55 protein-coding genes and 1 other RNA gene (2 of these 56 only partly in view) are annotated in these 55,327 nt (G+C 71.7%); 31 read left to right on the top strand and 25 right to left on the bottom strand.

Going from position 1 to position 55,327, the window contains the following annotated elements; all coding sequences use genetic code 11:
* The 3 genes from OHO83_RS31120 to OHO83_RS31110 all read left to right on the top strand — a co-directional run.
* Positions 1-1,232 carry the 3' portion of a sugar ABC transporter substrate-binding protein gene (locus tag OHO83_RS31120; RefSeq protein ID WP_330280054.1) on the top strand. Its footprint begins 406 nt before the window's first position, so the window shows 1,232 of its 1,638 coding nt (coding positions 407-1,638); the start codon falls outside the window, past its left edge; its stop codon occupies positions 1,230-1,232.
* Between the two features lie 72 nt (positions 1,233-1,304).
* Positions 1,305-2,351: a LacI family DNA-binding transcriptional regulator gene (locus tag OHO83_RS31115; RefSeq protein ID WP_266669912.1), complete on the top strand. Its 1,047-nt coding sequence runs from the start codon at positions 1,305-1,307 to the stop codon at positions 2,349-2,351.
* A gap of 413 nt (positions 2,352-2,764) precedes the next feature.
* Positions 2,765-4,522 carry an NAD+ synthase gene (locus OHO83_RS31110; protein ID WP_329435487.1) on the top strand — a complete coding sequence of 586 codons (1,758 nt, stop codon included), beginning with the start codon at positions 2,765-2,767 and terminating at the stop codon, positions 4,520-4,522.
* Positions 4,523-4,664: 142 nt separating this feature from the next.
* On the opposite strand, the gene OHO83_RS31105 is transcribed toward OHO83_RS31110, so the two are convergent.
* From OHO83_RS31105 to OHO83_RS31090, 4 genes are all read right to left on the bottom strand, one after another.
* On the bottom strand, positions 4,665-5,921 hold the full coding sequence (locus OHO83_RS31105; protein ID WP_329435486.1) for an MFS transporter: 1,257 nt from the start codon (positions 5,919-5,921) through the stop codon (positions 4,665-4,667).
* A gap of 150 nt (positions 5,922-6,071) precedes the next feature.
* The gene (locus tag OHO83_RS31100) at positions 6,072-7,100 is read right to left on the bottom strand and encodes an endonuclease/exonuclease/phosphatase family protein (RefSeq protein WP_266669918.1); all 1,029 of its coding nucleotides are present in this window, start codon (positions 7,098-7,100) and stop codon (positions 6,072-6,074) included.
* Between the two features lie 176 nt (positions 7,101-7,276).
* Entirely contained in the window at positions 7,277-7,879 is a 603-nt protein-coding gene (locus OHO83_RS31095) for a TetR/AcrR family transcriptional regulator (protein WP_323186865.1), read from the bottom strand.
* Between the two features lie 84 nt (positions 7,880-7,963).
* The gene (locus OHO83_RS31090; protein ID WP_329435484.1) at positions 7,964-9,556 is read right to left on the bottom strand and encodes an MFS transporter; all 1,593 of its coding nucleotides are present in this window, start codon (positions 9,554-9,556) and stop codon (positions 7,964-7,966) included.
* Between the two features lie 206 nt (positions 9,557-9,762).
* Here OHO83_RS31090 and panB point away from each other — a divergent pair, with 206 nt between their 5' ends.
* From panB to OHO83_RS31075, 3 genes are all read left to right on the top strand, one after another.
* Positions 9,763-10,629 carry a 3-methyl-2-oxobutanoate hydroxymethyltransferase gene (gene panB, locus OHO83_RS31085; RefSeq protein WP_266564919.1) on the top strand — a complete coding sequence of 289 codons (867 nt, stop codon included), beginning with the start codon at positions 9,763-9,765 and terminating at the stop codon, positions 10,627-10,629.
* A 165-nt stretch (positions 10,630-10,794) separates the two neighbouring features.
* Entirely contained in the window at positions 10,795-11,835 is a 1,041-nt protein-coding gene (locus tag OHO83_RS31080) for an ATP-binding cassette domain-containing protein (protein ID WP_266669924.1), read from the top strand.
* Positions 11,832-12,656 (top strand): ABC transporter permease, encoded by an 825-nt coding sequence (locus OHO83_RS31075; RefSeq protein WP_266669926.1) that lies wholly within the window; start codon positions 11,832-11,834, stop codon positions 12,654-12,656. The genes OHO83_RS31080 and OHO83_RS31075 overlap by 4 nt, the downstream gene beginning before the upstream one ends.
* Positions 12,657-12,676: 20 nt before the next feature.
* Here OHO83_RS31075 and OHO83_RS31070 read toward each other — a convergent pair whose 3' ends face one another.
* A complete protein-coding gene (locus tag OHO83_RS31070) occupies positions 12,677-16,033 on the bottom strand; it encodes a BTAD domain-containing putative transcriptional regulator (protein ID WP_330280053.1) in 3,357 nt (1,118 codons plus the stop codon).
* 249 nt (positions 16,034-16,282) lie between these two features.
* Between OHO83_RS31070 and OHO83_RS31065 the strand changes: the two genes are divergently transcribed.
* Complete coding sequence (locus OHO83_RS31065; RefSeq protein WP_330280052.1) at positions 16,283-17,083, top strand: site-2 protease family protein; 801 nt, start codon at positions 16,283-16,285, stop codon at positions 17,081-17,083.
* Here the strand turns inward: OHO83_RS31065 and OHO83_RS31060 are convergent.
* The 3 genes from OHO83_RS31060 to OHO83_RS31050 all read right to left on the bottom strand — a co-directional run bounded on the left by OHO83_RS31060 (position 17,073) and on the right by OHO83_RS31050 (position 19,177).
* Entirely contained in the window at positions 17,073-17,270 is a 198-nt protein-coding gene (locus OHO83_RS31060) for a hypothetical protein (protein ID WP_266669932.1), read from the bottom strand. The two genes, OHO83_RS31065 and OHO83_RS31060, sit on opposite strands and share 11 nt — an antisense overlap.
* A 110-nt stretch (positions 17,271-17,380) precedes the next feature.
* Positions 17,381-18,085, bottom strand: coding sequence for an NADPH-dependent F420 reductase (npdG, locus tag OHO83_RS31055; RefSeq protein WP_266669934.1), 705 nt, complete (start codon positions 18,083-18,085; stop codon positions 17,381-17,383).
* 9 nt (positions 18,086-18,094) lie between these two features.
* Positions 18,095-19,177, bottom strand: coding sequence for a sialidase family protein (locus tag OHO83_RS31050; protein ID WP_266676299.1), 1,083 nt, complete (start codon positions 19,175-19,177; stop codon positions 18,095-18,097).
* Between the two features lie 82 nt (positions 19,178-19,259).
* On the opposite strand from OHO83_RS31050, the gene OHO83_RS31045 reads away from it, so the two are divergent.
* Positions 19,260-19,862, top strand: coding sequence for a hypothetical protein (locus tag OHO83_RS31045; RefSeq protein WP_266669936.1), 603 nt, complete (start codon positions 19,260-19,262; stop codon positions 19,860-19,862).
* Positions 19,863-20,307: 445 nt separating this feature from the next.
* On the opposite strand, the gene OHO83_RS31040 is transcribed toward OHO83_RS31045, so the two are convergent.
* On the bottom strand, positions 20,308-20,541 hold the full coding sequence (locus tag OHO83_RS31040) for a hypothetical protein (RefSeq protein ID WP_266669938.1): 234 nt from the start codon (positions 20,539-20,541) through the stop codon (positions 20,308-20,310).
* Positions 20,542-20,599: 58 nt separating this feature from the next.
* On the opposite strand from OHO83_RS31040, the gene map reads away from it, so the two are divergent.
* Both map and OHO83_RS31030 read left to right on the top strand, forming a co-directional pair.
* Positions 20,600-21,457 carry a type I methionyl aminopeptidase gene (gene map / locus OHO83_RS31035; protein WP_266669940.1) on the top strand — a complete coding sequence of 286 codons (858 nt, stop codon included), beginning with the start codon at positions 20,600-20,602 and terminating at the stop codon, positions 21,455-21,457.
* A gap of 145 nt (positions 21,458-21,602) precedes the next feature.
* Positions 21,603-22,253: a biliverdin-producing heme oxygenase gene (locus OHO83_RS31030; protein ID WP_330280051.1), complete on the top strand. Its 651-nt coding sequence runs from the start codon at positions 21,603-21,605 to the stop codon at positions 22,251-22,253.
* Here OHO83_RS31030 and OHO83_RS31025 read toward each other — a convergent pair whose 3' ends face one another.
* The gene (locus OHO83_RS31025) at positions 22,254-22,895 is read right to left on the bottom strand and encodes a PhzF family phenazine biosynthesis protein (RefSeq protein WP_266669944.1); all 642 of its coding nucleotides are present in this window, start codon (positions 22,893-22,895) and stop codon (positions 22,254-22,256) included. It abuts the gene before it with no gap.
* Between the two features lie 206 nt (positions 22,896-23,101).
* Here OHO83_RS31025 and efeO point away from each other — a divergent pair, with 206 nt between their 5' ends.
* From efeO to OHO83_RS31005, 4 genes are all read left to right on the top strand, one after another.
* A complete protein-coding gene (gene efeO, locus OHO83_RS31020; RefSeq protein WP_266669946.1) occupies positions 23,102-24,259 on the top strand; it encodes an iron uptake system protein EfeO in 1,158 nt (385 codons plus the stop codon).
* A gap of 30 nt (positions 24,260-24,289) precedes the next feature.
* Positions 24,290-25,573 (top strand): iron uptake transporter deferrochelatase/peroxidase subunit, encoded by a 1,284-nt coding sequence (gene efeB, locus OHO83_RS31015; protein ID WP_330280050.1) that lies wholly within the window; start codon positions 24,290-24,292, stop codon positions 25,571-25,573.
* A gap of 7 nt (positions 25,574-25,580) precedes the next feature.
* Positions 25,581-26,438 carry an iron uptake transporter permease EfeU gene (gene efeU / locus OHO83_RS31010; protein WP_266669950.1) on the top strand — a complete coding sequence of 286 codons (858 nt, stop codon included), beginning with the start codon at positions 25,581-25,583 and terminating at the stop codon, positions 26,436-26,438.
* 69 nt (positions 26,439-26,507) lie between these two features.
* Complete coding sequence (locus tag OHO83_RS31005) at positions 26,508-27,494, top strand: hypothetical protein (protein ID WP_330280049.1); 987 nt, start codon at positions 26,508-26,510, stop codon at positions 27,492-27,494.
* 38 nt (positions 27,495-27,532) lie between these two features.
* Here the strand turns inward: OHO83_RS31005 and OHO83_RS31000 are convergent, their stop codons facing one another.
* Positions 27,533-28,258, bottom strand: coding sequence for a bifunctional DNA primase/polymerase (locus OHO83_RS31000; RefSeq protein ID WP_266676301.1), 726 nt, complete (start codon positions 28,256-28,258; stop codon positions 27,533-27,535).
* Positions 28,259-28,438: 180 nt separating this feature from the next.
* Here OHO83_RS31000 and OHO83_RS30995 point away from each other — a divergent pair, with 180 nt between their 5' ends.
* Entirely contained in the window at positions 28,439-29,284 is an 846-nt protein-coding gene (locus tag OHO83_RS30995) for a glycerophosphodiester phosphodiesterase (RefSeq protein ID WP_266669953.1), read from the top strand.
* On the opposite strand, the gene OHO83_RS30990 is transcribed toward OHO83_RS30995, so the two are convergent.
* Entirely contained in the window at positions 29,271-29,897 is a 627-nt protein-coding gene (locus tag OHO83_RS30990) for a TetR/AcrR family transcriptional regulator (RefSeq protein ID WP_266669955.1), read from the bottom strand. The two genes, OHO83_RS30995 and OHO83_RS30990, sit on opposite strands and share 14 nt — an antisense overlap.
* Before the next feature lie 167 nt (positions 29,898-30,064).
* Here OHO83_RS30990 and OHO83_RS30985 point away from each other — a divergent pair, with 167 nt between their 5' ends.
* Together OHO83_RS30985 and ddaH are read left to right on the top strand one after the other, a co-directional pair.
* Positions 30,065-30,247 carry a DUF6243 family protein gene (locus tag OHO83_RS30985; protein WP_116502378.1) on the top strand — a complete coding sequence of 61 codons (183 nt, stop codon included), beginning with the start codon at positions 30,065-30,067 and terminating at the stop codon, positions 30,245-30,247.
* 244 nt (positions 30,248-30,491) lie between these two features.
* Positions 30,492-31,340: a dimethylargininase gene (ddaH, locus tag OHO83_RS30980; protein ID WP_389572287.1), complete on the top strand. Its 849-nt coding sequence runs from the start codon at positions 30,492-30,494 to the stop codon at positions 31,338-31,340.
* 108 nt (positions 31,341-31,448) lie between these two features.
* Here ddaH and OHO83_RS30975 read toward each other — a convergent pair whose 3' ends face one another.
* Genes OHO83_RS30975 through OHO83_RS30965 form a run of 3 tightly spaced genes read right to left on the bottom strand, consistent with a single transcriptional unit; the run spans position 31,449 to position 34,933 of the window.
* Entirely contained in the window at positions 31,449-32,465 is a 1,017-nt protein-coding gene (locus tag OHO83_RS30975; protein WP_266669957.1) for a small ribosomal subunit Rsm22 family protein, read from the bottom strand.
* A 30-nt stretch (positions 32,466-32,495) separates the two neighbouring features.
* Positions 32,496-33,686, bottom strand: a complete 1,191-nt coding sequence (locus OHO83_RS30970; RefSeq protein WP_266669959.1) for a serine hydrolase domain-containing protein — start codon at positions 33,684-33,686, stop codon at positions 32,496-32,498.
* On the bottom strand, positions 33,620-34,933 hold the full coding sequence (locus OHO83_RS30965; RefSeq protein ID WP_330280048.1) for a multidrug effflux MFS transporter: 1,314 nt from the start codon (positions 34,931-34,933) through the stop codon (positions 33,620-33,622). Before OHO83_RS30965 ends, OHO83_RS30970 begins: the two co-directional genes overlap by 67 nt.
* A 124-nt stretch (positions 34,934-35,057) precedes the next feature.
* Here OHO83_RS30965 and OHO83_RS30960 point away from each other — a divergent pair, with 124 nt between their 5' ends.
* Positions 35,058-36,056: a Gfo/Idh/MocA family protein gene (locus OHO83_RS30960; RefSeq protein ID WP_266669963.1), complete on the top strand. Its 999-nt coding sequence runs from the start codon at positions 35,058-35,060 to the stop codon at positions 36,054-36,056.
* A gap of 205 nt (positions 36,057-36,261) precedes the next feature.
* Here OHO83_RS30960 and OHO83_RS30955 read toward each other — a convergent pair whose 3' ends face one another.
* Entirely contained in the window at positions 36,262-37,911 is a 1,650-nt protein-coding gene (locus OHO83_RS30955) for an alkaline phosphatase D family protein (protein WP_266669965.1), read from the bottom strand.
* 134 nt (positions 37,912-38,045) lie between these two features.
* On the opposite strand from OHO83_RS30955, the gene OHO83_RS30950 reads away from it, so the two are divergent.
* The 3 genes from OHO83_RS30950 (at position 38,046) to OHO83_RS30940 (ending at position 40,373) form a co-directional block, all read left to right on the top strand.
* Positions 38,046-38,825: an SDR family oxidoreductase gene (locus tag OHO83_RS30950; RefSeq protein WP_266669967.1), complete on the top strand. Its 780-nt coding sequence runs from the start codon at positions 38,046-38,048 to the stop codon at positions 38,823-38,825.
* 105 nt (positions 38,826-38,930) lie between these two features.
* Positions 38,931-39,392 (top strand): lamin tail domain-containing protein, encoded by a 462-nt coding sequence (locus OHO83_RS30945; RefSeq protein ID WP_330280047.1) that lies wholly within the window; start codon positions 38,931-38,933, stop codon positions 39,390-39,392.
* 120 nt (positions 39,393-39,512) lie between these two features.
* Positions 39,513-40,373, top strand: a complete 861-nt coding sequence (locus OHO83_RS30940) for a PhzF family phenazine biosynthesis protein (RefSeq protein WP_330280046.1) — start codon at positions 39,513-39,515, stop codon at positions 40,371-40,373.
* Positions 40,374-40,394: 21 nt separating this feature from the next.
* Here OHO83_RS30940 and OHO83_RS30935 read toward each other — a convergent pair whose 3' ends face one another.
* Complete coding sequence (locus tag OHO83_RS30935) at positions 40,395-40,718, bottom strand: nuclear transport factor 2 family protein (RefSeq protein ID WP_330280045.1); 324 nt, start codon at positions 40,716-40,718, stop codon at positions 40,395-40,397.
* 188 nt (positions 40,719-40,906) lie between these two features.
* On the opposite strand from OHO83_RS30935, the gene OHO83_RS30930 reads away from it, so the two are divergent.
* The 6 genes from OHO83_RS30930 (at position 40,907) to OHO83_RS30905 (ending at position 44,594) form a co-directional block, all read left to right on the top strand.
* Positions 40,907-41,479: a DoxX family protein gene (locus tag OHO83_RS30930; RefSeq protein ID WP_266669975.1), complete on the top strand. Its 573-nt coding sequence runs from the start codon at positions 40,907-40,909 to the stop codon at positions 41,477-41,479.
* Between the two features lie 23 nt (positions 41,480-41,502).
* Entirely contained in the window at positions 41,503-41,868 is a 366-nt protein-coding gene (locus OHO83_RS30925) for a MazG-like family protein (RefSeq protein ID WP_266669977.1), read from the top strand.
* Positions 41,869-42,097: 229 nt separating this feature from the next.
* Positions 42,098-42,655 (top strand): MOSC domain-containing protein, encoded by a 558-nt coding sequence (locus OHO83_RS30920; RefSeq protein WP_330280044.1) that lies wholly within the window; start codon positions 42,098-42,100, stop codon positions 42,653-42,655.
* On the top strand, positions 42,655-43,245 hold the full coding sequence (locus OHO83_RS30915) for a GrpB family protein (protein WP_266669981.1): 591 nt from the start codon (positions 42,655-42,657) through the stop codon (positions 43,243-43,245). Before OHO83_RS30920 ends, OHO83_RS30915 begins: the two co-directional genes overlap by 1 nt.
* Positions 43,246-43,376: 131 nt before the next feature.
* Positions 43,377-44,231 (top strand): glycosyltransferase family 2 protein, encoded by an 855-nt coding sequence (locus tag OHO83_RS30910; RefSeq protein ID WP_382476051.1) that lies wholly within the window; start codon positions 43,377-43,379, stop codon positions 44,229-44,231.
* A gap of 87 nt (positions 44,232-44,318) precedes the next feature.
* The gene (locus OHO83_RS30905) at positions 44,319-44,594 is read left to right on the top strand and encodes a DUF1876 domain-containing protein (RefSeq protein ID WP_266669985.1); all 276 of its coding nucleotides are present in this window, start codon (positions 44,319-44,321) and stop codon (positions 44,592-44,594) included.
* Between the two features lie 31 nt (positions 44,595-44,625).
* Here the strand turns inward: OHO83_RS30905 and rnpB are convergent.
* Both rnpB and OHO83_RS30895 read right to left on the bottom strand, forming a co-directional pair.
* Positions 44,626-45,046: RNase P RNA component class A (gene rnpB / locus OHO83_RS30900), an RNA gene on the bottom strand.
* Positions 45,047-45,075: 29 nt separating this feature from the next.
* Positions 45,076-46,524, bottom strand: coding sequence for an RNB domain-containing ribonuclease (locus OHO83_RS30895; RefSeq protein ID WP_329435465.1), 1,449 nt, complete (start codon positions 46,522-46,524; stop codon positions 45,076-45,078).
* 171 nt (positions 46,525-46,695) lie between these two features.
* On the opposite strand from OHO83_RS30895, the gene yaaA reads away from it, so the two are divergent.
* Entirely contained in the window at positions 46,696-47,502 is an 807-nt protein-coding gene (yaaA, locus tag OHO83_RS30890; protein WP_266669989.1) for a peroxide stress protein YaaA, read from the top strand.
* 75 nt (positions 47,503-47,577) lie between these two features.
* Positions 47,578-48,198 carry a bifunctional 4-hydroxy-2-oxoglutarate aldolase/2-dehydro-3-deoxy-phosphogluconate aldolase gene (eda, locus tag OHO83_RS30885; RefSeq protein ID WP_330280043.1) on the top strand — a complete coding sequence of 207 codons (621 nt, stop codon included), beginning with the start codon at positions 47,578-47,580 and terminating at the stop codon, positions 48,196-48,198.
* Positions 48,199-48,206: 8 nt separating this feature from the next.
* Here the strand turns inward: eda and OHO83_RS30880 are convergent, their stop codons facing one another.
* From OHO83_RS30880 to OHO83_RS30865, 4 genes are all read right to left on the bottom strand, one after another.
* A complete protein-coding gene (locus tag OHO83_RS30880) occupies positions 48,207-49,448 on the bottom strand; it encodes a bifunctional RNase H/acid phosphatase (protein ID WP_266669993.1) in 1,242 nt (413 codons plus the stop codon).
* A gap of 8 nt (positions 49,449-49,456) precedes the next feature.
* Positions 49,457-50,200: a zinc ribbon domain-containing protein gene (locus OHO83_RS30875; protein ID WP_266676305.1), complete on the bottom strand. Its 744-nt coding sequence runs from the start codon at positions 50,198-50,200 to the stop codon at positions 49,457-49,459.
* The gene (locus OHO83_RS30870; protein ID WP_266669995.1) at positions 50,197-51,054 is read right to left on the bottom strand and encodes a Nif3-like dinuclear metal center hexameric protein; all 858 of its coding nucleotides are present in this window, start codon (positions 51,052-51,054) and stop codon (positions 50,197-50,199) included. Before OHO83_RS30870 ends, OHO83_RS30875 begins: the two co-directional genes overlap by 4 nt.
* 105 nt (positions 51,055-51,159) lie before the next feature.
* A complete protein-coding gene (locus tag OHO83_RS30865) occupies positions 51,160-52,215 on the bottom strand; it encodes an ABC transporter substrate-binding protein (protein WP_330280042.1) in 1,056 nt (351 codons plus the stop codon).
* 722 nt (positions 52,216-52,937) lie between these two features.
* Here OHO83_RS30865 and OHO83_RS30860 point away from each other — a divergent pair.
* Positions 52,938-54,077 (top strand): hypothetical protein, encoded by a 1,140-nt coding sequence (locus OHO83_RS30860; protein ID WP_330280041.1) that lies wholly within the window; start codon positions 52,938-52,940, stop codon positions 54,075-54,077.
* A 45-nt stretch (positions 54,078-54,122) separates the two neighbouring features.
* The gene (locus tag OHO83_RS30855; protein ID WP_266670001.1) at positions 54,123-54,281 is read left to right on the top strand and encodes a hypothetical protein; all 159 of its coding nucleotides are present in this window, start codon (positions 54,123-54,125) and stop codon (positions 54,279-54,281) included.
* A 55-nt stretch (positions 54,282-54,336) separates the two neighbouring features.
* Here the strand turns inward: OHO83_RS30855 and OHO83_RS30850 are convergent, their stop codons facing one another.
* Positions 54,337-55,305 carry a 3-oxoacyl-ACP reductase gene (locus OHO83_RS30850; RefSeq protein ID WP_266670003.1) on the bottom strand — a complete coding sequence of 323 codons (969 nt, stop codon included), beginning with the start codon at positions 55,303-55,305 and terminating at the stop codon, positions 54,337-54,339.
* Between the two features lie 19 nt (positions 55,306-55,324).
* Positions 55,325-55,327: the 3' end of a Zn-dependent alcohol dehydrogenase gene (locus OHO83_RS30845; protein WP_266670005.1), read on the bottom strand. The gene runs 1,074 nt beyond the window's last position; the window shows 3 of its 1,077 coding nt (coding positions 1,075-1,077); its start codon lies beyond the right edge, outside the window; the stop codon is at positions 55,325-55,327.

Below are 55,327 nucleotides of genomic sequence, written 5' to 3'. Positions count from 1 at the left end.
AGATGGCGACGCTGTTCGCGGGCGACGACCTGCCGGACATCATCAACATCGGCGGCGGCTACGTGCTGCCGCGCGAGGCGCAGTTCGTGAAGACCCGCTGCGAGGACCTCACCGAGTACCTGTCGGGCGACGCGGTGAAGGACTACCCGAACCTGGCGGGCATCCCGACGTACGCCTGGCAGGGCATGGGCCGGATCTCGGGCAGGATCTTCGGAGTCCCGGTCGAGCGCCCCAAGCCGCAGGACACCCTCTACTTCAACAACCAGGCCTTCACCAAGGCGGGCTACAAGCCGGGCATGTCGGCAGGGGACTTCGCGGCCATGGCGAAGGAGACGACGACGTCCAAGAAGTGGGCTCTGGGCGCCTCGTCGACCGCGTTCTTCGGCTTCAAGACACACGCCACGTGGCACGGTGCGCCGAACCAGTGGCGCATCAAGGACAACAAGGCGACGTTCTTCGCGAGCACGGACGAGTTCAAGACCGCGCTCGAGTTCATGTCGAACCTGCGCAAGGCCGGTGTGTACTACCCGGAGGCGACGTCGGTCTCCCAGGTGGACCTCAAGACGCAGTTCTGGAACGGCACGGTCCTCTCGATGACCGACGGCTTCCTCTCGTACCCGGGCTCGGCACAGGGCATCAAGAATGCCTTCGACCTGAACGCGCTGGTCCCCTACGTCCCGGAGGGGACCACACCCGGCTACCAGCAGTCGCAGGGCATCTTCGGCTACACGGTGATCAAGAAGGCCTCCAAGGACCGCGTCAAGCTGATGCTGCGCATCCTCGACTACCTGGCCTCGCCGTTCGGCACCGAGGAGTACGAGCTGGTGCACTTCGGCCTGGAGGGAACACACTTCAAGCGGGACAAGGACAACAACCCGATAGCGACACCGCTGGGCCTCATCGAGTCGAAGGTGAACCTGCCGTTCGTGTACCTGAGCGACGCACCCCAGGTCCTGTACGCGCCGGGCTACGGAGACATCGTCGAACGCCTCCACGCGTGGCAGCAGAAGGTGATCCCGATGATGGTGCCGAACGACCGCTGGGGCCTGCAGTCGGACACGTACAACAAGCAGGGCGCGACGCTCGACCAGATCATCAGCGACGGCGTGACGGCCACGGTCACGGGCCGCCGGAAGATCTCCGACTGGGACGCCGTGTACAAGAAGTGGCTGAACCAGGGCGGGCAGCAGGCACTGGAGGAATTCGCCAAGGAGTACGAGGCGGCGCACTGACCGTACGGCATCGTCCATGATGGTCCGGGGCGGCATCGCCGCCCCGGACGGGCAAGTTGAGGAGACACAACAGTGGGTGAGCGGGTCACCATCCGTGATGTGGCCGCACGCGCGGGCGTCTCGGTCGCGACTGTTTCACGGGTCCTGGCGGGCAACTACCCGACATCGGCGGCCTCGCGCGCCAAGGTCCAAAGAGCGGTCAAGGACCTGGACTACGTGGTCAACGCGCATGCCCGAGCCCTCGCCGGCACCGGACGCAAGACGATCGCGGTCCTGATGTTCGACGTGGTCAGCTCGTTCTACGCGGCCGTGGCGCAGGGCGTGGAGATGGAAGCGGCCCAGCACAACAGACTCACCCTGGTCTGCTCGACGGGCGGCGACCCGGCCCGCGAACTGGCCCTGGTCCAGATGATGCGCGAGCAGGCCGCGGAGGCCGTGGTCCTGGTCGGCGGGGTCATCGAGGACGACGAGTACCGCGAGCGGATGGCGCACTACGCGCAGGCACTCGCGGCGGCGGGCTCGCGCCTGGTCCTGTGCGGCAGACCGGCACCGGCACCCGACGTCCCCGCACTCGTCGTGGAGTACGACAACGGAGCGGGCGCACACGCGATAACCAGCCACCTGCTGGGCGCCGGCCACCGGAAGATCGCGATGATCGGCTACCAGCCGGGCAACACCACGGGCGAGGACCGCGTAACGGGCTACCTCAGAGCCCTGGACGACCACGGGGTCCCCCGCGCGGACGCGATCCTGCACGGCATCGGCTTCGGCCAGCACCACGGCTACGAGGCGATGCGGGACCTGCTCGACAAGTGCAACGGCAAGCCGGACTTCACGGCGGTCTTCGCGGGCGACGACCGCGTGGCGGCAGCGGCGATCCGCGCACTGGCGGAGGCGGGTCTGCGGGTCCCCGAGGACATCTCGGTGGTCGGCTACAACGACGACCCCGTAGCGGCGGACATCACCCCCGGCCTCACCACGGTCCACATCCCGGCAGCGGAAATGGGCCGCACGGCCGTAAGACTGGCCCTGACAGGCACGTCTCGCCCGGGCCAGCAACGCCACCTCCTGGGCACACACATAGTGATCAGAAACAGCGTCCGCCCCCACCACCACTGAGCACACCGGCCGCACACGGGACAAGCCCACCGCCGGAGACAGGGCAGCCCCACCCAACGACCGGCCGCACACGAGACAAGACCCACCGCCGGAGACGGAGCAGCTCCACCGACCGGACGGCCGCAGACGAGACGCGCCTCCGAAGGAGCGAGTCCCACCGGCGGTGAGACACCGACGAGACGGACGAGGACGCGGGGGCATGTGCGCGCGGAGCCACCAGCACCACACCCAGGCAATCAGCTCGCCGACGTACACCCGTAGAACAGCGAGCACGTACATGCCCCCGCGGCCCCGCACCCGAAAGACAACCCGGCACGACGACGGCGCACCCGAAAACGCACCCCCACCCCACCCCTCCACTCCACTCCACAGATCAAGACGACATCGCGTCAGTCAGACGATAAACTGACCCCGTGCCTCAACTACGTCTCGCCCTGAACCAGATCGACTCGACCGTCGGAGATCTCGCCGGGAACGCCGAGGCGATCATCCGCTGGACCAAGCACTCCGCCGAACAGGGAGCGCACCTGGTCGCGTTCCCCGAGATGGTCCTGACCGGCTACCCGGTGGAGGACCTCGCCCTGCGCGAGTCCTTCGTCGAGGCATCCCGCCGGGAACTGACCGCGCTGGCCGAGCGCCTGGCCGACGAGGGCCACGGCGACCTCCCCGTGGTCGTCGGCTACCTGGACCGCTCGGAGAAGGCGCAGCCGAAGTACGGCCAGCCCGCCGGCGCCCCCCAGAACGCCGCCGCCGTCCTCCACAACGGCCGCGTGGCGCTGACGTTCGCCAAGCACCACCTCCCGAACTACGGCGTCTTCGACGAGTTCCGCTACTTCGTGCCGGGCGACACGATGCCCGTGATCCGCGTACGCGGAATCGACGTGGCACTGGCCATCTGCGAGGACCTCTGGCAGGACGGCGGCCGCGTCCCGGCCACGCGCTCCGCCGGCGCCGGCCTCCTGATCTCGATCAACGCGTCGCCGTACGAGCAGAAGAAGGACGACACTCGCCTGGACCTGGTGCGCAAGCGCGCCCAGGAGGCGGGCTGCACGCTGGCGTACGTCGCCACGATCGGCGGCCAGGACGAGCTCGTCTTCGACGGCGACTCGATCGTGGTGGACGCGGCGGGCGAAGTGGTCGCCAGGGCGCCCCAGTTCGCGGAGGGCTGCGTGGTCCTGGACCTGGACCTCCCGGCGGCCGAGCCGAAGGCCCCGACGGGGACGGTCGACGACGGCCTGCGCATCGACCACCTGACGATCTCCGAGGACCACGTCCCGGCGTACGAGCCGGAGCTGACCGGCGGCTACGCGGACCGCCTGGACGACGACGAGGAGGTCTACTCGGCTCTGGTCGTGGGCCTGCGCGCCTACGCCGCGAAGAACGGTTTCCGCTCGGTGCTGATCGGCCTGTCGGGCGGCATCGACTCGGCGCTGACGGCGGCGATCGCGTGCGACGCGCTGGGCGCGCAGAACGTGTACGGCATCGCGATGCCGTCGAAGTACTCGTCGGAGCACTCCAAGGGCGACGCGGCGGAGCTGGCCGACCGTACGGGCCTCAACTTCCGTACGGTCCCGATCGAGCCGATGTTCGACGCGTACATGGGATCGCTGGGCCTGACGGGGCTCGCGGAGGAGAACCTCCAGTCGAGGCTGCGCGGCACGATGCTGATGGCGGTCTCCAACCAGGAGGGCCACATCGTGCTCGCGCCGGGCAACAAGTCCGAGCTGGCGGTGGGCTATTCGACCCTGTACGGCGACTCGGTGGGCGCGTACGGCCCGATCAAGGACGTGTACAAGACGTCGGTCTTCCGGCTGGCCGAGTGGCGCAACCGGGCGGCGGCGGAGCGCGGCCGGACGCCCCCGATCCCGGAGAACTCGATCACGAAGCCGCCGAGCGCGGAACTGCGCCCGGACCAGGTGGACACGGACTCGCTGCCGGACTACCCGGTGCTGGACGCGATCCTGGAGATGTACGTGGACCGGGACAAGGGCGCGGACGCGATCGTGGCAGCCGGGTTCGACGCGAACCTGGTGACGAAGACGCTGCGGATGGTGGACACGGCGGAGTACAAGCGGCGCCAGTACCCGCCGGGCACGAAGATCTCGGCGAAGGGCTTCGGCAAGGACCGCCGCCTGCCGATCACGAACAGGTGGCGGGAGACGGCGCGGTAGTCACCGCCCCAGATCCCAACCCCCGAAGCCCGGCCCGAACCCCAAAGGCCCAGCCCCGACCCCACCCCCCGGAGCCCACCCGCCCCACAACGCAACGCAACGCAACGTGATGCGACGTCACGTCACGTCACGTCACGTCACGTCACCGGCGACGGGTGGGCTCCCCCGCGCCCGGAGCCAAGACGACCTCGGGCACATGCGAGGCAACGAGGAGCCCGTGCCCCGTCGTGGCGGACGCGGCAACGGCCCGGGAGCGCCGCAGGTCGACCCCGTAGGCAACCCCCGCGACCCCGATCCCGAGGACGGCGAGCGCGGCCCCGGCGACCGCGGGGGACGTGAGCCCGAACCCGGCGGCGAGGGCGAGCCCGCCGATCCAGGCGCCACCGGCGTTGGCGAGGTTGAAGGCGGCCTGGTTGGCGGAGGAGGCGAGGGAGGGCGCGGCGGAGGCCTTCTCCATGACCATGAGCTGGAGCGGCGACCCGGTGATGAAGGCGGCCGTACCGAGCAGCACGACGGCGACCGCGGCGCTCCACTCGGCACGCATCAGCACAGGGAACAGCGCCAGCACCACACCGAGCGAGACGAGCCCGCCGAACAGGGTCCCGCGCAGGGACCGGTCGGCGAGCCGCCCGCCGAGCAGGTTCCCGGCGGTGGCGCCGACGCCGAACAGGGCGAGCAGCAGCGTGACACTGGCCTCCGCGAACCCGGCGGCGCCGGTGAGCATCGGCGTCACATAGCTGTACGCCGCGAAGAGCGCGCCGAACCCGGCGACGGTTGTGCCGAGGGAGAGCCACACGGGCAGCGAGCCGAGCGCCTTGAGCTCACCGCGCAGCCCGCCGGTCTCGCCGTGGCCGTGGTCGGCGGGAACGAGCAGCAGGAGTGCGGTGATCGCGCCGAGCCCGATGGCGCTGACGGCGAGGAACGTGGCGCGCCAGCCGAGCTGCTGGCCCATGAGCGTGGCGATGGGGACGCCGATGACGTTGGCGACGGTGAGCCCGAGGAACATCAGGGACACCGACCGGGCCTTGCGCTCGGGTGCGACGAGCGAGGTGGCGACGACGGCGCCGACGCCGAAGAAGGCGCCGTGCGGCAGCCCGCTGACGAACCGCGCGGCCATCAGGAGGTGGTAGTCGGGCGCGGCCGCGGACACGGCGTTGCCGGCGACGAAGAGCACCATGAGCGCGACGAGGACGCGTCGGCGGGGCATGCGCGCGGTGAGGGCGGCGAGGAGCGGGGCGCCGATGACGACGCCGAGGGCGTACGCGGAGACGAGGTGGCCGGCGGAGGGGATGGAGATGTGCAGATCGTCGGCGACGTTGGGCAGGAGGCCCATCATCACGAACTCGGTGGTGCCGATGCCGAAGGCGCCCACGGCGAGGGCGAGCAGGGCCAGGGGCATGAAGAAGAGACCTTCCACGGGAAGACGGGCGGGAGACGCGGGAATCCGTAAGTTTACGCGCGGAACAAACTCTCCCGTGCCAAGTATTCCGTGAGGTGAGGCCCCGGTTTCCACCGAGTCAACAACGGGTGAGGTGAGCGAACCCGGACGTCAGGACCGGTTGAGATCGACCTTCGCCGCGATCGGCAGATGATCGCTGCCGGTCTCGGGCAGGGTCCACGACGTGACCGGCTCCACACCCTTGACCATGATCTGGTCGATACGGGCCATGGGGAACGACGCGGGCCAGCTGAACCCGAAGCCGCTGCCGGCGGCACCCTGCGTGGAGCGCATCTGCGACGTCACGCCGTTCAGCGCGCGGTCGTTCATCGTGCCGTTGAGGTCGCCGAGCAGGATGACCTTGTCGAGCGTCTCGTCGGCGATGGCCTCACCGAGCGCGTCGGCGGAGGTGTCGCGCTGGCTGGCGGTGAACCCGGCGTGCAGCTTGACCCGGACCGACGGCAGGTGCGCGACGAACACGGCGACGTCACCCTGGGGCGTGGCGACCGTGGTGCGCATGGCGCGCGTCCAGCCGAGCTGGATGTCGACGGGCCGCGTCGCGCTCAGCGGGTACTTGCTCCACAGCCCGACGGTGCCGGCGACGGAGTGGTACGGATACGTCTTCGCGAGCGCCTTCTCGTAGACGGGGACGGCGTCGGACGTCAGCTCCTCCAGGGCGACGACCTGCGCCCCGGAGGCGGCGATCGTGGCGGCGGTGCCGGTCGGGTCGGGGTTCTCCGCGTTGACGTTGTGCGTGGCGACGGTGAGGTCGCCGCCGCCCGCGGTCTTGTCGGTGAGGAGCCCGCCGAAGAGGTTGAGCCAGACGATGCCCGGGATCAGTACCGCGATCAGGGCCGTCGCGGACTTTCGCACGACGGCCAGGACGAGCAGGACGGGCACGAACACGCCGAGCCAGGGAAGGAAGGTCTCGGTGAGGGAGCCCAGGTTTCCGAGGGTGTTGGGGATCTGGGCGTGGAAGAGCATCACGAGCGCGACCAGAACGGCCAGCACCGCGAGGACCGCCCCGCGGCGCCAGATCCCCCGGTCACGCCACCCGCCGGTCAGGCGGCGCAGCGGGTCTCTGGAAGGCTGGTGCCCCGAGCCGCCGCCACCCGTTTCCGTCCTGAACCCCTGCGCCATACCGTCGTCGCCTCACTGCCCTGCCGTGCACACCGACCTCGCCCTGAAACCCTAGGGGATGATCGGCGCCCTCCTCGCCGTCCACGACGGCCGTACGGGCACGAGGACGAACGCATGGGCGGCCGAGGTTCCGGATCTGCGGTGCGCCTGGGGCCTCTGTGACGAAACGCGCACATTCAGTCCGGTGGCCGCAACCCGGCGAGCGCGCAGTCGACGATCCGCTCCGAGAGGTCGTCGGCGAGCGGCGCGTCGGGCCGGATCATCGTGCGCAGCAGCATCGGCCCGACGATGAAGTCGTTGGCGAGCTCTATGTCGACGTCGGCGCGCAGCTCACCGTTCTCGACGCCGCGCCGCAGCACGTCGAACATGACGCGGCGGCGCGGCTCGATCACGGTGGCGTGGTACGCGTCCCAGAGCTTCGGCAGGCTCTTCATCTGCGCGAAGACGTTGTGCAGCAGGGCCGAGGAACGCAGGGACACACCGCGTCGGCGCAGATGCTCCAGGAGGCTGATCAGGTCGTCGCGCATGGAGATGCCCGGCAGTTCGGGCTCGGGGTCCTCCATGATGCGCAGGACCTCGACGAAGAGCTCCTCCTTGCCGGACCAGCGCCGGTAGATGGTCGCCTTGCCGACTCCGGCGGTGCGGGCGATCCGCTCGATGGACAGCTCCGTGAGCGGGACACCGTCCTCGATCAGCTTGAGGACGCCCTCGACGATGGCCCGTTCGACGGCCTCGCTGCGCGGGCGCCCCCGCACCGCGCGCCCCGCATCCACGTCCACGACCACTCCGCCTCTCCGCCTTTCCGCCGCCCGGTGTAGCGGCGATTGTCTCAGCAGGTCACCGACCTGCCCGGACAGGTGCCGTCAGCGACTCACCCCGACGGCCTCCTCGGTGCTCTCCTCGGCCGCCGTCCCCGGCGGGCGCCCCGGCAGGAACAGGACGGTGACGACGGCGCTGACCAGCGCGATCCCGGCCCCGCACAGGGCGGTCACGTGCATGGCGTGCAGGAAGGAGTCGTTGGCCGCGCCGACCAGCGCGTCGCCGCGCGGGCCGAGCTTCGCCGCGATGCCGAGGGTGGCCTCGATGGACTCGCCGGCCGTGTGCCGCAGTCCGGCGGGCAGCAGGGCGAGCTTGTCCTCGATGCCGCTGCGGTACGCGGTGGACAGCACGGAACCGAGTACGGCGATGCCCAGGGCACCGCCGACCTGGCGGAACGTATTGCTGAGCGCGGACGCGGAGCCCGCCTTCTCGCGCGGCAGGGCCTGCATGATGACGACGCTCGTGGGGGTCATGACGTGCGCCATGCCCATGCCCATGAGGAAGAAGATGACTTCCAGGATCCAGATGGGCGTGTCCGCGTCGAGGATCGTGAACGCGGCGAGCATCGCGCCGAGGATCACCAGGCCGCCGGTCGTGACGGCGCGCACGCCGAAGCGGTCGACGACGAGCCGGGCGCGCGGCGCGAAGATCAGCTGGGCGGCGGCGAGCGGCAGCATCAGGAGGCCGGTCTGCAGCGGCGAGTAGCCGCGCACGCTCTGGGTGTAGAAGACCGAGAAGAAGGTGACGCCCATCAGCGCGAAGAAGACGAGCGCGATGGCGGCGATCGCCGCGGAGAACACCTTGTTCTTGAAGTACGAGATGTCGATCGACGGGTGGTCGCTGCGCTTCTCGTACAGGACGAAGCCGACGAGGACGACGAGTCCGGCCGCGACGGTCAGGAGGACCGCGGGGTCCGTGAAGTCGGCGAGCTGGCCGCCCTTGATGATGCCGTAGACGAGCAGGACGAGCCCGACGACGGAGAGAGCGACGCCCACCAGGTCGATACGGCCCGGATTGGGGTCCTTGGAGTCCGGCACGAGGGCCAGCATCAGGACGACCGCGATGATCACGATCGGCACGTTGACCAGGAAGACCGAGCCCCACCAGAAGTGGTCGAGGAGCAGGCCTCCGGTGATGGGGCCGATGGCGATGGCGAGGCCGACGCCGCCCGCCCAGATGCCGATGGCCTTGGGCTGCTCGTCCCGCTCGAAGACGTTCATGAGCACGGCGAGCGTCGCGGGCATCACGAAGGCCGCGCCGATGCCCATGACCGCCCGGAAGATGATGAGCTGGACCGGCGAGCCGGACTCGGCGGCGAGGGCGGAGCCGAGGCCGAAGACGACGAGGCCGCCGACGAGCACCTTCTTGCGCCCGATCCGGTCGCCGAGCAGACCCGCGGTGAAGAGCAGTCCGGCGAAGACCAGCGTGTAGGCGTTGATCGCCCACTCCAGCTCGCTCTGCGTGGCACCGAGGCCCGTGGGGGCCGGGGTCGAGATCGTCTTGATCGCGACGTTCAGGATGGAGTTGTCGAGCACGACGATCAGCAGGCTGAGCATCAGCACGCCGAGGATCGCCCATCGGCGGCGGTGCACGGCCTCCGGTATGCGCGGCGGTGCGGGAACGGCAGGAGTGGTCATGGGGCTCAGCCTAAAGGCATTTCGATACGAGACCGTCTCGTATTGGAAGTCCTTAAGAAGACTTTACGAACCCGGCGGCCGCCTCGCCAGCGGGGTGACCCACCCGGCCCCCACCCCTCTAGCCATTCCTCGGCACGCGGTGCCACCATGGAGGGGATCCGGGGACGCCGTGAGGGCGCCTCGAGACAACAGAAGGAGCCGTTGCGATGACGCAGCTCTCGGCTGCCCAGAACACCCCCGACAGCAGCAGCAAGGCGCTGTACGGGGGCAAGAGCAACCGGCGCATCACGGTGCGCGACATCACGCTCGCCAAGGAACGCGGCGAGAAGTGGCCCATGCTCACGGCGTACGACGCGATGACCGCGTCCGTCTTCGACGAGGCCGGCATCCCGGTCATGCTCGTCGGCGACTCCGCGGGCAACTGTCACCTCGGGTACGAGACCACCGTGCCCGTCACCCTCGACGAGATGACGATGCTCTCGGCCGCCGTCGTACGGGGCACCAAGCGCGCCCTCATCGTCGGTGACCTCCCCTTCGGCTCGTACCAGGAGGGTCCCGTACAGGCCCTGCGGTCCGCGACGCGCCTGGTCAAGGAAGCCGGGGTCGGCGCCGTGAAGCTGGAGGGCGGTGAGCGCTCACTGGCCCAGACCGAGCTGCTCGTGCAGTCCGGCATCCCGGTCATGTCCCACCTGGGCCTCACCCCGCAGTCCGTGAACACGATGGGGTACCGCGTCCAGGGCCGCGGCGACGAGGACGCGCACCGGCTGCTGCGTGACGCCAAGGCCGCGCAGGACGCCGGCGCGTTCGCCGTCGTCCTCGAACTGGTCCCGGCCGAGCTGGCCGCCGAGGTCACCCGGTCCCTGCAGATCCCGACCGTCGGCATCGGCGCGGGCGCCGAGTGCGACGCCCAGGTCCTCGTCTGGACCGACATGCTCGGCCTCACCGGCGGCAAGATGCCGCGCTTCGTGAAGCAGTACGCGGATCTGCGCGGCGTCATGGGCGAGGCGGCGAAGGCCTTCGCGCAGGACGTGGTCGGCGGAACGTTCCCCCAGGAGGAGCACTCGGTCCACTGACCCGGACCACCTGAACCACAGTGGCACCACAGCAGCTCGTCGATCTTCCCCCGTCGGCGGGCTGCTGCCGTTTCCGCCGCCCTGTCGCCGTTCTGCAGGTGCCGTACACGGGGCTGTCGGCCGCCTGTCGGTGGATTGTCGGTGGCACCTGGCACCTTGTACGTCATGACGCGAATCGACAAGAAGACCTCACACAGTGACGTCGGCGGCCGGACGGCCTCCGTCACCGTGCGGGGGCTGGTCAAGCACTACGGCGAGACCAAGGCGCTGGACGGCGTGGACCTGGACGTGCACGAAGGCACGGTCATGGGTGTGCTCGGCCCGAACGGCGCGGGCAAGACCACCCTCGTCCGCTGCCTGTCCACCCTCATCACCCCCGACTCGGGCACGGCGTTCGTCGCGGGGTACGACGTGGCGAAGCAGCCCCGGCAGCTGCGCCGCGTGATAGGCCTCACCGGCCAGTACGCCGCGGTCGACGAGAAGCTCTCCGGCCGCGAGAACCTGTACATGATCGGCCGCCTCCTCGACCTGTCCCGCAAGGAGTCCCGCTCCCGCGCCGACGCGCTCCTGGAGCGGTTCTCCCTCACCGACGCCGCCACGCGCCCGGCGAAGACGTACTCCGGCGGTATGCGCCGCAGGCTCGACCTCGCCGCGTCGATGATCGGCAGCCCGGCCGTCCTCTACCTGGACGAGCCGACGACCGGCCTCGACCCGCGCACGCGCAACGAGGTGTGGAGCGAGGTCAAGCGCATGGTCGGCGACGGCGTCACCGTGCTCCTCACCACCCAGTACATGGAGGAGGCCGAGCAGCTCGCGAACGAGCTGACGGTCATCGACCGCGGCAAGGTCATCGCGGGCGGCGCCATCGACGACCTCAAGGCGAAGGTCGGCGGCCGCACCCTGCGCATCCGCCCGGCCGACCCGCTGGAGCTGCGCCCGCTGGCCACCGCCCTCGACGACATGGGCCTCACCGGGCTCGCCACGTCGACGGTGGACGCCGAGGCCGGCGCCGTCCTGGTCCCGATCCTCAGCGACGAGCAGCTCACCGCCGTGGTCGGCGCGGTCACCGCGCGCGGCATCACGATCGGCTCGATCGCCACCGAACTGCCCAGTCTGGACGAGGTGTTCCTGTCCATCACCGGCCAGAAGGCCAGTGCCCCGCAGGACGACACCCGCACCTCCGAGCTCGAGGGGGCCGCCGTATGAGCGCCACCACGCTGACACCTCCCCTGAATCTCGAGGCCGACTCGCGCATCTCCCTGCGCTCCCATATCCGTCACACCGGCGCGCTGGTCCGCCGCAATCTCCTGTGGATCCGCCAGGACCCCGAGTCGATGTTCGACGCGGTCCTGATGCCGATCGTCTTCACGCTCCTGTTCGTGTACGTCTTCGGCGGCTCCATCGGCCAGGCGCTCGGCGGCGGCCAGGACCAGTACGTGCAGTACGTGGTCCCGGGCATGATGGCGATGATGAGCATGAACATCGCCATGGCGGTGGGCACGGGGTTCAACCAGGACTTCCAGAACGGCATCATGGACCGCTTCCGGACCCTGCCGATCGGCCAGGGCTCGGTCCTCTTCGCCAAGATCGTGGTGGAGCTGATGCGGCTCCTCATCGCGACGACGATCATGATGATCGTCGGCATCCTGGTGGGCTTCGACATCACGAACTGGCCCGGACTGTTCGCCGCCGTGGGCCTCACCGCCCTCTTCGGCACGTCCATCATGTGGATCTTCCTGGTCCTCGGCGTCGTGATGAAGAGCGCCCAGGCCGTGCAGGGCATGGGCTTCCTGGTCCTGATGCCGCTGCAGTTCGGTTCGTCGATCTTCGCGCCGACGCAGTCGATGCCGGGCTGGCTCCAGGCCTTCACCGACTACAACCCGCTCTCCTCGCTCGCGGACTCCGCGCGCGGCCTGATGGTGGGCGGCCCGGTCACGCACGACGTGTGGGTGACGGTGATCTGGTCCGCGGTCCTCACGCTCGTGATGGCCCCGATCGCGATCCACAAGTTCCGTACGAAGAACTGACGTTCAGCCGGATCGGAAGATCAACCGCGATCGCGTCCCAGCAGGGCGGCGGCCTCGTCGAGAGACAGGTCGCCGCCCTCGGCGTACGCGGCCTCGTACGCGTGGTCGCCGATGACCTCACGGATCGCGGACTCGGCGGACGCGCGGGCGTCACGCTCCAGGTAGGACCGCACATGCCGGGACGGGAGCTGTCCGTCGGCGGCGCCCATGAGGCGGGCGGCGTCGCACGCGTCGGCCGTGTCGCCGCTCAGGTTCAGGGAGCGCGCGGCGGTGACCAGGTGCATGGCGGGCATGTGCGGGGCGATCACCAGGGACAGCGGGTCGGTCGACAGCTCCAGGGCCTCGGTGACGCCGGCGAGGGCCTCCGCCGCGCGGCCGTCCTCCGAGTCGAGCCAGGCGTTCATCCCGACGATGAAGCCCCGGAAGACGACGAAGTTCATCGCCTTGAACTCGTCCTGGAGGAGCCGCAGTTGCTCACGCGCCTCGGCGACACGGCCGGTGGCGCCGTACCGCCCGGACAGGAACATGCGGGCGGCGGGCCAGGCCTCGTTCGCATGGCGCTTGCCGGGGTCGAGGATGCCGAGCAGCAGCCGCTCGCCGCGTTCGCCGTCACCGTCCTCGATGAGGGCCTGCCCGAGCCGCGCGTTCAGGATCGCCACCTGCGCCTGCGCGCCGAGACGTTCGGCGGCCTCGATGGCGGCCGTGTAGTCCTCGGCCGCCGCGGCGTACGCCCCGCTGCGCTCGTGGGCCTCGCCCCGCGCGGACAGCGCCTCGGCGACACCCCACCGGTCGCCGAGCCGGGTGAACAGTTCGATGGCCTCGTCCGCGTCCCGGACGGCGTTGCCCGCCCAGTCACTGCGGTTGGCGAGGATGTTGGCCCGCAGCTGGAGCGTGAGGGCGAGCTCCCAGGTGTAGCCGAGTTCGCGGCAGGTCCGCACGGTGACGTCGGCGAGGTTCCACAGCGCGTCCATGTCGCCGCTCATCATCACCGCGTAGAACCAGAGGTTGCCCGGGGAGCGGCAGGTCTGCGGGAGGCCCGGACTGTACGCCTGCGCGATGGCGCGCAGCTTCGCGCCGCCCTCCTCCGTCTGCCAGGTCTCCATCTCCATGTCCATGTAGGCGAGGCGGAGCAGATGCACCCCTCGCCGCGCCTCCACGAGGAGCTCGGGGCCGAGCGGCGGCGGGACGTCGGTGCAGCGCTCGTGGAGCGGGGGCGCGGGGGCGGCCGGCGGGGCGAACGGGTCGGGGCCGAGCCCGGTGGCCTCCCGCGACCAGTTGCGGGCGTCGACGCGCAGGTCGCGCATCTGCCAGAACCAGGCCAGTGAGAGCACCAGGGAGAGGGTCTCCTGCTCGTCCCGGGCGGCGACGGCGTGCCGCAGGGCGGTGCGCAGGTTCTCGTATTCGCGTTCCAGACGGGCGATGGCGGCGAGCTGGCCGTGGCCGCGCAGCTGCGGGTCGGTGGTGCGGGCCAGTTCGCGGTAGTACGTGAGGTGGGCGCGCTCGGCGTCGGCCCGGTCACCGGCCTCGTCGAGCCGGTCCCCGGCGTATTCGGCGACGGTCTCCAGGAGCCGGTAGCGCATGGCGCCGGCCTGGTCGCGGGTGCCGTCCTCGGCGTGAGCGTCGTCCGCGTCGCCTTCCCTCTCAGGCTCGTCGCCGCCCCAAGGGGCAGCCACCACAAGAGACTTGTCCACGAGCGAGCCGATCGCGTCGAGGGCGGCGGGGCCGCACACCGCCTCGGCGGCCGCGAGGTCGCAGCCGCCGCTGAAGACCGACAGCCGGCCCAGGACGGTCCGCTCCTCCTCGTCGAGGAGGTCCCAGGACCAGTCGACGACGGCCCGCAGCGTCTGCTGGCGCGGCAGGACGGTGCGGGCGCCCGAGGTGAGCAGGCGGAAGCGGTCGTCGAGGCGGTCGGCGATCTGGCGGGGCGTGAGCATCCGCAGCCGGGCGGCGGCGAGTTCGATGGCGAGGGGCAGCCCGTCGAGGCGCCGGCAGATCTCGGCCGCGGCCCGCTCGTCGTCCCCGACCCGGAACCCGGGCCGCACGGCGGCGCCCCGCTCGCCGAACAGGCGCAGGGCGAACGGCTCCGGCAGCGGCTCCACCGGGTGCAGCAACTCGCCCGGCACGCCGAGGGGTTCGCGGCTCGTCGCGAGAACCGTCAGGCCGGGGCACTGGCTGAGCAGTTGCTCGGCGAGGTGGGCGGCGGCCTCGATCACGTGCTCGCAGTTGTCGAGGATCAGCAGCATGCGGCGGTGCGCGCAGTGCTCGGCCAGGCGTACGAGGGGGTCCTCGCCGTGCCGGTCGGACGCCACCCGCAGCTCCTCGGCGCCGGCGCCGCGCAGCACGGTCTCACGGGCCCCGAGCGCCGTGACGACGGCCTCCGGGACGGCGTCCGGGTCCTCGACGGGCGCGAGCTCGGCCAGCCACACGCCGTCCGGCAGGTCCATGCCCTCGGCGGCCTCCTGGGACAGCCGGGTCTTCCCGGCGCCGCCCGGGCCGAGCAGCGTCACGAGCCGCACGCGTCCGAGGTCCTCACGGATCGCCCCGATGTCTCCGCTGCGCCCCACGAACGAGGTGAGCCGGGCGCGGAGGTTGCCGGTGGGGGCGGGCGCTCTGACGGGGGCGGACAGGTTCGCGTCCTGCGGGGAGGGGGCAACGGGGTGCGGCGCGAGCAGGCCGGCGTGCAGGGCGCGCAGTTCCGGGCCGGGGTCGGTTCCCAGCCGCTCCGCGAGCTCGACGCGTACCCCCTCGTAGGCCGCCAGCGCCTCGGCGGTGCGGCCCGCGTCGCGCAGGGCGCGCAGCCGCAGCGCCTGGAGCGGCTCGTCGAGCGGATGCGCGTCGCACAGCGCGGTCAGTTCGGGCAGGGCGGTCTCGGCCATGCCCAGCGCGAGTGACGCGGCGAGCCGGGTGCGCCGGGCGTCGAGGTGGAGGGCCTCCCAGCGGGCGGCGTCCGCCGAGCGGTCCGGCAGATCGGCCAGGGCGGGGCCGCGCCACAGGGCGAGCGCGTCGTCGAGGACGGCCGCGGCCTTGCCCGGGTCTCCGTCGGCCAGCGCCCGTACCCCGTCCCTCACGAGCCGGTCGAAGCGGAACAGGTCGATGTCCTCGGAGCCGGCGGCCAGCCGGTAGCCGCCGTCGAGCGAGTGCACCGCGTCGGCGCCGATCGCCCTGCGCAGCCGGCCCACGAGTGCCTGGAGCGCGCCGGTCGCGTCGGCGGGCGGTTCGGCGCCCCACACCTCGTCGGCGAGCACCTGCGGCGGGACGGTGCGGCCGGGGCGCAGCGCGAGCACGGTCAGCAGGGCACGCAGCCGCGCCCCGCCGACGGGGACGGCCGTGCCGTCGTCGCGGAAGGCCTGTGTGGAGCCGAGGATGCGGTAGCGCACCGGCCCATTGTCCCCAAACGGGCGGCCGGACCGCGCCCGGGTTTCGACGGGAGGGCGATCCGGGACGTGGAGCACGGGTTTTCCGGCGGCGGGCAGACACCGTTCGGACCGGGCAGTGGGCACGTCCGCGCCGGTTTCGCGGAACCCGGGACCTGCCCCGGCTCGTTCCCCCCACACCGCACCACCGATACGGTCAGCCCGTCGTCCCCTCACCGCACCAGGCCGCACGCACCCCGGGAGCCATCCTCCATGACCACCGCCGCCACCCGTCGCAGCGATCGCAGGATCAGCCCCGTCTTCGTCGGCATCGCCGCCGTCACCGCCGTCGCCGGCTGGGCCGTGTGGACGGACTTCGCCGCGCAGCCCGGCATCGCCGTCTTCCTGTTCGTGACGGGCGCCTGGATCGTCTCGCTCTGTCTGCACGAGTACGCCCACGCGCGCACGGCCCTGCACAGCGGCGACATCTCCATCGGCGCGAAGGGTTATCTGACCCTGAACCCGCTGAAGTACACGCACGCCCTGCTCAGCATCGTGCTGCCCGTCATCTTCGTGATCATGGGAGGGATCGGTCTGCCCGGCGGCGCCGTCTTCATCGAGCGGGGCCGGATCCGGGGCCGCTGGCGGCACAGTCTCATCTCGGCGGCGGGCCCGCTGACCAACATCCTGTTCGCCGTCGTGTGCACGGCGCCGTTCTGGCTGGACGCGCTGAACGGGGTGCCGGACACCTTCCGCTACGCGCTCGGCTTCCTCGCCCTGCTCCAGGTGACCGCGGCGATCCTGAACTTCCTGCCGATCCCCGGCCTGGACGGCTACGGCGTCATCGAACCCTGGCTGTCCCGGAGCTTCCGGCAGCAGGTGGAGCCGTTCGCCCCGTTCGGGCTGCTCGCCGTCTTCGGCATCCTGTGGATCCCGGAGGTGAACGAGGTGTTCTTCGACGCGATCCACGCGATCCTGCGCTCCCTCGGTGTCACCGAGTGGGACACCTACTGGGGGCAGGAGTTCTATCGCTTCTGGCAGGGCACCCCTGACATCCCCGTCGTCACGCAGTAGGCGCGACCGCCGCCTCCGCCTGCTTCTGTGCCTTGGCCCGGCGCAGGTAGTACCAGGTCATGTTCGAGGTGAGGCCCGCGAGCAGCACCCAGACGATGCCGAGCAGGCTGCCCTGCACGAAGGCGACCACGGCGGCGACCACCGAGAGGACGCAGACGACTAGGGCGTACAGAGCGAGGCGGGGCATGGGGGTCGGCTCCTGTCGGACGGAGAGGTCGTACGCCGACCAGTGTCCCCCATGTCCCTTCCGCGGCCGCACGTCGGCTCCGCGTACCGGCCGTGGAGCGCGGCCGCGCTCTACACGTCGGTGACCCGCAGCCCCGCGTGGGCCTTGTAGCGGCGGTTCACCGAGATCAGGTTCGCGACCAGCGACTCCACCTGGTGCGCGTTGCGCAGCCGGCCCGCGAAGACTCCCCGCATGCCCGGAATGCGGCCCGCCAGCGCCTGGACGATGTCCGTGTCCGCCCGCGCCTCGCCCAGCACCATCACGTCCGTGTCGATCTCGGCGATCGCCTCGTCCTGGAGGAGTACGGCCGACAGGTGGTGGAACGCCGCCGTCACCCTCGACTCCGGCAGCAGCGCCGCGGCCTGCTCCGCCGCGCTCCCCTCCTCCGGCTTCAGCGCGTACGCGCCCTTCTTGTCGAAGCCCAGCGGGTTGACGCAGTCGACCACGAGCTTGCCCGCGAGGTCCTCGCGCAGCGATTCCAGCGTCTTGCCGTGGCCCTCCCACGGCACCGCCACGATCACGATGTCGCTGCGGCGCGCGCACTCCGCGTTGGCCGCGCCCTCGACGCCCAGGCCCAGCTCGCCCGCGGCCGCCTCGGCGCGCTCCGCCGCGCGGGATCCGATGATCACCTTCTGGCCCGCCCGGGCCAGCCGGTACGCGAGCCCGCGGCCCTGGTCGCCCGTGCCGCCCAGCACGCCGACCACCAGGCCCGATACGTCGGGGAGGTCCCAGGGGTCCTTCGCGGGCGCCTTCTGCACACTGTCGGTAGAGGTCATACGGTGACCTTACTCAGGCGTACGGGTCAGTAGCGCGGCGACCGGGATCCGTCTGAACGTGATCGTCTCGTACGCGCCGAAGTCTCCCGTCTCGTAGAGGAGCCCGACCGTCGAGGCATCGATCCGTACGAGGTCGCAGTACGCGGCGGGCAGGCCGTCCACCGTGTGGGCCACGCGCCAGGTGACTCCCTCGTCCTCGCTCGCCCGCACGCTCATCAGTGCCCTGGACCCGGGGTCCGCCGGGCCGGCGAACAGCAGCACCTCCCCCAGCCTCAGCAGGCTCCCCTCCACGACCGGGCCCACGAGGCCCGCCTGCGGCCGGAACGCCCTGACCAGGCTCTCGCCGCCGTCCTCCGATGTCGCGTCCGCCCTCGTGCCCGGCGCCGGCGAGTCGTTGCGGGCGTTGAAGTACAGCCGCCCGTCGGCCAGTTCGGCCGCGGTCGTCTCGTTCACGTTCACATAGCCGTCCGGATGGTCGTCCACGTAGCCGAGCCGCCAGGTCCTGCCCCGGTCGTCGCTCAGCAGGCAGTGGCCTCCGTCGTACTTTCCCTCCGTGCCGGTGTCGCCTCCGGCGGGCGGGAGCGAGTGGTTGGCCGGCACCACCACGCGTCCGCTCCGTGTCTGGATCGCGTGGCCGGGGCCCGTGGCGTACCAGCGCCAGGCCCTGTCCTTCGCCTGCGCCGTGATCTCCCTGGGCGCGGACCAGGTCACTCCCTCGTCGTCGCTGTGCTGCACCCAGACCCGGCGCCCGTCCTCGGGCTCCACCTCGCCTCGTCTGATCGCCGCTTCCGTCGCCCGCGCCGCGTTCCGTACGTGGACGATCAGGACCCGTCCCGTGTCCAGGACCACCGGCGCCGGGTTCCCCGCCAGGTCGTCACCGTTCGCCGCCACCACCTGGAGCGGGTCCCAGGTGCGGCCGCCGTCCGTGGATCTCTTCAGGACCACGTCGATGTTCCCGTAGTCCTCCCTCGACCCCACTCGTCCCTCGCAGAACGCGAGCAGCACGCCGGAGTGTGTCGTGACAGCCGCGGGGATCCGGAAACTCGCGTATCCCTCGCGCCCCGCGCGGAAGGGAACAGACGTCTCAGTCAGCACCCCCCATCCCTCCCCACCCAGAGGGAATTCCCGGTGAACTCGGCCTGACGAGTGGACTGTTGCGGCAGTATGCGCAGGCATGGACGCCGTACGGGTCGCACTGCTGCGGGAAGTGCTCGCCGGAACCGAGTGGCTGGGCGCCGCGCGCCGCTTCGCGGGTGCGCTGCGGACCTCCGTCGTGCCGCACGGAGGTGGGCTGCTCCTCGTCGGCACGCCCGAGTACGAGCCGTGGCATCTCGCGGCGCATCTCGTGGACGAGGCCGCCTGGTCCGGCATGCCCGAGCTGTCGCCCACGCTCGTGCGGCACCGGGCGGGGGGTGGGGATCCGGCCCATCTTGCCGTGGGGCTCGGGCGCATCGAGGCGGCCCGACGGGGCGAGACCCTGCTGGTCGTGGCGCCCGGGGCGCCCGGTGAGGAGTTGCTGGAGCGGGTGCATGACGCTCGGCGGGCGGGGGCCACGGTTCTGGCGATCGACTCGGGTGACCGCGATCTGCATGCCATGGCTCATGAGGCCCTCACGCCCGGGCCTGATCTCGACCTCGATACGGCGCAGCATCTGGTCAGCGCGGCGGCGGGCGAGAATCCCGGCGGAGGGCCGGCCCGGGGGCCCCGGCGGCGCTTCCGCGATCGGCTGTCCCGCCTGGCGGATCATCTGACTTCGCCGCCGCCCGCGGGGTGGTAGGAGGCTCGCTCGAAGGGTGGGTGGTGGGTGGTGGTGCTTTTTTGGGTGCGGGGCGTCTGTGGCCGTTGTGTTGTCGGGTGCGGGGCCGCGGGGGCATGTACGTGCTCGCTGTTCTACGGGGGCACGCCGGCGAGCTGATTGCCTGTGCGTGGTGCTGGTGGCTCCGCGCGCACATGCCCCCGCGTCCCCTCCCGTCTCGTCGGCGTCTCACCGCCGGTGGGACTCGCCGCCCTCCCTCTGACGGCGAATTCCAGGGGGCGTGTACTTGCCCGCTGCTTTACGGGGGCACGCCGGCACGCTGATTGCCTGTACGTGGTGCTGGTGGCTCCGCGCGCACATGCCCCCGCGTCCCCTCCCGTCTCGTCGGCGTCTCAACGCCGGTGGGACTCGCCGCCTGCGCGGGCCCCTGGTGCCGGTCGGGGCGCTCAGCGGCTACGGGCCGTCGTCAGGCCTCTTCGTCCCCGTCCTTGGCCTTGGCGTCGTGCCACTTGGGGTCCGTCTCCCATTCGAGGTTTCGTTCACGCGCCGTCTCCATCGCGTGCTCCGCCTCGGCACGCGTCGCGTACGGGCCGAAACGGTCCTTGTTGGGGCACTCGGGCCCCTCCTCCACCTTCTGGTGCTCCAGGCAGTAGTACCACTCGCCGGGCTTCCCGACGGTCCGCTTCTTGAACAGGGCCATCTGCGGCTCCTCTCGCCATGACCATGGTCCCCCACGGCCGCTCGATACACTCGCTGGCATGTCTGGCCAGTCGCTGCTCGTACCAGGGGAGCTCTCTCCCACTCGTTCCGTACCCGGAAACATCCGGCGTCCCGAGTACGTGGGCAAGCCCGCGCCGACGCCGTACAAAGGTCCGGAGATCCAGACCCCGGAGACGGTCGAGGCCATGCGCCTCGCCGGCCGGATCGCCGCGCGGGCCATGGAGGAGGCCGCCAAGGCCATCGCACCCGGCGTGACCACGGACGAGCTCGACCGCATCGCGCACGACTACATGTGCGACCACGGCGCGTACCCCTCGACCCTCGGCTACCGCAACTTCCCGAAGTCGCTGTGCACCTCCGTCAACGAGGTCATCTGTCACGGGATCCCCGACTCGACCGTCCTCAAGGACGGCGACATCGTCAACCTCGATGTCACCGCGTACATCGGCGGCGTCCACGGCGACAACAACGCGACCTACCTGGTCGGCGATGTCGACGAGGAGTCCCGGCTTCTTGTCGAGCGGACCCGTGAGTCCCTCAAGCGCGCCATCAATGCCGTCCGGCCCGGGCGCCAGATCAACATCATCGGCCGCGTCATCGAGTCGTACGCCAAGCGCTTCGGCTATGGGGTCGTGCGGGACTTCACGGGGCACGGGATCAACTCGTCGTTCCACTCCGGCCTGATCATTCCGCACTACGACAGCCCGCACGCCACCACCGTCATCCAGCCCGGGATGACCTTCACCATCGAGCCCATGCTCACGCTCGGCACCCATGAGTACGACCTGTGGGACGACGGGTGGACCGTGGTCACCAAGGACCGCAAGCGGACCGCTCAGTTCGAGCACACACTCGTTGTCACCGAATCCGGTGCGGACATCCTCACTCTGCCCTGACCGGGATTCGCCCACAGGCCCGCCCCTCTCATGGGGGCGGGCCTTTTGTGTTGCCCCGGTGAGTGATCGGGGTAGCGTTTTTACCGACAGGGCGTCGGGAACCTGGTAAGTTAGGCAAGCCTAAGCTTAGCGATCTGGAGGCCTCATGGGTACGCCGTTCTCCACCCTGATCCGCACCGCCTCTCACGAGCAGCACACAGAGGCCGAGAGCACCACGTTCATGAGCGACCTTCTCGGCGGATCCCTCGGCGTCGACGCCTACGCCCGGTACACCGAGCAACTCTGGTTCGTCTACCGGGCCTTGGAGGAGGCGGCGAAGGGGCTGGAGGGGTCCGCCGTCGCCGGCCCGTTCATCCAGGCCGAGCTGTTCCGGGTTCCCGCCATCGAGCGGGATCTGGCCCACCTCCGCGGGGCCGGGTGGCGCGACGGCGTTTCCGCACTGCCGGCCACCCAGGCGTACGCCTCGCGCGTCGCCGAGTGCGCCCAGGACTGGCCCGGGGGCTACGTCGCCCACCACTACACCCGGTACCTGGGGGATCTGTCCGGCGGCCAGATCATTCGCGACAAGGCCGAGAAGAACTGGGGCTTCGCCCGCAAGGGTGATGGCGTGCGGTTCTACGTGTTCGAGGGTGTTCCGAACCCTGCGGCTTTCAAGCGGAGTTATCGCGTTCTGCTCGACGGAGTTCGCGCCGACGAGCTCGAGAAGCTGCGCATCGTGGCCGAGTGCAAGCGGGCGTTCGCCCTCAACACCGCCGTCTTCAGGGCTCTCGGCGAGGAGTTCAGCAGCGCCGCCTGATCAGGTCAGGCGGACCCTGCCGCCCACTTCGATCAGACCGTCGGGCTGGGGGGCCGTGAGAATCTGGGAGCCCTTGCCCTGCGTGATGTTCAGGGCCCTGTGCAGGTGCGCCGTGAGCAGGAGTGCTGCCGCTCCGGTCGCCTCGTCCTCGTCGATTCCGTCGTTCCTGCCCGGGAACCCCCGGGCCCTCACCCTTCCTGCCGCCACGTCCTCCCACGCCCAGGCGTAGATCCACTCCCCCGGCGGGGGAACCGGGAGGTTCTCCACCTCCGCCGCCGAGCCGTACTCGCGCAGCGTCCGGGGCGGCGCCCACTCCGGTCGCGCCTCGATCCAGGTGAACTCGCCGTCCAGCCGCGTGCCCACCACTCCCGCGGGGGTGACCAGTTCGGGCACGTCCAGGAGCCAGGCCGTACCGACGCACGGGTGTCCGGCGAAGGGGAGGCGCACGGTCGGCGTGTAGATGTCGATGACGCCGCGCTCGGGGTCGTCCACGAACACCGTCTCGCTGAAGCCGAGCTTCGCCGCCAGAGCCTGCCGGTCGCCCTCGTCGGGGACGTCGCTTCCCTCTCGTACGACCCCGAGCTCATTGCCGTGGTCGCCATGGGGTCCGCAGAAGACTCGGAGCACGTCGTAGTCCGTCACCCGGACAGTCAATCATTCAGTGGGGCGTCGCGGGTTTTTGCCTTCCGTTTGCCGTTTCCCGGGTCGTCCATGGGTCGCTTGTGGCCGGGGCGCGATCGGTGCTCTTTTGTGAGAGCTGAATCACTGGACCCCCGGGTAGCACTGAGGTAAGCCTCGGTTAAGTTAGGTCCGCCTCACTCACTGTGCCTCACCGTCTTGGAGCCCGCATGCGAGCCGTCCGACTCACTGTTGTCACCGCCGCCGCCACCGCGGCGACCCTGGCCGCCGTCACGGGCTGCACCCAGAAGAGCGACGCCAAGTCCGGTGGCGACCGCGTCGTCGAGGTCACCGCCACGGACGACAAGTGCGATGTCTCCAAGACCCGTTTCCCGGCCGGCCATGTCGAGCTGTCCATAGAGAACAAGGGCTCCAAGGTCACCGAGGTCTATGTCCTGTTCCCGGACGACCGGATCGTCAGCGAGCGCGAGAACATCGGCCCCGGCACCAAGCAGAAGCTGACCGCCGAGGTGAAGGCCGGCTCGTACGAGATCGCCTGCAAGCCCGGCATGAAGGGCGACGGCATCCGCCAGAAGGTGACCGTCACCGGCGGCAAGGCCGTCAAGCGTGACGCCCGCCTGGACAAGGCCGTCGCCGCCTACCGGACGTACGCGCAGGAGCAGGCCGATGAGACGCTGCCCAAGGTGACGACGTTCACGGACGCCGTGCGCAAGGGCGACCTGAAGGCCGCGCAGGCCGCGTACGCCCCGTCCCGTCTCGGCTGGGAGCGCACCGAGCCCGTCGCCGAGTCCTTCGGTGACATCGACCCGAAGGTCGACGTCCGCGCGGACGGCCTGGAGGAGGGGCAGGACCCGAAGACGGACTGGACCGGCTGGCACCGCCTGGAGAAGGCGCTGTGGCAGGACAAGAAGATCGGCTCGCGGGAGAAGGAGCTGGCGACACAGCTCGACAAGGACCTCAAGGACTGGCAGACCCGCGTCGGCAAGGCGGACATCACGCCGACCTCCATGGCCAACGGCGCCAAGGAGCTCCTCGACGAGGTCGCCACCGGCAAGGTCACGGGCGAGGAGGAGCGCTACTCGCACACCGACCTCGTCGACTTCAAGGCCAACGTCGAGGGTGCCGAGAAGGCGTACGACCTGCTCAAGCCCGTCGCCGCGGAGAACGACGCCGCGCTGACGAAGGAGCTCGACAAGCAGTTCGCCGCCCTGGACACGCTGCTCGACAAGTACCGCAAGGACAAGACCTCCTACGAGTTCACCTCCTACGACAAGGTCGGCAAGGCGGACCGCAAGGAGCTCCAGGACGCGGTGAACGCGCTCGCGGAGCCGCTGTCCAAGCTCGCCGCCGCCGTCGTCGTCAAGTAGCCCTCCGGGTACGCAGGTAAGGGGTCAGGGATGACGGACACCACCACCGATGTCTCGGTCGGATCGGACAACTCCCGTACGCCGTCGCGTCGTTCGCTGCTCGCGGTGGGCGGTGCCGGGCTCGCGCTCGGTGCCGCCGCCGCGGGGGGCGCCGTCGCCGTGACGCGGACCGGTGACGATCCCCAGCCGGTCGCCGACTCGGGCGGCGCCGTGTCGTTCCACGGCGCGCACCAGGCCGGAATCGCCACCGCCGTGCAGGATCGTCTGCACTTCGCGTCGTTCGACGTGAAGACCGACGACCGCGACGAGTTCGTGCAGCTCCTGAAGGACTGGACGAAGGCCGCGTCCCGCATGACGGAGGGGCACGCGGTCGGCGAGGGAGCGTACGGCGGTCTGCCCGAGGCACCGCCGGACGACACCGGCGAGGCGCTCGGCCTCAAGCCGTCCCGGCTCACCCTCACCATCGGCTTCGGCCCGTCCCTGTTCGAGAAGTTCGGGCTTGCGGACCGGCGGCCGGAGGCGCTCGTCGACCTGCCCAAGTTCCCCGGCGACAATCTCGACAAGGCCCGCAGTGACGGCGACCTGTGCATCCAGGCATGCGCGGACGATCCACAGATCGCCGTGCACGCCATCCGCAACCTCGCCAGGATCGGCTTCGGCAAGGTCGCCGTCCGCTGGTCCCAGCTCGGCTTCGGCAAGACGTCGTCGACCACTCCGGACGCGCAGACCCCGCGCAACCTGATGGGCTTCAAGGACGGCACCCGCAACATCGCCGGCACCGAGACGGACCGTCTGGACCGGCACGTATGGGTCGGCGCCAAGGACACGGACGCGGGCTCGGCCTGGATGACCGGGGGTTCGTACCTCGTCGCCCGGCGCATCCGGATGAACATCGAGACGTGGGACCGTACGTCGCTCCAGGAGCAGGAGGACGTCTTCGGCCGCGACAAGGGCGAGGGCGCCCCGGTCGGCAAAGCCAAGGAGCGCGACGAGCCGTTCCTGAAGGCGATGAAGCCGGACGCGCACGTGCGGCTCGCGCACCCCGACTCCAACGCGGGGGCGACCATCCTGCGCCGCGGCTACTCCTTCACCGACGGCACGGACGGCCTCGGCCGTCTGGAGGCCGGCCTGTTCTTCCTGGCCTACCAGAAGGACGTGCGCAAGGGGTTCATCCGCGTGCAGCGCAACCTGTCGCGCAGCGACGCGCTCAACGAGTACATCCAGCACGTGGGTTCGGCCGTCTTCGCCGTCCCGCCGGGCGTCCGGGACTCCGGCGACTGGTGGGGCCGGGCGCTGTTCTCCAAGGAGGCATGAGGACACGATGTTCGGCAACTACCTGATCGGCCTGCGCGAGGGACTCGAGGCCAGCCTCGTCGTCTGCATCCTCATCGCGTATCTGGTGAAGACGGACCGGCGTGACGCGCTGCGTCCCATCTGGATCGGCATCGCCATCGCCGTCGCCGTGGCGCTCGGCTTCGGTTTCGCGCTGACCTTCGGCTCTCAGGAGCTGACGTTCGAGGCGCAGGAGGCGCTCGGCGGTTCGCTGTCGATCGTCGCCGTGGGCCTGGTGACGTGGATGGTCTTCTGGATGCGGCGCACGGCGCGGCATCTGAAGTCGGAGCTGCACGGCAAGCTGGACGCGGCACTCCAGATGGGTACGGCCGCGCTGGTCGCGACCGCTTTCCTGGCGGTGGGCCGCGAGGGTCTTGAGACCGCCCTGTTCGTCTGGGCGTCGGTGCGCGCGTCGAACGACGGCACGCACGGGCCGCTGATCGGTGTCCTGCTGGGCCTGCTGACGGCGGTCGTCCTCGGCTGGCTGTTCTACCGGGGCGCCCTGAAGATCAATCTGGCGAAGTTCTTCACGTGGACCGGCGGCATGCTGGTGATCGTGGCGGCGGGCGTCCTCGCGTACGGCGTGCACGACCTTCAGGAGGCGCAATTCCTGGGAGGTCTGTCCAGCAAGGCGTTCGACATCAGCGAGACGATTCCGCCGGACAGCTGGTACGGCACGCTCCTCAAGGGCGTGTTCAACTTCCAGCCCGATCCGACGGTCCTCCAAGTCGTCGTCTGGCTGCTGTACTTGATCCCGACGCTCGCGGTGTTCTTCGCGCCCGCCGGTTTCCTGTCCCGGAAGCCGAAGACCGAGGCGCAGTCTTCCCGTGAGTCCGCCAAAGCCTGATCCGGACGCTCGCGCCGCTCCCCTCCCCGATAGGGTTCGGGCCCGGGAAGGGGAAGGTGAAGAGAACCGATGAGCAAGCTCCTCCGCAGGCCTCGTGGTCTCAGGAAGCCGGTTACGGCGGTGGCCCTCGCGACCGCCGTGGCGCTGACGGCGAGCGGGTGTGTGACGGTGCACGGGGAGCGGGAGGTCCTCCCGGCGGCCACGAAGGCCGAGGCCGCCCGCGCCCTGAAGGATTTCACCACCGCGTACAACAAGGCCGACAAGGCGTACGACGGGTCCCTCGACGAGGACCATGTGACGGGCGCGCTCGGCGCGATCGACGCCGCCAAGCTGAAGGCCGGTCACACCAACCACCCCGACGGCAACCCCGGCCACTCGGATCTGGAGCTGTCGGACGCCGAGTTCACCATTCCCAAGAAGGCGGGCTGGCCCCGCTGGTTCGTCGCGAACACGAAGGCCAACCGGGGCGGCGACTTCCGGTGGATGCTCGTCTTCACCCGTGACGAGGTGAACCGGCCCTGGCAGGTGGCGTATCTGACGCTCATGTCGCCCGGTGACGTCCCCGAGTTCAAGAAGGACAAGGACGGCTGGGCGCGGCCCGTGACGGCGGACGCCGCGGGGCTCGCGGTGGCGCCGCAGGACATGAGCCGCGCGTACGCGACGTATCTGAAGGACGGCGGGGACGGTTTCGCGCCGGGCCGGCACACGTCGCAGTGGCGGACCACCCGGGAGAAGAACGCGAGCCGTCCGGGTCTCGCCCGGCAGTACGTCGACGAGCCGATGACGTCGGGCGACTACGCGCCGCTGGCCCTTCGGACCGCGGACGGCGGGGCGATGGTGTTCTTCGCGACGCACCACTACGAGAAGCAGACGGCGTCCAAGGGCCTGAGCATCACGGTCGACAACGAGAACGTGAAGGCCCTGATGACCGGCGACGTCAAGCAGTCGCTGACACTGGAGCGCGTCTCGAACCAGGTCGCCGTCGACCCGGCCAAGGGTGGCGACGTCGAGATACTGACGCGGCTCGAGGGTCTGACGGGCGCGAAGGGCAGCTAGGGTCCCGGGGCTCTGTGCGAGCCCCTGGCCCCGGTCCGTCAGCCGCGCGAGGGCCAGGCCGTCGTGAAGTCCCTCTCCTCGCCCACGTACCGTGCGCAGGCGTCCGTGAGGGCTTCGAGCAGGGTGAGCGGGTCCGGCAGCGGGTGTTCGAGGCCTCGCAGCCAGTCGACGGTCAGGTCACCGGGGAGCCGGGCGGGCGGCACGGGGACGTACGAGCCGCGGCAGTGCCAGCGCAGGCCGGGGTGCTCGTCCATCGTCTCGGGGTGGCAGTCCAGCTCGCAGGGCCACCACTCGTCCTCGTCCTCGGGGGTGCCGCGAGTGGCGGTGAAGAAGAGCATGCGGTCGCCGCCCGACTCGGCCACGGGGCCGACGTCGATGCTCGCCGCGAGGAGGCGTTCGAGGGCTTCGCGGCCCGCCTCCAGGGGGACGTCCAGGACGTCGTGGACCATGCCGGTCGCGGTGATGAAGTTGGCCTGCGGCTGATGCCTGGCCCAGCGCTCGATCTGGCCGCGGTCCGTCGTGGACTGCGTCTGCCAGGCGAACGAGACGGGGTGCCTGCCGGGCGTGGGACAGCCGATGCGGCTGCACGAACACCGGTAGTCGGTGGGGTACGCGGCGGGTGCGAGCGGAAGCCCCGCGTCGGCCGCTGCCAGGAGCAGCGCCTCGCGGCCGCCGTCGCCCTCGGTCTCCTTCGGGCGCCTGGCACGCAGCCACTGGGAGATCCTGCCCTGTCCGCCGGACCGGCGGCCGAACTCCGCGCCCATCAATCCCCTCACCTCGCCGTAGTACCGAGAAGCATGTCCCATGGTCGCACCATCCTGCGCCGCGGGTGGCCACTGTCCACATCCGGGGTACCCGGGGCGATACGGAGCGACACGAGACGCAGAAGATAATCGGGTGTCATTAGCGGGTTTACGGTGATTTGCCTGCCTACCGTGGTCGGCATGGTCACACGGATTGCGCTGACGGGCCTCGGCGGGCTCCTGGCCCTCGCCCCGCCGACCCTCGCCCCCCTCGAGTGGGACTCCGGCCCCCTGACCGTCGCCAGCCTCCACGGCATCGTCTACACGGCGCACCGCGGCGGCGCCCTGGAGGTCCCGGAGAACAGCATGTCGGGCCTGACGGCCGCCTACGCTCGCGGTACCGCGCAGGTCCTCGACTTCGACACGCGGATGCTGCGCGACGGCACGATCGTGGTGATGCACGACCCGACCCTGGACCGCACGACGTACACGTCGGGCCCCGTGGACAGACTCGACGCGCGGCAGTGGACGCGCGTGCGGATGCGCCCGAAGGCCTCGCTGCCGGGCCGCTGGCACGCCGAGCCGCTGCCGACGGCCGACGAGGTCCTCGACCGCCTGGGCGGGCGCATCGTGCTGACCCTGGAGGCGAAGGACCCGCGGAGCCTGGACGGGCTCGCCGCGATGATCCGACGCCGGGGCCTGGTCAGGTCGGTGTTCGTGAACTCCAACGACCCCGCCGTCGCCCTGCGCGCCCACGACATGGGCCTCATGGCACAGCTGTGGCGCTCGAAGGTCCAGATGCGCACGGACCACCCGGCGCGCTGGGCCCGGTTCGTCGACCTGCTCGACGTGGACTACCAGGCGCGTGACGCCGATCTCGTACGGGCCGCGCGGTCCGGGATCCCGCGGGTGTGGGCGCACACCGTGAACTCGCCGCGGCAGCGGGACCGGGTGCTGCGGCTCGGCTGCAACGGCGTGATCTCGGACGCGCCGGGCCTGCTGACCCGCACCCCGTCGGACGTGCGGGTACGGGTCAGCGGGGGCTGAGCCCGTAGAGGACGTACTCGACGAGTGTGTCGGCATAGGCGTGGTCCAGGGGGCCCGTGCCCTGGAGCCAGCGCTGGGCGAGCGGCGCGGAGAACAGGTCGCGGGCGATGTACGGGTCGACGTCGGCGCGGATCTGGCCGGCGTCCTGCGCGGCGCGCAGCCGGCGTACGTACAGCTCGAGGGCGGGCATGAGGAGGCGGCCGACGAACTCCTCGCCGAAGGCCGGGTTGGCGACCCCCTCGGCGGCGAGGGCGCGGGCGGGGGCGTCGTAGCGGGGGTCGAGCAGTTCGTCGACGGTGGCGCGCAGGACCGCCTTGAGGTCGGCCTCGACGTCGCCGGTGTCCGGGATGCCGTCCGCCTCCGCCCAGTCACCCGCTCCGGCGGCCTCCGCCGCCTGGACGCCGAGGTCGATGAAGGCCTCCATGAGGACCTCCGCCTTGGAGGACCACCAGCGGTAGATCGTCTGCTTGCCCACGCCCGCGCGGGCGGCGATGCCCTCGATGGTCGTCTTGGGGTAGCCGATCTCGCCGACGAGGGCGAGGGCGGCGTCGTAGATCGCGCGGCGCGAACGCTCGCTGCGGCGGTTGGAGTCGGGAGCGGTCTTCTGGGCCATGGCTCGAATGTATCAGCGAGCGAGGCGAGACGTACCGTCTCAACTCTCTTGACAAGACGATGCGTCTCGCCGACAGTGGACATCGTTGGCGAGACGACTCGTCTCGCTTCTGGGCGGTTCAACTCCCGCCCGGGACAGCACCATTCGAAGGTCGAAGGGAGACCACGATGAGCCGAGGTGGATCCGGGAACATGCTGGGCGTCGGCGGCACCCGCAGCAATCTCTCCCGCAAGACCCTGCGCGGCGGCGGCCGCGGCGGCCGGGTCGGCGGCGGGCTCGACCCGCAGGCGCAGAAGCGGGAGCTGCTGCGCAGGCTCCGGGAGGAACGCACGGCGGGCGAGGGTTCGTGACGCCGTCGTGAGAGCGGGGCCCCGGCCGGTGGGGCCGGGACGGTGAGCGGCGGGGGCGGCGGGTCGTGTACCGGTGGCACGCGGGCCGGTGGGTTGCCGGCCTGCGGCATGCCCGCAAGCGACATGCCGACCGGTGACATGCGGGCCGGTGACTCAGAGGGACCACCCGTTCGGTGCACAGCGGTGGGGGCTCCTCGCACCGCACCATGGGCGCATCTGCCACTGCGGTCGTGAGGAGCCCTCATTGCCTGGTCGCCGCGCCACACCCCGGCGTTACCTGATGTGCCGACCGGCACACTTCGAAGTCACGTACTCGATCAACCCCTGGATGGATCCCGCCAAGCCGGTCGACGTCCCGCTCGCGCTCGCGCAGTGGGAGGACCTGCGGGACCGCTACCGCTCGCTCGGACACCGCGTCGACGAGCTCGAACCCCTCCCCGGCCTGCCCGACATGGTCTTCGCGGCGAACGGCACGACCGTCGTCGACGGACGCGTGCTCGGGGCCCGCTTCGCCCATCCCCAGCGCACCGCCGAGGCAGCGGCGCACCTGGACTGGTTCAGGGAGCGCGGTTACACGGCGGTCCACGAGCCCGTCCACATCAACGAGGGCGAGGGCGACTTCGCGGTCACCGCCTCGTACGTCCTGGCAGGCCGGGGCTTTCGCTCCAGTCCGCTCTCGCACGCCGAGGCGCAGGAGTTCTTCGGCCGCCCGGTCATCGGCCTCGACCTCGTCGACCCGCGCTATTACCACCTGGACACCGCGCTCGGTGTCCTGGACGACGGGGCGGACGAGGTCATGTACCACCCGGAGGCGTTCTCGCCGGGCAGCCGGGCCGTTCTCGAACGCCTCTTTCCCGACGCGCTGATCGCCACGGAGCCGGACGCCGCGGCGTTCGGCCTGAACGCGGTCTCCGACGGGCTGCACGTATTGCTGCCGCAGGCTGCCGTCGGCCTGTTCGAGCCGCTGAGGGACCGCGGGTTCGAGCCCGTCGGGATGGATCTCTCCGAGCTGCTCAAGGGCGGCGGCAGCGTGAAGTGCTGCACGGCGGAGCTTCGCGGCGAGCAGCCGCGCGGCCTGGAACTCGGGGCCTGAGCCGGTTCGCCGGGTGCGGGGGTCCGTGGTGGTTCGCGCCCGCGCGGCGAAGCCGCGAAAGGTCACGGCCCCGCACCCCGTGACGGCGCGCTGACGCGCCCACGCCTCCTAGGGAGCCGGCGGCCAGGCGTCGCCCCAGTCGGCGTCGCGGGCCGCCCGGTACAGCGGCCCGTGCCGCTTCGTCACCGTCTCGCGGCCCAGCGCGCCCTCCGCCTCGCACAGGTCCAGGAGTACCTGGCCCTTGCGGATCTGGGGGCGGCGGGTGATCCGGGCCGCGGGGCGCTCGGGCGCGAACCGGGTCGCGGCCACGTAGCTGAACTTCTCGTCCTCGTACGCGAGGGAACCGCCCTTGACCTGGCGGTGCAGCGACGACCTGCTGACCCGGGCCGAGAAGTGGCACCAGTCGGTGCCGGGCTCGATGGGGCAGGCCGCGCTGTGGGGGCAGGGCGCGGCGATGTGGAATCCGGCGTCGGTCAGACGGCGGCGCGCCTCGATGATCCGCTCGTAGCCGTCGGGGGTGCCGGGCTCGACGACGACCACGGCCCCGTCGGGACTCGCGGCGGCGGCCGCGGCGTCGACCACGGCGCGGCGGTCGTCGGCGGTCAGCTCCTTGAGGACGTACGACACCGTGACGAGATCGGCGCTCTCGATGGTGAGCGCCGCTCCGATACGTGAGCGCTGCCAGCGCACGGAGGTCAACCGGTCGCAGGAACCGGCCAGTTCACGCCCGAGGGCGAGCGCGGGCTCGGCCCAGTCGAGGACGGTGACATCGCGCTCGCCCGCCCAGGTGTCGGCGACGGCCCAGACCGCGGCGCCCGTCCCGCCACCCACGTCCACCTGGCTCCGGGGCGCCCAGCCCTCCGGCGCCGCGTCGGCGAGCGCGCCGAGCGCCGAGCGGACCGCCTCGAAGGTGGCCGGCATCCGGTACGCGGCATAGGCGGCGACGTCGGCACGGTCCCGCAGGATCGGCGCGTCCGTCGGGGTGGTCCCCCGGTAGCTCGCGATCAGCCGTTCGACGGCGCGCGCCGCCTGCGTGGGCGGCAGCCCGTCGAGCAGCCCCGCGAGGGCCGCGCGCAGGGTGTCGGCCGGGGAGACCGGCGAGTAAGAGGAGAGGGGGGCGTTCACCCCGTGATTCTACGGTCGCCCCGAGGGCCCCTACGCGCCCACGGCCCGCGCGAGACGCGTCGCCGCCGAGGCGCGCGGCCCGTTCTGCGGGGCCCTGCGGCGCGGGTGGACCGTGTTCGCGAGGAGGATCACGAACGTGTCCGTGACGCGGTCGAGGACGAGCGACGTGCCGGTGAAGCCGCAGTGTCCGGCCGCGCCGCGGCCCGCGAGCTCGCCCATGAACCGGGGCTGGTCGAGCTGGAAGCCGAGGCCGGGGGCCGTGAGCATCAGCTCGACGTAGTCGGGGCCGAGGATGCGGGCGGTGCCGTACGAGCCGCCGTTGAGCAGGGTGCGGCACAGGACCGCGAGGTCGTACGCCGTGGAGAAGAGGCCCGCGTGGCCGGCGACGCCCCCGAGGGCCCATGCGTTCTCGTCGTGGACGATGCCGCGCAGGAGACCGCGGTCGGCCTTGGCCCAGGGGCGGCGCTGGTCCTCGGTGGCGGCGGCGCCGGGGTGCGGGCCGAAGCCGGTCGCGGTCATGCCGAGGGGCCGGGTGATGCCGTCACGCACAAGGGCGTCGAGGGGGCGCTGCGCGATGCGCTCCAGGACGTGCTGAAGCAGCAGCATGTTGAGGTCGGAGTAGAGGTACGCGCCGGCCGGGGACGACGGGGCCTCGGTGCGCAGGGCCGTCAGGCGCGCCGCGTCGTCCGGGCAGTCGTACAGCGGGAGTTCGGGGCGCAGGCCGGACGTGTGGGTGAGGAGCTGGCGGATCGTGACGTCGTGCTCGGCGGCGGCGGTGAACTCGGGGACGTAGGCGCCCACCCGCGCGTCGATGCCGAGGGTGCCGCGCTCCAGCTGCTGCACGGCTGCGACGGTCGTGAAGAGCTTGGTGAGGGAGGCGAGGTCGAAGGCCGTGTCGGGGCGCATGGGGACGCGGGACGCGGGCGGGAGTTCGACGCCCCGGTCCGCCGTCTCGTCGTAGGCGAGGTACCGCATCGCCCAGCCCGCCGCCTCGTGCACGGCGACGACCGGGCCGCGGCCCGCGAGGACGACGGCGCCCGCGCACCAGGGGTGCGCCCCGCGGGGCAGTTCGCGCACGTCCTGGACGAGGCGGCGCAGCTCGTCGGGGTCGAGCCCGGCGCGTTCGGGAGTGCCGGGGCGCAGTCGTGGGGTGCTCAGTGCTCCGCCTCCCGCGTCGGTCCGGTCCCGCGCCGCCAGGGGCGGCACAGTCCCAAGAAGCATGCGATGGCCGCCAGGGCGCAGGCCAGCTGGACCACGGCCATCGGGACGGCGGTGCCCTCGCCCGCGATGCCGACGAGCGGGGAGGCGATCGCGCCGACCAGGAAGGAAGTCGTGCCGATGAGCGCGGACGCGGAGCCCGCGGCATGCGGGGTGCGCATCAGGGCGAGGGCGTTGGTGTTGGGCATGGCGAGGCCCATCGCGGACATGAGGACGAACAGCCCTGCCGCGATCGGTACGAGTCCCACGTCGCCGAAGACGCCGGTCGCCATGAGCAGCAGCGCGGCGGAGGCGACCGCGATGACGCAGAGGCCGACGGCGAGCGCCTTGTCGAGGCTGACGCGGCCGACGAGGAGCTTGCCGTTGATCTGGCCCACGGCGATCAGGCCGACGGAGTTGATGCCGAACAGGAGGCTGAAGGTCTGGGGCGAGGCGCCGTAGATCTCCTGGACCACGAACGGCGAGGCGCTGATGTAGGCGAACAGCGCGGCGAAGGCGAAGCCGCCCGCGATCATGTAGCCGGTGAAGACGCGGTCGGCGAGGAGGCCGCGCATGGTGCGCAGCGCCTCGGCGGTGCCGCCGCCGTGCCGTCGCTCGGGGGCGAGCGTCTCCGGCAGGCCCTTCCAGACGAGGGCGGTCAGCGCGATGCCGACGGCGGTGAGGACGACGAAGATGCCGCGCCAGTCCGTGACCCGCAGGACCTGGCCGCCGATGAGTGGCGCGACGATCGGCGCCACGCCGGAGATCAGCATGAGGGTGGAGAAGAAGCGCGCCATCTCGACGCCGTCGTACAGATCGCGCACGACCGCCCGGGCGATCACGATGCCGGCGGCCCCGGCGAGGCCCTGCACCAGACGGAAGCCGATGAGGAGCGGGGCCGTGGGGGCGAAGGCGCAGACCGCGGTGGCGGCGATGTAGACGAGGAGGCCGATGAGGAGGGGGCGCCTGCGGCCCCACTTGTCGCTCATCGGGCCGACGGCGAGCTGCCCGAGCGCCATGCCGGTCAGGCAGGCGGTGAGGGTGAGCTGGGCGGTGGCGGCCGAGGTGTGCAGCGCACCGGTGACCTCCGGCAGCGCCGGGAGGTACATGTCCATGGACAGCGGGGGTACGGCGGTGAGTCCGCCGAGTACGAGGGTGACCAGGAAGCCGGTGCGGCGGCGGGCGGTGAGCGAGGGGCCCGCGACGGGTGATGCCTCGGGTATGCGCTGGGTCTCACGCGCGGACGCGTGCTGGCGGCCGTGATCCGGCATGCGGTTCCCCTCCCGGTCGTTCATTCGATTACCTATGCTCTCAGCTCAGGTGCATTGGTTGAGACCACATTTCGTGACGTGACGGCAAGGGCAGTGGCCGGAACCTGGTAGGGGGCCTTCAGTGGTGGAACGTGAGCGTGTGCGGTGGGGCGTCCTGGCGACCGGGGGCATCGCCGCGTCCTTCACGGCGAATCTTCTCGACATGCCGGACGCGGAGGTCGTCGCCGTGGCGTCCCGCTCCGACGCCTCGGCGAAGGCGTTCGCGGAGCGGTTCGGGATCCCGCGGGCGTACGGGGACTGGTCCTCGCTCGCCGAGGACGAGGACGTCGACGTCGTGTACGTCGCGACCCCGCACTCCGCGCACCGGGCGGCCGCGGGGCTGTGCCTGGAGGCGGGCCGGGCGGTCCTGTGCGAGAAGGCGTTCACGCTGAACTCCGGCGAGGCGGAGGAGCTGGTGACGCTCGCCCGCAGCCGTGGCCTCTTCCTGATGGAGGCCATGTGGATGTACTGCCATCCGCTGATCAGGAGGCTGAAGGCACTGGTCGACGACGGTGCGGTCGGTGACGTCCGCACGGTGCAGGCCGACTTCGGGCTCGCGGGGCCCTTCCCTCCGGCGCACCGGCTGCGGGATCCCGCGCAGGGCGGCGGCGCACTGCTCGATCTGGGCGTGTATCCGGTGTCCTTCGCTCACCTGATCCTCGGGGAGCCCTCGGAGGTGACCGCGAGAGCGGCGCTCTCGGACGAGGGCGTCGATCTCCGTACGGGAATGCTGCTCTCGTGGGAGAGCGGTGCTCACGCGCTGCTCGACTGCTCGATCGACGCGGGCACTCCGGTCACCGCGTCGATCACCGGTTCCCAGGGCCGTATCGACATTCCGCACGGCTTCTTCTACCCGGACCGGTTCGTGCTGCACCGCGACGGCCGGGAGCCGCAGGAGTTCACGGCGGAGCCGGGGGACGGGCCGCGCGACAGCCTCCGGCATGAGGCGGGCGAGGTGATGCACCGGGTGCGGGCCGGCGATACGGAGTCGCCGCTCGTGCCGCTGGCGGGGTCGCTCGCCGTGATGCGCACGTTGGACTCCGTCCGGGAGCGGATCGGGGTGCGGTATCCGTCGGAGGGGTAGCGGCATGCCGGCCGGCGCGTAGCGGTTTCGCTGCCGGGTGACGGTCCGGTGGGGGCTGGTCGCGCGGTTCCCCGCGCCCTGAAGACAGGTACCTGCGCCCCCGAGAAGGCGGTCCCCGGCGCGCCTGAACGGCAGCCGTCCGCGCCGAAGAAGCGACTCCCGCGCCCCCGGAAAGCAATCAGGGGCGCGGGGTGGCCGGCCCCCGTTATGCCGGACGCAGGCCCTGCTCGCCCACCGTCGTCACGAACGACGCCGCCGTGGTGATCGGGGCTCCGGGCGTCGTGACCGCAGGGACCGTCTTGAAGTCGGCGCGGGCCTCGTGCTCGCCGAGCGCGACCGTCACGTAGCCGCGCCGTCCGTTGTAGAACTTCAGGTGCGGGTTGGCCTGGGTGTACGTGCCCCAGTTCGCCGGCTTGTCCGCGCCGTCCTTGCCGCTGCTGACGGACGTGGCGACGATCTCCGTGCCGAGGGTCTTCGACGACGGGTCGTCGAAGTTGTCCTTGATGTCGAAGGCGTAGCCCACGTGCACGTCGCCGGTGAGCACCATCAGGTTGTCGACGCCGGCCGCTCTGGCCCCGGCGAGGACGCGCTGACGCGAGGCGCGGTAGCCGTCCCACGCGTCCATGGACACCTTCGCGGCCGCGTTCAGGTCGAGCTTGCGCTGCGAGAAGGTGACCTGCTGCGGGACGACGTTCCACAGGGCGTGCGAGCGGCGCCAGCCGTCGATGAGCCACCGCTCCTGCGTGGCGCCGGTGATGGTGCGCGCCGGGTCGTCCGACTCGGGCCCGGGGACGTGGGAGCCGTCGCCGTACGCCTGGTTGGAGCGGTACTGGCGGGTGTCGAGGATGTCGAACTGGGCCAGCTTGCCCCAGGTCAGGCGCCGGTACATCTGGGCGTCAGGGCCCTGCGGGAGCTGCGGGCGGCGCAGGGGCTGGTTCTCCCAGTAGGCGCGGTACGCGGAGGCGCGGCGGAGCAGGAACTCGGCGGGCGGGCCGTCCTGTTCGTCGATGTCGTCCGCGTAGTTGTTCTCGGTCTCGTGGTCGTCCCAGGTGACGACGAAGGGGTGCGCGGCGTGCGCGGCCCGCAGGTCCGGGTCGGACTTGTAGAGCGCGTACCGCAGCCGGTAGTCCTCCAGCGTCACGGTCTCGTGGTTGAAGTGGGCGGGCAGTACGTCGCCGCCCGTGTAGGCGCGGACGCCGCCGGCGGAGTTCACGGCGTACTCGTAGAGGTAGTCGCCGAGGTGGAAGACGACGTCCACGGAGGGGTCGGCGGCGAGGTGCTTGTAGGCCGTGAAGTAGCCGTCGTGGTAGGCCTGGCAGGAGACCGCGGCGAGGGTGAGGGCCGAGGTGCGGGCGTGGGCGGAGGGCGCCGTGCGCGTCCGGCCGGTCCCGCTGACCCACTTGCCGGTGCGGAAGCGGTAGTAGTAGACGCCGCCCGGCGCGAGGTGGTCGACCTCGACGTGGACGGAGTGGTTGAACTCGGGGTGCGCGGTGGCCGTGCCGCGCCGGACGACGCGCCGGAAGCGCTCGTCGTGCGCGAGCTCCCACTCGACGGCGATGCGCTGGGCGGGCAGTCCGCTGTCGGCCTCGTACGGGGACGGGGCCAGACGCGTCCACAGCAGGACGGAACCGGGCAGCGGGTCGCCGGAGGCCACGCCGAGCGTGAACGGGTCGGCGGTGATCTTCCGCGCGTCGAACTCGGCGGCGCTCGCCGTGCCCGCGGCCGGCAGGTTCGTGGCGAAGGCGAGCGCGGCGGCGGCGCCCGTGACGGTGAGGAAGCGGCGGCGGCCCAAGTGACCGGCCGCGACACGCAGTTCGGGCGAGTGCTGGTTCGGATGGCGTCCTTCGGCTGTCATGTGGCCCTCCCCTGACGGTTGTTGTCAGAGGAAATTGGAGTGCCGGGGGACGACCGTGACCTGTCATGCGCACGGCCGCCACATGGCGGATGAGTGATCTCCGTATGACCCCTCCTGCCGTACGCTCCGGGGCCATGAACGCTCAGAACAACGCCCCGGAACCGCACGTACCGACCGCCGTGGTGACCGGCGCGGGCTCCGGCATCGGCCGGGCCGTCGCCGTCGAACTGCTCCGCGCGGGCTGGCAGGTGGCGCTCGCGGGCCGCCGCACCGAGACCCTCGACGCGACGGCGGCCCTCGCCCCCGGGGCCGCGGCCGGGTCGCTCTCCGTACGGACCGACGTCTCGAGCCCCGAGGACGTGGCCGCGCTCTTCTCCGCCGTACGCGACCGGTTCGGCCGCCTCGACCTGCTCTTCAACAACGCGGGCACGTTCGGGCCCGCGTCCCCGGTCGAGGACCTGGAGTACGACGCCTGGCGCCACGTCGTCGACACGAACCTCAACGGCGCGTTCCTGTGCGCGCAGGCGGCGTTCCGGCAGATGAAGGAGCAGGACCCGCAAGGCGGCCGGATCATCAACAACGGCTCCATCTCGGCACACACGCCGCGTCCGCGCTCGACGGCGTACACGACGACGAAGCACGCGCTGACCGGGCTGACGAAGTCGCTGTCCCTGGACGGGCGTCCGTACCGGATCGCGTGCGGCCAGATCGACATCGGCAACGCGGCGACGGACATGACGGAGCGCATGCAGACCGGGATCCTCCAGGCGAACGGAACGCTGGCGCCGGAGCCGGTGATGGATGTCGCGGACGTGGCACGCACGGTGCGGCACATGGCCGAACTGCCCCTGGAGGCGAACGTGCAGTTCGCGACGGTCCTGGCGACCAACATGCCGTACATCGGCCGCGGTTGAGGGGCGAACCTCCACAAGCGGAATGGGACCCACCGGCCTAATCCAGGGCAGCGCGGCCCGTATGCTCGGGATCTCTCCACGAGAACTTCACATTCGGAGCACACCTTGCGCACACGTTCCGCGGCTTCGGCCGCCCTGGCGGCCGGCGTCCTGTCGGTCTCCCCGCTCGCCGCGTCGCCGGCCTCCGCCGCCGCCCACCAGGGCGGTCTGCACCTGGGCTACATCCAGTACGACAGCCCCGGCAGCGACAACCGGTCGAACTCCTCGCTGAACGCGGAGTGGGTGAACATCCACAACAACACCCGCTCCGCGATCCAGCTCAAGGGCTACAAGCTGAAGGACAACACCGGCTACACGTACACGTTCGGCAGCTACAACATCGGCGCCGGCAAGACGGTCAAGGTCCGCACCGGCAGGGGCACCGACGCCTCCGGCGTGCGCTACTGGGGCCGCGGCTCGTACGTCTGGAACAACACCGGCGACAAGGCCCGCCTCATCAAGCCGAGCGGCGCCCAGCTCGACTCCTGCTCGTGGGGCGACGGGCCCGGCGGGATCAGCTGCCACTGAGCCACTTCCGAGGGGGAAGGCGGGCAGCCGTTCCGCGGCCCGGGGGCAGGGGGGACCTGCCGACGGGACCGCAGGAGAACCCGGGCCGCGCTGCGGCTGCCCGCGCTACGCTCCCCCGTCATGAACACCGACTCGGACGTGCTGCGCTACACCGCCTTCACCACAGACCCCGCGGGCGGCAACCCCGCCGGCCTCGTGCTCGACGCGCGTGCGCTCGACGACGAGGAGATGCTCGCCATCGCGGCGCGGCTCGGATACAGCGAGTCGGCGTTCGTGACACCGGCGCCCGACGGCACGCAACGCTCGTACACCGTGCGCTACTTCAGCCCCAAGGCCGAGGTCCCGTTCTGCGGGCACGCCACCGTGGCGACGGCCGTGGCGCTCAGCGAGATCCACGGCCCCGGCGACTACCTCTTCGCCACGCAGGCCGGCGAGGTGCCGGTGACGGTCGCCCAGGACGCCGACGGCACCCCGCGCGCGACGCTCACGAGCGTCGAGCCGCACATCACCGACGTGGCGCCCGAAGACCTGTCCGAGGCGCTCGCCGCGCTCGGCTGGCCCGCCGCCGACCTCGACCCGGCGTTCCCGCCGCGCATCGCGTACGCGGGCGCCCGCCACCTCGTCCTCGCGGCCGCCACCCGCGCGCGGCTCGCGGACCTCTCCTACGACTTCGCGCGCCTCGAGGCCCTGATGCACCGCCTCGACCTCACCACGGTCCAACTGGTCTGGCGCGCCTCGGAGTCCGTCTTCCACGCCCGTGACCCGTTCCCGGTCGGCGGTGTCGTGGAGGACCCGGCGACGGGCGCCGCCGCGGCCGCGTTCGGCGCGTACGCGCGCGCACTCGGACTCGTCCCCTCCAAGGCGGTCCTCACCCTCCACCAGGGCGAGGACATGGGCCGCCCGGGCGAGCTGACGGTGACACTGCGCGAGGGCGACCCTCGGGTCCGGGTGAGCGGCTCGGCGGTACGGATTCCCGGCTGACCGGGAGTGCCGACCGGGGAGTTACGCCTGACCGGTCTCGAAGCGGGTCACCTTGCCGCCCGCCACGACGAACTGCCACTTCGTCCGCATCTCGCCCCAGGCGTCGTTGCGGTAGAGGGCGGTCAGGGCCAGGCCGTGGGCGTACTCCTTCTCGATCTCCATGTGCCCGTTGGAGTCGAAGATCTCGCGGCCGGTCCACTCCTCGACGTCCCGGTCCGACCCGTCGTCGGACATGGTCGCGCCGGGCGCGAGGGCGGCCCGGAAGGCCTCCCGGTCGTGGGCGTTCACCGCGGTGACGAAGGCCCGGACGGCCGGGTCGCTGAGCTTGGTTGTCTGGATGGGCATGTCGCCGTCTCCTGCCTCTCCTTCCGGCGCCACGGTGCCGGACCTTCCGGTCGTTCGTCGCCGGGCCGGGGACCCCGGCCGCACGGGCCACGGCCCCCGGCCCAGACTCACACCGCGGCCCGGGACACGCCACCCGAACGGGCCCGCGTACCGGGTGCCGCGGCCCGGCCTGCCGGACCGTTAGGACCATGACCTGTCACAAGACCTGTGTGGACCGCAAAGACCTGGGGCTGCTCGTGCTGCGCGTGGGCACGGGCGGTGTCCTCGCCGCGCACGGAGCGCAGAAGCTGCTCGGCTGGTTCGGCGGCGGGGGCCTGGGCGCCACGACCGCCGCGATGGAGGCCATGGGCTACGCCCCGCCGAAGGCGAGCGCCCTGGCCGCCGGCGTCGGCGAGGCGGGCGGCGGCGTCCTGCTCGCCCTCGGCCTCGCCACCCCCGTCGGCGGGGCCGCAGCGGCGGGCACGATGGCCGGCGCGGTCGCGGTGCACGCGCCCAACGGCTTCTTCGCCCAGGGCGGCGGCTACGAGTACCCGGCCTTCCTCGGCTTCATCGCTGCGGGACTCGCGGTGACCGGCGCGGGCCGCTACTCCCTCGACCACGCGCTCGGCCACGCCCTGGACCGGCACTGGATGGTCCCGGCCGCGCTCGTGGGCAGCGCCGCGGCGGCGCTCGCGGTCGTGGCGTCGCGCAACAAGCGGGTGGGCGGGCCTGGTCCGCAGCCGGGTCCGGGGGAGTATTCCCCGGACGTCATGGGCGAGTAGCCCGTCCGTGGCAGGCTGCGGGTATGTCCGACACCACGCGGCCCAGCGCCCGGCACGACCTCGCCCCGCCCACGTACGACAGCGTGTGGCAGACCGTCGACGGGCTGCTCGCGTGGCTCGAATCGCACAACCGCCGCAGCGCGGACGAGGCCCTGTTGCTGCGGGTGCTGAAGCTGTCGGAGGAGGTCGGCGAGGTCGCCCAGGCGGTCATCGGCGCGACGGGCCAGAACCCGCGCAAGGGCGAGAGCCACTCCTGGCAGGACGTCGAGTCCGAACTCTGCGACGTCGTGGTGACGGCCCTGGTCGCCCTGCGCACGCTCACCCCTCAGGCCCCCGAAGTGCTGGCGGCGCATCTGCGCCGGGTGGCGGAGAGGTCGCTCACCTCGTGACCCTCCGGCTGAGCCGCGGCTTCGGCGCCTGCAGGACCACCACGGCACAGGAGCTCGTCGCGCCGTACGCCGACGCGCTGCGCCGGGTGGCGCGGTGCGCGGAGCGCGTGGGCTGAAGCCCCTCGTGTCCGGCGGGGTTAGGCTCGGCGTGGATCGCGGTCCGGACGGCCGGGATCACGGATCAGGCGGCCGGGATCAGGGATCACCGGCGCGGAAACGGGGGCCCGGCATGGGCAGGTTCGACGGCGGCGAGGTCATCGCGGTCAGCAGCAACGAGACGTATTCCTTCACGAAGCCGAACCAGGAGAGCATCACGCTGCTCGCCGGGCTCGGTGTCGAGGGCGACGTGCACGCGGGCGTCACGGTCAAGCACCGCTCCCGCGTCGCGAAGGACCCGACGCAGCCGAACCTGCGGCAGGTCCACCTGATGCACGACGAGTTGTTCGCCGAGGTCGCCGGGCAGGGCCACGACGTCGCTCCCGGCGACCTCGGGGAGAACGTCACGACGACCGGCATCGACCTCCTCGCACTGCCCGCGGGCACGCTCCTGCATCTGGGCGAGGACGGCGCCGTCGTCGAGGTCACGGGCCTGCGCAACCCGTGCCTGCAGATCGACCGCTTCCAGGACGGACTGCTCAAGCGGGTCGTCGGGCGCGACGAGAACGGGGCGGTCGTCCGCAAGGCCGGGATCATGGGCGTCGTGCGGACCGGCGGCGTGGTGCGCCCCGGCGACGTGATCCGCGTGGTCCTGCCGGCCGGGCCGCACGTCGCCCTGGCAGCCGTCTGATGATGCCCGAGCCGGAGATCCCCGTCGTCGCCCCGTACGACCCGGCCTGGCCGGAGCGGGGCCGCGCGCTGTGTGCCGAACTCGGCGCGGCGCTCGGCCCGACGGCCCTGCGGACCGAACACATCGGCAGCACGGCGATCCCCGGAATGGCGGCCAAGCCCGTCTACGACCTCCAGGTGAGCGTCGCCGACCTCGACGAGGCGGAGGCCGCCTTCGCGGGCCCCCTCGCAGACCTGGGCTTCCGGCTCTCCCCTTACCGACGGGACCACGTACCGGCGGGCCTGGACGACGTACCGACCCGCTGGGCCAAGCGCTTCTGGTCCCGGCGCGGCACGCCCGCCGAGCCGGTCAACCTGCACGTACGCCTCGCCGGCTCCCCCAACGAACGGCTCGCCCTGCTGTTCCGCGACTGGTTCCGCGCCCACCCGGAGGCGGTCACGGCCTACGCCCACTTCAAGTACGCCCTCGCCTCCCGGGTCGCCGACACCGGCACCTACGCCGACGTGAAGGACCCGGTGGTCGACCTGGTGGTGGCGGCCGCGGAACCCTGGGCGGCCGAGACGGGGTGGACGGCGGAACCCGGCGCCTGATCCCAACTCCCCCTGGCTGCCCGGTGACTTCCCGGTGAACGGCTACGATCACGGGCACCGCACCGGGATGTCCGAGGAATGGGGAGTCGGCCGTGGAGCAACCGCCGCGTCTGGGCGTCGCGATCGTGACGATGGGCAACAGGCCCAGGGAGGTCGACGCCCTCCTGGCGGCGGTGGCGAAACAGGACGTGCCGCCGACGCGGGTCGTCCTCGTCGGCAACGGCTCGCCGCTGCCCGACTTCACCGGCTCCGGCCTGCCCTTCACCGTCACGACCGTCGAACTCGACGACAACCTCGGCTGCCCGGGCGGCCGCAACGTCGCCCTGGCGCGGCTGCGCGGCTTCGGCGACGTGGACGTGGCGGTCGAGCTCGACGACGACGGGCTCCTCGTCGACGCGGACGTCTTCCGTACCGTCCGCGACCTGTACGCCGGCGACCCGCGCCTCGGCATCGTCGGCTTCCGCATCGCGGACGAGCACGGCGAGACACAGCGCCGCCACGTGCCGCGGCTGCGCGCGAAGGACCCGATGCGGGGAGGTGAGGTGACGGCGTTCCTCGGCGGCGGCCACGCGTTCTCGATGCGGATGCTCGCCGAGACCGGCGACTGGCCCGCCGACTTCTTCTTCACGCACGAGGAGACCGACCTCGCCTGGCGCGCCCTCGACGCCGGCTGGAAGGTCGTCTACGAGCCGTCGCTCCTGCTCCAGCACCCCAAGACCTCGCCCGCCCGGCACGCCGTCTACCACCGCATGACGGCCCGCAACCGCGTCTGGCTGGCCCGCCGCCGGCTCCCGCTCCCCCTGATCCCGCTCTACCTCGGCACCTGGACCCTCCTCACGCTCGCCCGCACCCGGTCCGCCGGGGGGCTGCGCGCGTGGGCGGGCGGCTTCGTGGAGGGCGTGCGCACGCCCTGCGGGGGCCGGCGGCCGATGCGCTGGCGCACCGCGTGGCGCATGACGCGACTCGGGCGGCCACCGGTGATCTGAGCCGGTTCGCGAGCCGCGGGGCGGGACGTGGTGCGTCGGGAGCCCGACAGGCGCACCCTGGTAATAGCAGTCCCGGAGGTGATCACGATGTCGGCACAGACCGCTGTCGGATGGCATGTCGAGCTGGAATTCGAGGAAGACACCCATCGCACGCGTGCCGCCGCGCTCGTCCGGCTCCCCGACGGGAGCGAGGTACGGGCCCATGGCTACGCGAGCCGCCACCCCTCCGACGCGAACCAGCCGCGGGTCGGCGAGGAGGTCGCGGGAGCGAGGGCGCTCAACGAGCTGGCGATGAAGATGCTGACGAAGGCACACGACGAGATCGACGAGGCGTCGGGCCGTACGTCACACATGCTGCGGTGAGTGGATAGGCACAGGTCAAGGACCTGGCAGGCAGACGAGTCGGGCTGTACGCCGGGTTTTGTCGCCCGGTCGCCTCGCGGCGGCCGGGGAGACGGCCATCCATCTAGGACCGGCGTTGCCGCCGGCCTCGTGCGGTCTACCCGCGGACTCGGGCGGGCAGCCCTCGAACGTCCGCGCAGAGCCGCCTCATTCTTTCGAGGAAGCGACTCCTTTTGACCTTGCTCCAGGTGGGGTTTACCTAGCCGCCTGAGTCACCTCAGGCGCTGGTGGTCTCTTACACCACCGTTTCACCCTTACCGAGGGCCTTGCGGTCCCCGGCGGTCTGTTTTCTGTGGCACTGTCCCGCGGGTCACCCCGGGTGGCCGTTAGCCACCACCTTGCCCTGTGGAGCCCGGACGTTCCTCGGGAAAACCCTGGTGAAAGGGTCCTCACGCGGCCGTCCGCCCGGCTCGTCTGCCGTGCCGACCATGCTACCCGGCGCTCAGGCCGGGGCGAACTGAACCTTCGCCGCTCCGGGGTCGGCCTGCGTCAGCCGTACCCGCAGCCGCTCCCCCAGCGGCAGCGGTGCCGTACCGCCCTCGATGCGGGCGACGACCGCGGGGTCGGTCAACTGGACGGTGCCGACGGCCGGTTCGTGGTCCTTCACGTCGACGACGCACGCCTCGAAGACGTCGCCGACGCGGTCCTTGAGGAGCGCCGCCTCGACGATGTCGACGCAGCCGCGCTCGACGGCATTGGCCCGGCGCGTGCCGTCCGCCATCTCCTTCGGCAGGCCGGGCAGCGCGGCGAGTACCCACTCGGGGGGCGGGGTGCCCGCACAGGCGGCCAGGCACAGTTCGCCGGCGTATCGGTCGGCGAGGCGGCGGAGCGGGGCCGTGCAGTGGGCATAGGGCGCGGCGACCGCGGCGTGGACGGTGAGCTCGGGGAGCGTGCCGCCGCTGAACACGGTGTAGCCGGCGCCGCGCAGGAGCGTCGTGCACTCCTGGAGGAAGGCGGCGTGGTGCGGCTTCTTCGGGTCGAGGGACCGGATGAGCTGGGCGTACGGGACGTGGTGCGGCCAGTCGATGTGCAGGGCGAGGGCCGTGCGGCGCAGGCGGCCGACGGCGCCGTCGGGGGCGGCGGGCAGGGTGCGCAGGATGCCGGTGCCGGCGGCGAGCATGAGGTCGGCGGCGGCCATGCCGGTGAGCAGGGAGATCTGGGCGTTCCAGCCGTCGGCGGGGAGCGGGGCGCGGTAGTCGAGCTCGTAGCGGCCGTCGCGTTCGGTGATCTCCTGTTCGGGGACGTTGAGGGAGATGCCGCCGCGTTCGGTCTCCAGCTGTTCGCGCAGGCGCCCGATGTCGCGCAACAGCGCCACGGGTTCCTCGGCGGTGCCGTCGTCGACGGCCCGCTGCACGCCCTCGTAGTCGAGCTTGGCGCGGCTGCGGACGGTGGCGCGGGCCACGTGGGTGGCGACGGTGCGCCCCTCGGCGTCGAGGTCGAGGGTCCACAGGACGGCGGGGCAGGTCTGGCCCGGGAGCAGGCTGGCGGCGCCCTCGCTGAGCACGGTGGGGTGCAGGGGGACCTTTTCGTCGGGGAAGTAGAGCGTGGTGACGCGGCGCTGGGCCTCGGTGTCGAGGGGGCCGCCGGGCGTGACGTACGCGGCGACGTCGGCGATGGCGTACCGGACCCGGTAGCCGCCGTCGCGGCGCGAGAGGTGCATCGCCTGGTCGAGGTCGACGGAGGTCGGCGGGTCGATCGTGAAGAAGGGGATGTCGGTGGCGTCCTCGCCGGCCGGTTCCGGCGGGTGCGGGGCCGCCGCGGCCCGTTCCGCCTCCGCGAGGGCGTCGGCCGGGAAGGCCCCGGGGACGTCCAGGGTCGTACGCAGTTCACGCAGTGCGGCACGCAGCGGGGCCTCGGCTGCGCCGGTCACACGGAGATGACGGCGGGGCATGCACCGAGCGTAGGACGCGGCGGGGACGTCGGCACCCTGTGACCGCGGCCCCCGGGACCGGGGCCCCCGGGATCCGCGGCGCCCCGCGTTCCCCGGCACCACCTTCTCTTCCGTACGCTTTCGCTGGGGCCGCACCCCCTGTTCCGCATCACTGTCCCGAGGAGTCCGATCGTGCTCGTGCTGCTGCCGCCGTCCGAAGGCAAGGCCCCGTCGGGCCGCGGCGCCCCGCTGAAGCCTGAGTCGCTGTCCCTGGCGGGGCTCGCCGGGGCGCGGCAGGCCGTGCTCGACGAGCTGGTGGAGCTGTGTGCCGCCGACGAGGACAAGGCCCGCGAGGTCCTCGGCCTCAGCGAGGGGCTGCGCGGCGAGATCGCGAAGAACGTGGAGCTGCGTACCGCGGGCGCGCGCCCGGCCGGTGAGATCTACACGGGGGTCCTCTACGACGCGCTCGGTCTCGCCACCCTGGACGCGGCGGCGAAGCGCCGGGCGACGCGTTCGCTGCTGGTGTTCTCGGGCCTGTGGGGCGCGGTGCGGGTGAGCGACCGGATTCCGTCCTACCGCTGCTCGATGGGTGTGAAGCTGCCGGGGCTCGGGGCGCTCGGCGCGCACTGGCGCGGGCCGATGGCCGAGGTGCTTCCCGAGGTGGCCGGGGACGGGCTCGTGCTCGACCTGAGGTCGTCCGCGTACACGAGTGCGTGGAAGCCGAAGGGGGAGGTCGCGGGGCGTACGGCGACGGTGCGGGTGCTGCACGCGCAGACGGATCCGGTGACCGGTGCGGAGAAGCGTTCGGTCGTGTCGCACTTCAACAAGGCGACGAAGGGCCGGATCGTGCGCACGCTCCTGGAGACCGGCACCACGCCCGCGGACCCCGCCGAGCTGGTCGAGGCGCTGCGGGATCTCGGTCATGTGGTGGAGGCGCAGGCGCCCGCGAAAGCGGGGGCGGCGTGGGCGCTCGACGTGGTGGTGACACAGATCCACTGAGCACCCGCCCGCGTTTCATTGCAACATGCGCAACGCCCTTTGCGCATGCTGCACAGCACGGGGCAGGATGGCCCCATGAATGATTCCTCCGTGCTCGATCTCGCCCCTGTCGTACCCGTCGTCGTCGTGGAGGACGTCGCCGACGCCGTGCCGCTCGCGCGGGCGCTCGTCGCGGGCGGCCTGCGGGCGATCGAGGTGACGCTGCGGACGCCGGCCGCGCTGGACGCGATCCGCGCCGTCGCGGACGAGGTGCCGGACGCCGTCGTCGGCGCGGGCACGGTCATCTCCCCGCGGAACGTCGCCGACTCCGTCGCGGCCGGAGCGCGCTTCCTGGTCAGCCCCGGCTGGACCGACACGCTGCTCGACGCGATGAAGGAGTCCGGCGTGCCGTTCCTGCCGGGCGTCTCCACGACGTCGGAGGTCGTGGCGCTCCTGGAGCGCGGGGTGAGCGAGATGAAGTTCTTCCCCGCCGAGGCCGCGGGCGGTGTGCCGTACTTGAAGTCGCTGGCCGGTCCGCTGCCCCAGGCGCGGTTCTGCCCGACCGGCGGTGTCTCCCTCGGCTCGGCGCCCTCGTACCTGGCGCTCAAGAACGTCGGCTGCGTGGGCGGCAGTTGGATGCTTCCCGCGGACGCGGTCGCGGCGAAGGACTGGGCGCGCATCGAGACGCTGGCCCGCGAAGCGGCCGGCCTCAAGTAGCCCGGACGTCAGCGCAGGTGCGCCGTCTCGTTGAGAAGGCGCACGCTCGCGTTGCCGTCCCCGTAGTACGCGACCGCCGAGAGCGACGCCGCCGAGAGCTCCATCCGGAACAGTGACTCCGGCGGCGCGCCGAGCGCGAGCCGTACGAGCGTCTTGATCGGCGTGACGTGCGTGACCAGGAGGACCGTGCGTCCCGCGTACTGCCCGACGAGCCGGTCCCGCGTCGCGGCGACCCGGCGGGCGACCGCCGCGAAGCTCTCGCCGCCCCCGGTCGGCTCGGCCTTCGACGAGGCCAGCCAGGCGTTCATGTCGTCCGGGAAGCGCTCGCGGACCTCCCCGAAGGTCATGCCCTCCCACGCACCGAAGTCCGTCTCGCGCAGGCCCTCTTCGATGTGGACGTCGAGCCCGAGGCGGGCGGCGACGGACCGCGCCGTCTCCTGGCACCGCTTGAGCGGTGACGAGACGATCGCCTGGACGGTGCCGCGCGCGGCGAGCGCGGCGGCGACCCGCTCGGCCTGCGCGCGCCCCGCCGCGGACAGCTCGGGGTCGGCGCCGCCGGAGCCGGAGAACCGCTTCTCGGGGGTGAGCGCGGTCTCGCCGTGCCGCAGGAGTACGAAGGTGGCGGGCGCCCCGAGGTCGGGCGCCGCCGACCAGCCCTGGGACGCGGTGCTCGCCACGTTCCCCGCGGCCCGCGCGTCCGCGTTCCCCCGCGCTCCCGCGAGCGCGGCCCGCGCCTTCGCCGCCCCGGCCGCCGCGTCCCCGGGCGGGGCTCCCCGGTCCGCCCGGGACCGCGACGTGTCCAGCTCGGCGGTCGAGCGTGAGGGCTCCCACTGCCTGCCCTGCTTGCCCGCATCCATCGCCTCGTTGGCGAGCCGGTCCGCGTGCTTGTTCCGCTCGCGCGGGATCCACTCGTACGTCACCTGCGACGCCGGCAGCACGGTCGCCGCCTCCGCGGCGAGGGGCCGCATGTCGGGGTGCTTGATCTTCCAGCGGCCCGACATCTGCTCGACGACGAGCTTGGAGTCCATCCGGACGTGCACCGACGCCTGCGGGTCGAGGGCGTGCGCGGCGCGCAGGCCGGCCACGAGTCCCCGGTACTCGGCGACGTTGTTCGTGGCGACGCCGATGTACTCGGCGGCCTCCGCGAGGGTCTCGCCCGTCGCCGCGTCGATGACGACCGAGCCGTAGCCCGCGGGACCCGGGTTGCCCCGGGAACCGCCGTCGGCCTCGACGATGAACTCCCGCACCACGAAGGCTCCTACAGGCCGGACTCGGACGTGCGCACCAGGATCCGGTGGCAGTTCTCGCAGCGCACCACGGAGTCGGGCGCCGCGGCCCGGACCTCGTTCAGCTCGGTGATGTTCAGCTCCAGCTGGCAGCCCTCGCAGCGGCGCTGGTAGAGGCGGGCCGCACCGACGCCGCCCTCCTTGACGCGCAGCTTGTCGTAGAGCTTCAGCAGGTCGTCGGGGACGGAACCGGCGACGATCCCGCGCTCCTTCATGGCCGTGGCCGTCTCACCGTCGAGCTCCTCGAAGGAGGCGTCACGGCGGGCCGTCGCGTCGTCGATCTTGCCCTGGACGGAGGCGACCCGGCCGGTGAGCTCCTCGAAGCGCTCCTGCGCGGACTCGCGGCGCTCCATGACCTCGAGGACGACGTCCTCCAGGTCGCCCTGGCGCTTGGCGAGCGAGGCGATCTCGCGCTGGAGGTTCTCCAGGTCCTTGGGGGACGTGACGGCGCCGGAGTCCAGGCGCTGCTGGTCACGGGCGGCGCGCTGGCGGACCTGGTCGACGTCCTGCTCGGCCTTGGTCTGCTCGCGGGCGCAGTCGCTCTCCTCGGTCTGCGCGGCGACGTGCAGGTCGCGCAGCTGCGTGAGGTCCTTGTTCAGCGATTCGATCTCGGCGTGCTCGGGCAGCGACTTGCGCTTGTGCGCGAGCTGCGACAGTCGTACGTCCAGGGCCTGGACGTCGAGAAGTCGGATCTGGTCGGCGGGCGCGGCGTTCAGTTGGGGGCTCCAGTTGGGATCGGTGTGGCGTTGGACGCCGCGTGGGCGGTCCAGGGGTCGGTGACCGTCTTCGAGACGTGGACGCGAAGTCCCCATCCCTTGCGGTCGGAGATCTCGTCGAGCTGGGCTGCGGCCAGCTCGCACCAGGGCTGCTCGGTGGCCCAGTGGGCGGCGTCGAGCAGGGCGAGCGGGCTCTGCTCGCGCGCCTCGGAGGCGGGGTGGTGGCGCAGGTCCGCGGTGAGGAAGGCGTCGACGCCCGCGGCGCGCACGTCGTCGAAGAGGCTGTCACCGGAGCCGCCGCTGACGGCGATCGTACGGATCGTCGCGTCGAGGTCGCCGCTGACGCGGATGCCCTGCGCGGTGGCGGGCAGCCGGTCGGCGGCCAGGCCGACCAGTTCGCGCAGGGTGAGGGGGTGTTCGAGTTCGCAGATCCGGCCGAGTCCGCGGCGGCCCGCCGGGTCGGTCGGGTCCGGCACGAGGGGCCCGGTGACCCGGAGGTCGAGGGCTCCCGCGAGCGCGTCGGAGACGCCCGGGTCGGCACGGTCGGCGTTGGTGTGCGCGACGTGCAACGCGACGTCGTTCTTGATCAGGGTGTGGACGACGCGGCCCTTGAAGGTGGTGGCGGCGACGGTCGTCGTGCCGCGCAGATAGAGCGGGTGGTGCGTGACCAGGAGGCCGGCGCCCAGCTTCACCGCCTCGTCGACGGTCTCCTGGACGGGGTCCACGGCGAACAGCACCCGGGAGACCTCGGCGTCGGGGTCGCCGGCGACCGTGCCGACCGCGTCCCACGACTCGGCCCGCTCGGAGGGCCACAGCTTCTCGAGCGCGGCGATGACTTCAGACAGACGGGGCACGGTGAAAGGCTACCTTCCCTCCATGCCCCGTCGGCCCTGGCTCACGTACGGCCGCGGCCGGGGGCGGTACGGGCTCACGTACCGCTACCGGCCACCGACAGTCGGCTACTTGACGAGGTAGCCGTGCAGGTCGTCGAGGACCAGGTTCGCCGCCGTGACACCGAGCCCCAGGTACCAGGTCTCGTCCGGGACGTCCTTGGCCTGTCCGCTCTTCACCGCGCCGAGCTTCTTCCACAGCGGGTTGCCCTCGGCGGTGGCGCGGTCGGTCTTCTTCGCGTCGCCGTAGACACCGGTGAAGATCCAGTCGGCGTCGGCCTGGTCGATCTTCTCCGGGCTGACCTCCGTGGCGAGGTCCACGACCTGCTGGTTCTTGGGGCGCGGGATGCCGGCGTCGTCGAGGATCGTGCCGATGAAGGACGCCTTCGCGTAGAGGCGGATCATGCCGGGCATGTAGCGCAGCATCGTGACGGTGGGCTTCTTCTCGCCGATGTCGTCGCCGAGCTTCTTCGCCTTCTTCTCGTACGCGGCGAGGTTCGCCTTGGCCTCGGCGGTCTTGTCGAGGGCGGACGCGTTGAGGAGGTAGTTCTCCTTCCACGTGAAGCCGGGGCGGATGGAGAAGACCGTCGGGGCGATCTTGGAGAGCTGCGGGTAGAGCTTGGCGGCGCGCAGCTCGCTGCCGAGGATCAGGTCGGGGTGGAGATTGGCGATCGCCTCGAGGTTGAGGGAGTTGATCGTGCCGACGTCCTTGGGGGTGCCCGCCGTCTTCTTCAGGTAGGACGGGACGCCGTCGTCGCCCTCGGTGGGGGCGTAGCCGACGGGCTTGACGCCGAGGGACGCGACGTTGTCGAGCTCGCCGACGTCGAGAACGACGACCCGCTTGGGCTGCGCCTTTATCTCGGTCTTGCCCATGGCGTGCTCGATGGTGCGCGGGAACTGGCCGGCCTTGGCGGTCGTGCCCATCTTCGCGGTCTGCGAGGCCGCCTTGGCGAAGTCCTCGCCGCCCTGGGCGACGGCCTTGGAGCCGCTGCCGTTGTCGGACTTGCCGGAGCCGGCGGACGAGCCGGAGTCGCCCGACCCGCAGGCCGCGAGCGACAGCGCGGCGGCCACGGCGAGGGCTACGGCGGTGGTGCCGCGGGTGCGAGGACTTGTTCGCAGGGCCATGGGTGTTCCAGCTCCGAACTTCGTGGCGTCAGGCCGCCTCAAATATGGTTAGGCAAACCTAACATCAGGCACTTCCGGTCGTGCCAGCACATCCGACCCACCCCTTTCAGGCAGATACGGACATGGCCACCCTTTGGTGTGAAGCCTGAGCCGTGAGTGCCACGGCAGCGCGTACGAAAACTAGCTTCGGCTCGGACGAACCGGAGGTGAGTGATCCCATGACGGCCTTGGCGATCGAGCCCACGACGGAGCTGGAGAGCGGACCGGGCCCGGCAAGCGGACCGGCCCCGGACAGCAGAAACGATCCGGAGAGCGGACAGGACCCGGACCCGGAGCCGAGCGGGGTCCCGGACCGGGAGGACGGGCGGGCGCCGGAGAGCCGACCCACCACGCAGCACGGGCAGCCGCCCGAGAGCGAGCCCGCCACCGAGTACAGCGGGGCACCCGAGAACCGGCCCACCACGCAGCACGGGCAGCCGCCCGAGAGCGAGCCCGCCACCGAGTGCGAGCCGGCCCGGGACGCCGGTACCCGGCCGGACGGCACCCCAGGACCGGTGAGCCTTCAAGTTCCTGACGGCACCCCAGGACCGGAGTACCCGCAAGCCCCGGAGAGCGGCCCAGCCCCGGCGCAGCTGTCTGCCCCCGGTCCAGCCCCGGCGAGCGTGCAGCCCCTTGTCCCCGGTCCAGCCTCCGTAAGCCCGCAACCCCCTGCCCCCGCCCCCGTGAGCGCGCAGACACCCGGCTCGACCCCGGCGAGCGTCCCCGAGCCCGCACCCCCCAGTTCTCGCCCCGCCTGTGTCATCACCGCCGACGGGGCGTACGCCGCGCGGCTCGCGTCCGACGGCACGTCCTGGTTTCCGGAGCGGTGGACCCTGGACGGGCCCGAGCCGTACGCGGTGCCGTTGCCGGGGAATCAGCCGGAGGAGCCCGGGACGGAGGTCGTCCCGATGGGCGACGGGCGTGTCCTCATCCGGCGACTGGTGGACGGCCGGCACTCCTTCTCGCTGCTGTATCCGACGGGTCCGCGCACGGGCGAGGTGCCCCTCGGGGCGGTGAGCGGAGGGGAGTTGACGCTGCTCCCGCCTGCGCCGGGCGGCAGCTGCGCGTACGCCATCACCGTGGGCGAGCGGTCGACGGGCGTGTGGATGGTGGCGGGCGGGGCGTTCGGGCCCGAGTTCGTGGCCGAGGTCCCCGGGCGCTGTTCGGGCGGGGTGTGGCTGGACCGCGCGGGCCGGATGCTGGCGCTCGACCGGTCCCTCGACGGGGGTCCCGTCAAGACGGTCGCGGTGGATCTGGGGCGGGGCGGAGAGGTCACGCCGCTGCTCCAGATCGCGGAGTCGAGCGCGGACCGGCTGGTGCTCGCCGACCCGGACAGCGGGCTGCTCCTGATCCGCTCGGACGCGCCGTCGCCCGGCCATGAGCGCCTCGGCTGGGGTGTGCTGGGCTCGACGCTGCCGGTGCGCTTCCCGGAGTGTCTGCGCCTGACCGACTGCGCGGTGACGCCGTTCGCGATCCAGCCGGGCCAGACGCTGATGCCGGAGAGCTGTGCGGTGGCGCTGCGGATCGACGGCGCCGCGGGCACCTGGCTGGGCCTGTGGCGGCCCGCCGGGCGCCAGATGCATCAGCTCGCCGCTCCGCAGGGCTGGCTGGCGGGCGCGGGCCTGTGGACACGCGACGGTGAGCTGCAACTCCCTTACGCCACCGAGTCGGTGCCCTGCGGGATCGCGCGCACGTCGGTGCCGGAACCCGTCGAGGAACGGGCCCCGCAGACGGCGCCCGGGCCCCCCTCGGCGGCCCGTCCCGTCCCGCTCCAGCAGGCTCCTCTCGCCGGTCTCGTGCGACGCGCGGCACCCGCCGGTTAGACTCGCACGGCTGTTTGAAGGATCTTGTTACGGGGTGAGTTTTCGATGGCCGAGACGATGAACGCGGAGATGACCACGACGGAGTCCAGGGAGGCGGCGGACCGGTCCGCCGGTCCCGGCCGGCACCGTGGTGGTGTGTCCTCGCGCGACGAGAACGCGGCGCCGCACGGCCGGCACCGCAAGGACCAGTCCGACCAGGGCTGAACGGCATGACGGAGGGGCCCGGAACCGAATGGTTCCGGGCCCCTCCGTCATGGGGTCAGGCGTGTTTGAGGCCGAGCACCTCGGCCGCGGCGAACGTCTCGTTCGGCGGCCGGTCCGCGTAGTGCGGGGTGAGCAGCGCGTCCAGCTCCTCGTAACTGAACGCGTCCTTCGCGGTGTCGAACTTGGCGGAGACCTTGGGGCGTTCGACGACGGCGACCATGCCGCCGTGCACGACGAGCAGCTGGCCGTTGACGTTCCCGGCGGCCGGGGACGCGAGGTAGCCGACGAGCGGGGCGACGTGCTCGGGGGCCAGCGGGTCGAGCTCGCCGGCTCCGGGCTCCGCGCCCCTCTTGATCGGATAGACGGCCGCGAAGACGTCCTCGGTCATCCGGGTGCGGGCGCGGGGGCAGATGACGTTGGACGTGACGCCGTACTTGCCGAGGGCGAGTGCCGTGGAGGTCGTCAGGCCGACGATGCCGCCCTTCGCCGCCGCGTAGTTGGGCTGTCCGGCCGAGCCGGCGAGGAACGCCTCGGACGAGGTGTTGACGATGCGGCCGTAGACCGGTGCTCCCGCCGCCTTGGAGCGTGCGCGCCAGTGGACGGACGCGAAGTGGGTCGTGTTGAAGTGGCCCTTGAGGTGGACGCGGATGACCGTGTCCCACTCGTCCTCGCTCATCGAGAAGATCATGCGGTCGCGCAGGATGCCCGCGTTGTTGACGAGGATGTCGAGCTTTCCGTACGTGTCGACGGCCAACTGGACCAGCGCGCGGGCCTGTTCGTGGTCGGCGACGTCGCCGAGGTGGGCGACGGCCCGGCCGCCCGCGGCCCGGATCTCGGCGGCGACCTCCTCGGCCGGGGTGGCGTCGGCGCCGCCGGATCCGTCGCGTCCCGGCTGTCCGAAGTCGTTGACGACGACGCTCGCGCCGAGCCGGGCGAGTTCGAGCGCCTCCGCCCGGCCGAGGCCGCGGCCCGCGCCGGTGACGATCGCGGACAGGCCCTGAAGCGGCAGTGACTCTGAAGCCATCGGGGATCGGGGTCCTCTCTCA

It is taken from the genome of Streptomyces sp. NBC_00569 (assembly GCF_036345255.1).
In the GTDB taxonomy this organism is placed as follows: domain Bacteria; phylum Actinomycetota; class Actinomycetes; order Streptomycetales; family Streptomycetaceae; genus Streptomyces.
This window is presented reverse-complemented; position numbering and strand designations above follow the sequence as displayed.

What these genes read in the sequence shown, in the direction of transcription:
- OHO83_RS30915 (WP_266669981.1), top strand. Translation starts at nt 42,655, where the DNA reads ATGATGCCCGAGCCGGAGATCCCCGTCGTCGCCCCGTACGACCCGGCC.
- OHO83_RS31090 (WP_329435484.1), bottom strand. Translation starts at nt 9,556, where the DNA reads ATGACCACTCCTGCCGTTCCCGCACCGCCGCGCATACCGGAGGCCGTG.
- efeB (WP_330280050.1), top strand. Translation starts at nt 24,290, where the DNA reads ATGACGGACACCACCACCGATGTCTCGGTCGGATCGGACAACTCCCGT.
- OHO83_RS30990 (WP_266669955.1), bottom strand. Translation starts at nt 29,897, where the DNA reads ATGGCCCAGAAGACCGCTCCCGACTCCAACCGCCGCAGCGAGCGTTCG.
- OHO83_RS30970 (WP_266669959.1), bottom strand. Translation starts at nt 33,686, where the DNA reads ATGCTTCTTGGGACTGTGCCGCCCCTGGCGGCGCGGGACCGGACCGAC.
- npdG (WP_266669934.1), bottom strand. Translation starts at nt 18,085, where the DNA reads ATGACCTCTACCGACAGTGTGCAGAAGGCGCCCGCGAAGGACCCCTGG.
- OHO83_RS30895 (WP_329435465.1), bottom strand. Translation starts at nt 46,524, where the DNA reads ATGCCCCGCCGTCATCTCCGTGTGACCGGCGCAGCCGAGGCCCCGCTG.
- OHO83_RS30920 (WP_330280044.1), top strand. Translation starts at nt 42,098, where the DNA reads ATGGGCAGGTTCGACGGCGGCGAGGTCATCGCGGTCAGCAGCAACGAG.
- OHO83_RS31075 (WP_266669926.1), top strand. Translation starts at nt 11,832, where the DNA reads ATGAGCGCCACCACGCTGACACCTCCCCTGAATCTCGAGGCCGACTCG.
- OHO83_RS30905 (WP_266669985.1), top strand. Translation starts at nt 44,319, where the DNA reads ATGTCGGCACAGACCGCTGTCGGATGGCATGTCGAGCTGGAATTCGAG.
- OHO83_RS30855 (WP_266670001.1), top strand. Translation starts at nt 54,123, where the DNA reads ATGGCCGAGACGATGAACGCGGAGATGACCACGACGGAGTCCAGGGAG.
- OHO83_RS31080 (WP_266669924.1), top strand. Translation starts at nt 10,795, where the DNA reads ATGACGCGAATCGACAAGAAGACCTCACACAGTGACGTCGGCGGCCGG.
- map (WP_266669940.1), top strand. Translation starts at nt 20,600, where the DNA reads ATGTCTGGCCAGTCGCTGCTCGTACCAGGGGAGCTCTCTCCCACTCGT.
- OHO83_RS31040 (WP_266669938.1), bottom strand. Translation starts at nt 20,541, where the DNA reads ATGGCCCTGTTCAAGAAGCGGACCGTCGGGAAGCCCGGCGAGTGGTAC.
- OHO83_RS30955 (WP_266669965.1), bottom strand. Translation starts at nt 37,911, where the DNA reads ATGACAGCCGAAGGACGCCATCCGAACCAGCACTCGCCCGAACTGCGT.
- panB (WP_266564919.1), top strand. Translation starts at nt 9,763, where the DNA reads ATGACGCAGCTCTCGGCTGCCCAGAACACCCCCGACAGCAGCAGCAAG.
- OHO83_RS31030 (WP_330280051.1), top strand. Translation starts at nt 21,603, where the DNA reads ATGGGTACGCCGTTCTCCACCCTGATCCGCACCGCCTCTCACGAGCAG.
- OHO83_RS30950 (WP_266669967.1), top strand. Translation starts at nt 38,046, where the DNA reads ATGAACGCTCAGAACAACGCCCCGGAACCGCACGTACCGACCGCCGTG.
- efeU (WP_266669950.1), top strand. Translation starts at nt 25,581, where the DNA reads ATGTTCGGCAACTACCTGATCGGCCTGCGCGAGGGACTCGAGGCCAGC.
- OHO83_RS31060 (WP_266669932.1), bottom strand. Translation starts at nt 17,270, where the DNA reads ATGCCCCGCCTCGCTCTGTACGCCCTAGTCGTCTGCGTCCTCTCGGTG.
- OHO83_RS30935 (WP_330280045.1), bottom strand. Translation starts at nt 40,718, where the DNA reads ATGCCCATCCAGACAACCAAGCTCAGCGACCCGGCCGTCCGGGCCTTC.
- OHO83_RS31105 (WP_329435486.1), bottom strand. Translation starts at nt 5,921, where the DNA reads ATGCCCCTGGCCCTGCTCGCCCTCGCCGTGGGCGCCTTCGGCATCGGC.
- OHO83_RS31045 (WP_266669936.1), top strand. Translation starts at nt 19,260, where the DNA reads ATGGACGCCGTACGGGTCGCACTGCTGCGGGAAGTGCTCGCCGGAACC.
- efeO (WP_266669946.1), top strand. Translation starts at nt 23,102, where the DNA reads ATGCGAGCCGTCCGACTCACTGTTGTCACCGCCGCCGCCACCGCGGCG.
- OHO83_RS31100 (WP_266669918.1), bottom strand. Translation starts at nt 7,100, where the DNA reads ATGGCGCAGGGGTTCAGGACGGAAACGGGTGGCGGCGGCTCGGGGCAC.
- OHO83_RS30940 (WP_330280046.1), top strand. Translation starts at nt 39,513, where the DNA reads ATGAACACCGACTCGGACGTGCTGCGCTACACCGCCTTCACCACAGAC.
- OHO83_RS31005 (WP_330280049.1), top strand. Translation starts at nt 26,508, where the DNA reads ATGAGCAAGCTCCTCCGCAGGCCTCGTGGTCTCAGGAAGCCGGTTACG.
- OHO83_RS30910 (WP_382476051.1), top strand. Translation starts at nt 43,377, where the DNA reads ATGGGCAACAGGCCCAGGGAGGTCGACGCCCTCCTGGCGGCGGTGGCG.
- OHO83_RS30850 (WP_266670003.1), bottom strand. Translation starts at nt 55,305, where the DNA reads ATGGCTTCAGAGTCACTGCCGCTTCAGGGCCTGTCCGCGATCGTCACC.
- OHO83_RS30930 (WP_266669975.1), top strand. Translation starts at nt 40,907, where the DNA reads ATGACCTGTCACAAGACCTGTGTGGACCGCAAAGACCTGGGGCTGCTC.
- OHO83_RS30985 (WP_116502378.1), top strand. Translation starts at nt 30,065, where the DNA reads ATGAGCCGAGGTGGATCCGGGAACATGCTGGGCGTCGGCGGCACCCGC.
- eda (WP_330280043.1), top strand. Translation starts at nt 47,578, where the DNA reads ATGAATGATTCCTCCGTGCTCGATCTCGCCCCTGTCGTACCCGTCGTC.
- OHO83_RS30965 (WP_330280048.1), bottom strand. Translation starts at nt 34,933, where the DNA reads ATGCCGGATCACGGCCGCCAGCACGCGTCCGCGCGTGAGACCCAGCGC.
- OHO83_RS31065 (WP_330280052.1), top strand. Translation starts at nt 16,283, where the DNA reads ATGACCACCGCCGCCACCCGTCGCAGCGATCGCAGGATCAGCCCCGTC.
- OHO83_RS31000 (WP_266676301.1), bottom strand. Translation starts at nt 28,258, where the DNA reads ATGGGCGCGGAGTTCGGCCGCCGGTCCGGCGGACAGGGCAGGATCTCC.
- OHO83_RS30865 (WP_330280042.1), bottom strand. Translation starts at nt 52,215, where the DNA reads ATGGCCCTGCGAACAAGTCCTCGCACCCGCGGCACCACCGCCGTAGCC.
- OHO83_RS30995 (WP_266669953.1), top strand. Translation starts at nt 28,439, where the DNA reads ATGGTCACACGGATTGCGCTGACGGGCCTCGGCGGGCTCCTGGCCCTC.
- OHO83_RS30925 (WP_266669977.1), top strand. Translation starts at nt 41,503, where the DNA reads ATGTCCGACACCACGCGGCCCAGCGCCCGGCACGACCTCGCCCCGCCC.